The organism is Streptomyces albus subsp. albus, from assembly GCF_000725885.1.
Taxonomy (GTDB): Bacteria; Actinomycetota; Actinomycetes; order Streptomycetales; family Streptomycetaceae; genus Streptomyces; species Streptomyces albus.
In genome coordinates, this window is the sequence record NZ_JODR01000027.1 from 1 (window position 1) to 56,488 (window position 56,488).

Annotated in this window: 51 protein-coding genes, 2 pseudogenes and 1 riboswitch (1 of these 54 cut by a window edge); of the genes and pseudogenes, 28 read left to right on the forward strand and 25 right to left on the reverse strand. The window is 71.9% G+C overall.

Annotated elements, in window-relative coordinates:
• Positions 1-133: 133 nt before the first annotated feature.
• Positions 134-550, reverse strand: coding sequence for a Fur family transcriptional regulator (locus tag IO40_RS0126945; RefSeq protein ID WP_016469643.1), 417 nt, complete (start codon positions 548-550; stop codon positions 134-136).
• A gap of 92 nt (positions 551-642) precedes the next feature.
• On the opposite strand from IO40_RS0126945, the gene IO40_RS0126950 reads away from it, so the two are divergent.
• On the forward strand, positions 643-2,151 hold the full coding sequence (locus IO40_RS0126950; protein ID WP_041969156.1) for a catalase: 1,509 nt from the start codon (positions 643-645) through the stop codon (positions 2,149-2,151).
• 98 nt (positions 2,152-2,249) lie between these two features.
• On the opposite strand, the gene hisN is transcribed toward IO40_RS0126950, so the two are convergent.
• On the reverse strand, positions 2,250-3,044 hold the full coding sequence (gene hisN, locus IO40_RS0126955) for a histidinol-phosphatase (protein WP_016469645.1): 795 nt from the start codon (positions 3,042-3,044) through the stop codon (positions 2,250-2,252).
• 155 nt (positions 3,045-3,199) lie between these two features.
• Between hisN and IO40_RS0126960 the strand changes: the two genes are divergently transcribed.
• Positions 3,200-3,832: a TetR/AcrR family transcriptional regulator gene (locus IO40_RS0126960; RefSeq protein WP_016469646.1), complete on the forward strand. Its 633-nt coding sequence runs from the start codon at positions 3,200-3,202 to the stop codon at positions 3,830-3,832.
• A gap of 16 nt (positions 3,833-3,848) precedes the next feature.
• Here IO40_RS0126960 and IO40_RS0126965 read toward each other — a convergent pair whose 3' ends face one another.
• The 4 genes from IO40_RS0126965 to IO40_RS0126980 form a co-directional block, all read right to left on the reverse strand.
• Positions 3,849-4,172, reverse strand: coding sequence for a DMT family transporter (locus IO40_RS0126965; protein WP_016469647.1), 324 nt, complete (start codon positions 4,170-4,172; stop codon positions 3,849-3,851).
• A gap of 82 nt (positions 4,173-4,254) precedes the next feature.
• On the reverse strand, positions 4,255-5,274 hold the full coding sequence (rsgA, locus tag IO40_RS0126970) for a ribosome small subunit-dependent GTPase A (protein ID WP_031176287.1): 1,020 nt from the start codon (positions 5,272-5,274) through the stop codon (positions 4,255-4,257).
• Between the two features lie 12 nt (positions 5,275-5,286).
• On the reverse strand, positions 5,287-6,660 hold the full coding sequence (gene aroA, locus IO40_RS0126975) for a 3-phosphoshikimate 1-carboxyvinyltransferase (protein WP_016469649.1): 1,374 nt from the start codon (positions 6,658-6,660) through the stop codon (positions 5,287-5,289).
• Between the two features lie 53 nt (positions 6,661-6,713).
• Positions 6,714-7,427 (reverse strand): M50 family metallopeptidase, encoded by a 714-nt coding sequence (locus IO40_RS0126980; RefSeq protein WP_016469650.1) that lies wholly within the window; start codon positions 7,425-7,427, stop codon positions 6,714-6,716.
• 194 nt (positions 7,428-7,621) lie between these two features.
• On the opposite strand from IO40_RS0126980, the gene IO40_RS0126985 reads away from it, so the two are divergent.
• The 8 genes and pseudogenes from IO40_RS0126985 to def all read left to right on the forward strand — a co-directional run bounded on the left by IO40_RS0126985 (position 7,622) and on the right by def (position 15,132).
• Positions 7,622-8,464: an SOS response-associated peptidase gene (locus IO40_RS0126985; protein WP_016469651.1), complete on the forward strand. Its 843-nt coding sequence runs from the start codon at positions 7,622-7,624 to the stop codon at positions 8,462-8,464.
• A 97-nt stretch (positions 8,465-8,561) separates the two neighbouring features.
• Complete coding sequence (locus tag IO40_RS0126990) at positions 8,562-9,224, forward strand: alpha/beta hydrolase family protein (protein WP_016469652.1); 663 nt, start codon at positions 8,562-8,564, stop codon at positions 9,222-9,224.
• Positions 9,225-9,568: 344 nt separating this feature from the next.
• Positions 9,569-10,240 (forward strand): sigma-70 family RNA polymerase sigma factor, encoded by a 672-nt coding sequence (locus IO40_RS0126995; protein WP_030409508.1) that lies wholly within the window; start codon positions 9,569-9,571, stop codon positions 10,238-10,240.
• Complete coding sequence (gene rsrA, locus IO40_RS34130; RefSeq protein WP_016469654.1) at positions 10,237-10,647, forward strand: mycothiol system anti-sigma-R factor; 411 nt, start codon at positions 10,237-10,239, stop codon at positions 10,645-10,647. The genes IO40_RS0126995 and rsrA overlap by 4 nt, the downstream gene beginning before the upstream one ends.
• Before the next feature lie 296 nt (positions 10,648-10,943).
• Positions 10,944-11,783, forward strand: a pseudogene (locus IO40_RS34135) (HD-GYP domain-containing protein); the annotation flags it as partial.
• Complete coding sequence (locus IO40_RS0127010) at positions 11,780-13,159, forward strand: HD-GYP domain-containing protein (protein ID WP_031176288.1); 1,380 nt, start codon at positions 11,780-11,782, stop codon at positions 13,157-13,159. The pseudogene IO40_RS34135 and the gene IO40_RS0127010, both read left to right, overlap by 4 nt.
• Before the next feature lie 228 nt (positions 13,160-13,387).
• Complete coding sequence (locus IO40_RS0127015) at positions 13,388-14,383, forward strand: tetratricopeptide repeat protein (protein WP_016469657.1); 996 nt, start codon at positions 13,388-13,390, stop codon at positions 14,381-14,383.
• A gap of 104 nt (positions 14,384-14,487) precedes the next feature.
• Positions 14,488-15,132, forward strand: a complete 645-nt coding sequence (gene def, locus IO40_RS0127020; RefSeq protein ID WP_016469658.1) for a peptide deformylase — start codon at positions 14,488-14,490, stop codon at positions 15,130-15,132.
• Between the two features lie 84 nt (positions 15,133-15,216).
• Here def and IO40_RS0127025 read toward each other — a convergent pair whose 3' ends face one another.
• From IO40_RS0127025 to IO40_RS0127055, 7 genes are all read right to left on the reverse strand, one after another.
• A complete protein-coding gene (locus IO40_RS0127025; RefSeq protein WP_030409512.1) occupies positions 15,217-16,242 on the reverse strand; it encodes a ribonucleotide-diphosphate reductase subunit beta in 1,026 nt (341 codons plus the stop codon).
• Positions 16,233-18,641, reverse strand: coding sequence for a ribonucleoside-diphosphate reductase subunit alpha (locus tag IO40_RS0127030; protein ID WP_031176289.1), 2,409 nt, complete (start codon positions 18,639-18,641; stop codon positions 16,233-16,235). The genes IO40_RS0127025 and IO40_RS0127030 overlap by 10 nt, the downstream gene beginning before the upstream one ends.
• A gap of 111 nt (positions 18,642-18,752) precedes the next feature.
• A riboswitch (cobalamin riboswitch) is annotated at positions 18,753-18,888 on the reverse strand.
• A 149-nt stretch (positions 18,889-19,037) separates the two neighbouring features.
• A complete protein-coding gene (mctP, locus tag IO40_RS0127035) occupies positions 19,038-20,831 on the reverse strand; it encodes a monocarboxylate uptake permease MctP (protein WP_016469661.1) in 1,794 nt (597 codons plus the stop codon).
• Entirely contained in the window at positions 20,828-21,121 is a 294-nt protein-coding gene (locus IO40_RS0127040; RefSeq protein WP_016469662.1) for a DUF3311 domain-containing protein, read from the reverse strand. The genes mctP and IO40_RS0127040 overlap by 4 nt, the downstream gene beginning before the upstream one ends.
• Positions 21,122-21,234: 113 nt before the next feature.
• On the reverse strand, positions 21,235-21,435 hold the full coding sequence (locus tag IO40_RS0127045) for a CstA-like transporter-associated (seleno)protein (protein ID WP_016469663.1): 201 nt from the start codon (positions 21,433-21,435) through the stop codon (positions 21,235-21,237).
• Entirely contained in the window at positions 21,432-23,528 is a 2,097-nt protein-coding gene (locus IO40_RS0127050) for a carbon starvation CstA family protein (protein ID WP_234336608.1), read from the reverse strand. Before IO40_RS0127050 ends, IO40_RS0127045 begins: the two co-directional genes overlap by 4 nt.
• A gap of 239 nt (positions 23,529-23,767) precedes the next feature.
• Positions 23,768-24,565 carry a GntR family transcriptional regulator gene (locus IO40_RS0127055; RefSeq protein WP_016469665.1) on the reverse strand — a complete coding sequence of 266 codons (798 nt, stop codon included), beginning with the start codon at positions 24,563-24,565 and terminating at the stop codon, positions 23,768-23,770.
• A 307-nt stretch (positions 24,566-24,872) separates the two neighbouring features.
• Here IO40_RS0127055 and IO40_RS0127060 point away from each other — a divergent pair, with 307 nt between their 5' ends.
• From IO40_RS0127060 to IO40_RS0127090, 7 genes are all read left to right on the forward strand, one after another.
• On the forward strand, positions 24,873-26,105 hold the full coding sequence (locus tag IO40_RS0127060; RefSeq protein WP_016469666.1) for an extracellular solute-binding protein: 1,233 nt from the start codon (positions 24,873-24,875) through the stop codon (positions 26,103-26,105).
• Positions 26,106-26,165: 60 nt separating this feature from the next.
• Entirely contained in the window at positions 26,166-27,194 is a 1,029-nt protein-coding gene (locus IO40_RS0127065) for a carbohydrate ABC transporter permease (RefSeq protein ID WP_033230122.1), read from the forward strand.
• The gene (locus IO40_RS0127070; RefSeq protein ID WP_016469668.1) at positions 27,194-28,024 is read left to right on the forward strand and encodes a carbohydrate ABC transporter permease; all 831 of its coding nucleotides are present in this window, start codon (positions 27,194-27,196) and stop codon (positions 28,022-28,024) included. The genes IO40_RS0127065 and IO40_RS0127070 overlap by 1 nt, the downstream gene beginning before the upstream one ends.
• Before the next feature lie 5 nt (positions 28,025-28,029).
• On the forward strand, positions 28,030-29,580 hold the full coding sequence (locus IO40_RS0127075) for a glycoside hydrolase family 3 protein (RefSeq protein ID WP_031028917.1): 1,551 nt from the start codon (positions 28,030-28,032) through the stop codon (positions 29,578-29,580).
• A 134-nt stretch (positions 29,581-29,714) separates the two neighbouring features.
• The gene (locus IO40_RS0127080) at positions 29,715-30,782 is read left to right on the forward strand and encodes an SIS domain-containing protein (protein ID WP_016469670.1); all 1,068 of its coding nucleotides are present in this window, start codon (positions 29,715-29,717) and stop codon (positions 30,780-30,782) included.
• Positions 30,783-30,796: 14 nt separating this feature from the next.
• Positions 30,797-31,453 carry a class II aldolase/adducin family protein gene (locus IO40_RS0127085; protein ID WP_016469671.1) on the forward strand — a complete coding sequence of 219 codons (657 nt, stop codon included), beginning with the start codon at positions 30,797-30,799 and terminating at the stop codon, positions 31,451-31,453.
• A 454-nt stretch (positions 31,454-31,907) separates the two neighbouring features.
• A complete protein-coding gene (locus tag IO40_RS0127090) occupies positions 31,908-33,395 on the forward strand; it encodes a PAS domain-containing sensor histidine kinase (RefSeq protein ID WP_016469672.1) in 1,488 nt (495 codons plus the stop codon).
• A 210-nt stretch (positions 33,396-33,605) separates the two neighbouring features.
• On the opposite strand, the gene IO40_RS0127095 is transcribed toward IO40_RS0127090, so the two are convergent.
• Together IO40_RS0127095 and IO40_RS0127100 are read right to left on the reverse strand one after the other, a co-directional pair.
• Positions 33,606-33,869 (reverse strand): WhiB family transcriptional regulator, encoded by a 264-nt coding sequence (locus tag IO40_RS0127095; protein WP_016469673.1) that lies wholly within the window; start codon positions 33,867-33,869, stop codon positions 33,606-33,608.
• A gap of 314 nt (positions 33,870-34,183) precedes the next feature.
• Entirely contained in the window at positions 34,184-35,152 is a 969-nt protein-coding gene (locus IO40_RS0127100) for a diacylglycerol/lipid kinase family protein (protein WP_016469674.1), read from the reverse strand.
• Positions 35,153-35,260: 108 nt separating this feature from the next.
• On the opposite strand from IO40_RS0127100, the gene IO40_RS0127105 reads away from it, so the two are divergent.
• A complete protein-coding gene (locus tag IO40_RS0127105) occupies positions 35,261-35,686 on the forward strand; it encodes a hypothetical protein (protein ID WP_016469675.1) in 426 nt (141 codons plus the stop codon).
• A gap of 96 nt (positions 35,687-35,782) precedes the next feature.
• On the opposite strand, the gene IO40_RS0127110 is transcribed toward IO40_RS0127105, so the two are convergent.
• The 5 genes from IO40_RS0127110 to IO40_RS0127130 all read right to left on the reverse strand — a co-directional run bounded on the left by IO40_RS0127110 (position 35,783) and on the right by IO40_RS0127130 (position 41,400).
• Positions 35,783-36,709, reverse strand: coding sequence for an RNA polymerase sigma factor SigF (locus IO40_RS0127110; protein ID WP_031176292.1), 927 nt, complete (start codon positions 36,707-36,709; stop codon positions 35,783-35,785).
• A 20-nt stretch (positions 36,710-36,729) separates the two neighbouring features.
• A complete protein-coding gene (locus IO40_RS0127115; protein ID WP_016469677.1) occupies positions 36,730-37,143 on the reverse strand; it encodes an ATP-binding protein in 414 nt (137 codons plus the stop codon).
• A gap of 510 nt (positions 37,144-37,653) precedes the next feature.
• Positions 37,654-38,721 carry a 1-aminocyclopropane-1-carboxylate deaminase/D-cysteine desulfhydrase gene (locus IO40_RS0127120; RefSeq protein ID WP_234324693.1) on the reverse strand — a complete coding sequence of 356 codons (1,068 nt, stop codon included), beginning with the start codon at positions 38,719-38,721 and terminating at the stop codon, positions 37,654-37,656.
• Between the two features lie 167 nt (positions 38,722-38,888).
• Positions 38,889-39,479 carry an N-acetylmuramoyl-L-alanine amidase gene (locus tag IO40_RS0127125; RefSeq protein WP_016469679.1) on the reverse strand — a complete coding sequence of 197 codons (591 nt, stop codon included), beginning with the start codon at positions 39,477-39,479 and terminating at the stop codon, positions 38,889-38,891.
• A 103-nt stretch (positions 39,480-39,582) separates the two neighbouring features.
• Positions 39,583-41,400 (reverse strand): tetratricopeptide repeat protein, encoded by a 1,818-nt coding sequence (locus IO40_RS0127130; protein WP_031176293.1) that lies wholly within the window; start codon positions 41,398-41,400, stop codon positions 39,583-39,585.
• Between the two features lie 248 nt (positions 41,401-41,648).
• Between IO40_RS0127130 and IO40_RS0127135 the strand changes: the two genes are divergently transcribed.
• Both IO40_RS0127135 and IO40_RS0127140 read left to right on the forward strand, forming a co-directional pair.
• Positions 41,649-43,010, forward strand: coding sequence for an NsdA family TPR-like regulatory protein (locus tag IO40_RS0127135; protein ID WP_031176294.1), 1,362 nt, complete (start codon positions 41,649-41,651; stop codon positions 43,008-43,010).
• 88 nt (positions 43,011-43,098) lie between these two features.
• Positions 43,099-43,629, forward strand: a complete 531-nt coding sequence (locus tag IO40_RS0127140; RefSeq protein WP_030407779.1) for an NUDIX hydrolase — start codon at positions 43,099-43,101, stop codon at positions 43,627-43,629.
• Between the two features lie 557 nt (positions 43,630-44,186).
• Here IO40_RS0127140 and IO40_RS0127145 read toward each other — a convergent pair.
• A complete protein-coding gene (locus IO40_RS0127145; RefSeq protein WP_016469683.1) occupies positions 44,187-44,420 on the reverse strand; it encodes a hypothetical protein in 234 nt (77 codons plus the stop codon).
• Between the two features lie 153 nt (positions 44,421-44,573).
• Here IO40_RS0127145 and IO40_RS0127150 point away from each other — a divergent pair, with 153 nt between their 5' ends.
• Complete coding sequence (locus IO40_RS0127150; RefSeq protein ID WP_031176295.1) at positions 44,574-45,536, forward strand: EamA family transporter; 963 nt, start codon at positions 44,574-44,576, stop codon at positions 45,534-45,536.
• A gap of 85 nt (positions 45,537-45,621) precedes the next feature.
• Positions 45,622-46,833: a methyltransferase gene (locus IO40_RS0127155; protein WP_031176296.1), complete on the forward strand. Its 1,212-nt coding sequence runs from the start codon at positions 45,622-45,624 to the stop codon at positions 46,831-46,833.
• Positions 46,834-46,846: 13 nt separating this feature from the next.
• Here IO40_RS0127155 and IO40_RS0127160 read toward each other — a convergent pair whose 3' ends face one another.
• Both IO40_RS0127160 and sodN read right to left on the reverse strand, forming a co-directional pair.
• Entirely contained in the window at positions 46,847-47,602 is a 756-nt protein-coding gene (locus tag IO40_RS0127160) for a hypothetical protein (protein WP_031176297.1), read from the reverse strand.
• A 1,030-nt stretch (positions 47,603-48,632) separates the two neighbouring features.
• Positions 48,633-49,028 carry a superoxide dismutase, Ni gene (sodN, locus tag IO40_RS0127165; protein ID WP_030407783.1) on the reverse strand — a complete coding sequence of 132 codons (396 nt, stop codon included), beginning with the start codon at positions 49,026-49,028 and terminating at the stop codon, positions 48,633-48,635.
• A 297-nt stretch (positions 49,029-49,325) separates the two neighbouring features.
• Between sodN and IO40_RS39925 the strand changes: the two are divergent.
• A pseudogene (locus IO40_RS39925) lies at positions 49,326-49,493 on the forward strand (S24 family peptidase); the annotation flags it as partial.
• Between the two features lie 92 nt (positions 49,494-49,585).
• On the opposite strand, the gene IO40_RS0127175 reads toward IO40_RS39925, so the two are convergent.
• Positions 49,586-50,266: a CGNR zinc finger domain-containing protein gene (locus IO40_RS0127175; protein ID WP_016469690.1), complete on the reverse strand. Its 681-nt coding sequence runs from the start codon at positions 50,264-50,266 to the stop codon at positions 49,586-49,588.
• Between the two features lie 84 nt (positions 50,267-50,350).
• On the opposite strand from IO40_RS0127175, the gene IO40_RS0127180 reads away from it, so the two are divergent.
• A complete protein-coding gene (locus IO40_RS0127180; RefSeq protein ID WP_016469691.1) occupies positions 50,351-51,139 on the forward strand; it encodes a class I SAM-dependent methyltransferase in 789 nt (262 codons plus the stop codon).
• Positions 51,140-51,541: 402 nt separating this feature from the next.
• Here the strand turns inward: IO40_RS0127180 and IO40_RS0127185 are convergent, their stop codons facing one another.
• The gene (locus IO40_RS0127185; protein ID WP_031028952.1) at positions 51,542-52,738 is read right to left on the reverse strand and encodes an NAD(P)-dependent malic enzyme; all 1,197 of its coding nucleotides are present in this window, start codon (positions 52,736-52,738) and stop codon (positions 51,542-51,544) included.
• A 537-nt stretch (positions 52,739-53,275) separates the two neighbouring features.
• Between IO40_RS0127185 and IO40_RS0127190 the strand changes: the two genes are divergently transcribed.
• The 4 genes from IO40_RS0127190 to IO40_RS0127205 form a co-directional block, all read left to right on the forward strand.
• Positions 53,276-54,220, forward strand: a complete 945-nt coding sequence (locus IO40_RS0127190) for an ABC transporter substrate-binding protein (protein ID WP_016469693.1) — start codon at positions 53,276-53,278, stop codon at positions 54,218-54,220.
• 58 nt (positions 54,221-54,278) lie between these two features.
• Positions 54,279-55,232 (forward strand): amino acid ABC transporter permease, encoded by a 954-nt coding sequence (locus tag IO40_RS0127195; protein WP_016469694.1) that lies wholly within the window; start codon positions 54,279-54,281, stop codon positions 55,230-55,232.
• Positions 55,229-55,990 carry an amino acid ABC transporter ATP-binding protein gene (locus IO40_RS0127200; RefSeq protein WP_030407788.1) on the forward strand — a complete coding sequence of 254 codons (762 nt, stop codon included), beginning with the start codon at positions 55,229-55,231 and terminating at the stop codon, positions 55,988-55,990. Before IO40_RS0127195 ends, IO40_RS0127200 begins: the two co-directional genes overlap by 4 nt.
• Before the next feature lie 84 nt (positions 55,991-56,074).
• Positions 56,075-56,488: the 5' end (the start) of a TIGR03620 family F420-dependent LLM class oxidoreductase gene (locus tag IO40_RS0127205; RefSeq protein WP_016469696.1), read on the forward strand. It continues 492 nt past the right edge of the window; the window shows 414 of its 906 coding nt (coding positions 1-414); its start codon is at positions 56,075-56,077; its stop codon lies off the right edge, out of view.

Sequence of the window (56,488 nt, forward strand, 5' to 3'; positions counted from 1 at the left end):
CGCTCGGCTGGGAAACCCCAGCCGAGCGCCTGCATAAACTGCTCGCGGCCTGATCAACACAACCACGTGTTGCAACGACCGCTAGAAACCGCCCACCGGGCGCGGGCCCTCATCGGACGGTGGCGGTGGACGGCTAGGCGTCGGCGCAGCTGGGGCAGAGGCCGCGGTAGGTGACCGTGGCGTCGGCGATGGTGAAGCCGTACCGCTCGTTCTCGGGTAGGGCGGCCAGCGGGTCGCCCGTCGGGTGGACGTCGCGGATCGTGCCGCACCGGGAGCAGACCAGGTGCTGGTGGGTGTGGCGCGCGTTGGGGTCGTAGCGCTTGGCGCGGCCGTCCGTGCTCACCTCGAGCACTTCGCCGAGGGCGACCAGCTCGCTGAGCGTGTTGTAGACCGTCGCGCGGGCGATCTCCGGCAGGCGGTCCGCCGCGCGGGCGTGGACCTCCTCCGCCGTGTAGTGCACATGGTCGCCGTCGAGCACCTCGGCGACGACTCGCCGCTGCGCGGTGAGCCGCCAGCCGCGATCGCGGAGCCGTTCCAGCAGGTCACTCATGTGTCCAGACTAGCAGCGCCCCGTACATGGCAAGAACCCGTACGGGTTTCGTCTCCATCTTGACTTAGACAAAGTCCAATGTAGGGTTGCGGATGGTTGGCCCACAGGACAGATGTGATGCACAGGAGGCGCACGTGACCGTGCAGGACGAGACGTCCGGACCCATGACGACGGAAGCCGGAGCTCCGGTCGCGGACAACCAGAACAGCCAGACCGCGGGCGTGGGCGGCCCGGTCCTCGTTCAGGACCAGCACCTGCTCGAAAAGCTCGCGCACTTCAACCGGGAGCGCATCCCCGAGCGCATCGTGCACGCACGCGGCGCGGGCGCCTACGGAAAGTTCACCGTCACGGCGGACGTGACCCAGTACACCCGTGCCAAGTTCCTCTCCGAGATCGGCAAGGAGACCGAGGTCTTCCTGCGGTTCTCCACGGTGGCCGGCAACCTCGGCGCGGCGGACGCGGTGCGTGACCCGCGCGGCTTCGCGCTGAAGTTCTACACCGAAGAGGGCAACTACGACCTGGTCGGCAACAACACGCCGATCTTCTTCATCAAGGACGCCATCAAGTTCCCCGACTTCATCCACACCCAGAAGCGGGACCCGTACACCGGTTCGCAGGAGCCGGACAACGTGTGGGACTTCTGGGGCCTGTCGCCCGAGTCGACGCACCAGGTGACCTGGCTGCACGGCGACCGCGGCATCCCGGCGTCCTACCGGCACATGGACGGCTTCGGCTCGCACACGTTCCAGTGGACGAACGAGGCCGGTGAGGTCTTCTGGGTCAAGTACCACTTCAAGACCGACCAGGGGATCAAGAACCTGACGGCCCAGGAGGCCGAGGTGCTGGCGGGCAAGGACCCCGACAGCCACCAGCGCGATCTGCGCGAGGCCATCGAGCGGGGCGAGTACCCGACCTGGACGGCCTACGTCCAGATCATGCCCGCGGCGGAGGCGGCGAACTACCGCTTCAACCCGTTCGACCTGACCAAGGTGTGGCCGCACGCGGACTACCCGCTGATCGAGTTCGGCAAGCTGGAGCTGAACCGCAACCCGCGGAACATCTTCGCCGAGGTCGAGCAGTCGATCTTCTCCCCGCACCACTTCGTGCCGGGCATCGGTCCCTCCCCGGACAAGATGCTCCAGGGCCGGCTGTTCGCCTACGGCGACGCCCACCGCTACCGCGTCGGTATCAACGCCGACCTGCTGCCGGTGAACGAGCCCAAGGCGGCGCAGGCCCGCAGCTTCGGCCGGGACGGCGTGATGTACGACGGCCGGCACGGCGGTGCGAAGAACTACGAGCCCAACAGCTTCGGCGGCCCGGCCCAGACCGGACGCCCGCTGTGGGAGCCGCTGCCCGTCAGCGGCACCACGGAGGACCACCCGGCTCCCTCGCACGCCGAGGACGACGACTTCGTCCAGGCCGGGAACCTCTACCGTCTGATGTCGGAGGACGAGAAGCAGCGTCTGATCGACAACCTGGCGAACTCCATCGCGGGCGTCTCCCGCGACGACATCGCCCAGCGCGCGATCGAGAACTTCCGCAAGGCGGACCCGGACTACGGCAAGCGACTGGAGGCCGCGGTCCAGGCCCTGCGCGGCTGACCGACCGCTTCGCCGTACGAACCCGGAGGGACCGGACGCCATGGGGCTCCGGTCCCTCCGGCGTGCGCCCGGCCCTTCCGGGCGCCCGGGGCCGGCCGTCAGGCCGTGAGGTAGTCCAGCAGCGTGTCGTGCAGCAGGCCGTTGGACGCGACGGCGTTGCCGCTGTGCGGGCCCGGGTTCCCGTCCAGGCCCGTGAAGCTGCCGCCGGCCTCCTCCACGATGACCGCGCTCGCCGCCATGTCCCACAGCGACAGCTCCGGCTCCGCGCACATGTCCACCGCCCCCTCGGCGACCAACATGTACGACCAGAAATCGCCGTAGGCGCGGGTACGCCAGCAGTCCCGGGTCAGGTCCATGAAACCGCCCAGCATGCCCCGCTCCTCCCAGCCGTGCAGCGAGGAGTAGGCGAACGAGGCGTCCTGCACCTTGGCGACCTTGGACACCTCGATCCGGGTGGCCTTCGACAGGCTGCGGCCGGTGTAGGCGCCCGTCCCCCGGGCCGCCCACCAGCGGCGGTTGAGGGCCGGCGCGGAGACGACACCGACGACCGGGCGGTCGCCGCCCTCGCCCATCTCCATCAGCGCGATCAGCGTCGCCCACACCGGGACGCCGCGTACATAGTTCTTCGTACCGTCGATGGGATCGATCACCCAGCGGCGCGGCCCGTGGCCCTCGCTGCCGAACTCCTCGCCCAGCACCGCGTCCCGCGGCCGGGTGCGCTGGAGCGAACTGCGGATCAGCTCCTCGGCCGCCTTGTCGGCCTCGCTCACCGGCGTCATGTCCGGCTTGGTCTCGACCTTCAGGTCGAGAGCCTTGAACCGCTCCATGGTGGCGGCGTCGGCGGCGTCGGCCAGCACGTGGGCGAGACGCAGATCATCGTGATAGTCCAGCATGTCGGCACAGTATCCGGCGGCATGATCCCCGGCCACCGGGCCATGCGCGTGCGCCGTGTATTGACACCTCATGGCGGTGCGTCAATCCTGTGCCGCACGCCGGGCCGGCGGCCTTCCGGACGCCCGGTGCCGGTCACGGCCGGGGGGAGGCGACGATGCCCACTGCACGCGAGACCCTGCTGAACGCCGCACACGTCGCGGTGCGGGCCAAGCCGTGGACAGCCGTACGGATGGTGGACGTGGCAGCCGCCGCCGGCGTCTCGCGGCAGACGCTCTACAACGAGTTCGGCAGCAAGGACGGGCTCGGCGCGGCGCTGGTCGGCCGGCTGGTGGACGACTTCCTCGACGGTGCGGCCCGCGCGGTCACCGAGGCGTGCCGCAGCGGCGCCGACCCGGCCGCCTGCTGTGCCGCCGCCGCGGCCTGGGTGCTGCGCACCGCCCGCAGCGAGCCCATCGTGCACGCGGCGCTCACCGGCTGCTGGGGCTCCCGGATGCCGCCGCCGGCCCGCCCCGTGCTCTCCGCGGCGGGCCCGGCCGAGCCGGGGACGCTCGCCCGGGTACTGCGCAAGCGTGCCGTCCTGGGGCTGGAGCGGGCCGTGCGGCTCCCCGCGGGCGCCCGGGAGGACGGCGCCGCCCCGGACGCCGACCGCCGCCGGGAACTGGAGCACGCCTACGAGGCGGGCCTGCGTCTCGCGCTCTCCTACGTGGTGGCGCCGGCGGGCGGCCGGGACGACGACGAGCCCTGCGGGCGGGTCGACCAGCTCGTACGGGCACTGCTGGCCCGCTGACCGGGCGGCGCCGCGGTCAGTGGGCGCTGCCGGACAGCTGGAGCCCCATCACCCCGATGATGACCAGCGTGATGGACACCAGCTTCAGGGCGGAGACCACGTCACCGAGGAAGACCATGCCGTAGATCGCCGTCCCGGCGGCCCCGATGCCGGTCCACACGGCGTAGGCCGGGCCGACGTCCAGCCGCTTGAGGGAGAGGGTCAGCAGCCCGAAACTGCCGAGCGCGAACGCGCAGAACGCGATGGTCGGCCACAGCCGGGTGAAGCCGTGGGAGAGTTTCAGACACACGGCGAAGCCGGTTTCCAGCAGCCCCGCGACTATCACCAGCAGCCACGCCATGTGCTCTTCCTCCCGAGACGCCCGTTGCGGACAAGGTCAAGCGCAGGCAAACCAGTATGCAGCCCTGGGCGGTCGGAAGCGATCAGTCCCCTTCACGTCTCTCCCGGGTGGCCAGCAGCCGGCGCAGCGAGTGCAGCCTCGCCGGTTCGGCGTGGCCCCCGGCCACCCACGCGTCCAGGGCGCAGCCCGGCTCGTTGTGGCTGCATCCGCGCGGGCACTCGGCGGCGCCCTCCTCCAGGTCGGGGAAGGCGTGGATGACGCGCCGCAACTCGATGTGGTTGAGGCCGAAGGAGCGCACCCCGGGGGTGTCGATGACCCAGCCGTCCCCGCCGGTGGTGGAGGGCGGCAGCGGCAGCGCCAGCGCGGACGTCGTGGTGTGCCTGCCGCGTCCGGTCACCGCGTTGACGTCGCCGGTGGCCCGCTGCCGCTCCGGCACCAGCGCGTTGACCAGCGTCGTCTTGCCGACCCCGCTGTGTCCGACGCACACCGTGACCTGACCGTGCATCAGTTCGCGGACGGCCTCGGCGCCCGCGCCGTCGGCCAGCTCGTCCCGGCTGGTGACCACGTAGCGCAGCCCCAGCGGCGCGTACGTCTCCAGCAGCGGGCCGGCCGGCGCCAGGTCCGCCTTGGTCAGCACCAGCAGCGGCTCCAGGCCCGCGTCGAAGGCGGCCACCAGACAGCGGTCGATCAGCCGCGGCCGGGGCTCTGGGTCGGCCAGCGCGGTGACGATGGCCAGCTGGTCGGCGTTGGCGACGATGACCCGCTCGAACGGGTCGTTGTCGTCCGCCGTCCTGCGCAGCACCGAACTGCGCTCCTCGACGCGGACGATGCGCGCCAGGGTGTCCTTGGCACCGGACAGGTCACCGACGACCGCCACCCGGTCGCCGACCACCACCGCTTTGCGGCCCAGCTCGCGGGCCTTCATCGCGGTGACGGTCCGGTCCTCCACCAAACACGTCATCCGGCCCCGGTCGACGGTCAGTACGAAGCCCTCGGCCGCGTCCTCGTGCTTGGGTCGGGTGTGGGTGCGAGGGCGGGTGCCCCGGCGCGAGGGGCGGACCCGGATGTCGTCCTCGTCGGTGTGCTTGCCGTAGCGGCGCATGCGGGGGCTGCCTCAGACCCTCGCCCCGGCCGGCGCCCCGAGCATGCCCTCCCACAGTCCGGGGAAGTCGGGCAGCGTCTTGCCCGTGGTGGCCACGTTCTCCACCTGGACGCCCTCGACGGCCAGGCCCAGCACCGCGCCGGCGGTGGCCAGCCGGTGGTCGTCGTAGGTGTGGAAGACGCCGCCGTGCAGCGGGCGGGGGCGGATGCGCAGCCCGTCCTCCGTCTCGGTGACGTCGCCGCCCAGCCCGTTGATCTCCTTGGCCAGTGCCGCCAGCCGGTCCGTCTCGTGCAGCCGCAGATGGCCGATGCCGCGCAGCACGGACTCGCCCTCGGCGAGCGCCGCGACGGCGGCGATGCCCGGCGTCAGCTCACCGACCTCGCTCAGGTTGATGTCGATGCCCAGGATCCGCCCGCCGCCGGTGAGGGTGAGGCCCCGCTCGTCCAGCTCGCAGGAGCCGCCCATCGCCGTGAAGATCTCCCGCAGCGCGTCCCCGGGCTGGGTGGTGTGCGCCGGCCAGTCCGGAATGGTCACCCGCCCGCCGGTGACCAGCGCGGCGGCCAGGAACGGCTGCGCGTTCGACAGGTCCGGCTCGATCGTCAGGTCGCGGCCCAGCAGCGTGCCCGGGGCCACCCGCCACACGTTCGCGGCCCCGCCGTCCTCGGGGGCGTCCACCTGGGCCCCTGCGGCGCGCAGCATCTCCACCGTCATCCGGATGTGCGGCAGCGACGGCAGGGTCCGCCCGGTGTGCCGCACCTCGACGCCCTGCCGGAAGCCGGGCCCGGACAGCAGCAGCGCGCTGACGAACTGGCTGGAGGACGAGGCGTCGATCTCGACCGGTCCGCCGGCCAGCGAGCCGGTGCCGTGCACGGTCAGCGGCAGCGCGCCGCGCCCGTCGTCCTCGATCCGGGCGCCCAGCGTCCGCAGCGCGCCGATGACGCCGTGCAGCGGGCGCTCGTAGGAGCGGGGGTCACCGTCGAACCGCACCGGGCCGTCGGCCAGCGTGGCCAGCGGCGGCAGGAACCGCATGACGGTGCCCGCGTTGCCGACGTCCACCGTCGCCGGGCCGCGCAGCGGGGCGGGGACCACCCGCCACACCTCACCGGTGACGCGGGAGCCGTCCGTGTCCGTACCGTCCGACGGCGCGGGGACGGTCTCCTCGATCCCGGTGCCCATCGCCCGCAGCGCGTCCGCCATCAGCACGGTGTCCCGGGAGCGCAGCGGACGGCGCAGCCGGCCCGGCTCCGCGGCGAGCGCCGCCAGCACCAGCGCCCGGTTGGTGACCGACTTGGATCCCGGCACGGTGACGGTCGCCTCGACGGCGCCCGGTGCGGTGGGGGCGGGCCAGAGGGCGTGTTCTGCGGTGCTGGTGCGCTGGTCGGTCATGGGGCCCACTGTAATGGCTGGGCACGGGCCCGATCCGGACGCGGCCGGAGTGCTCACAGGCCCAGCAGCCAGCGTCCGCCGCCGATGAGGGAGCACAGCGACACCGCGTGGAAGAGGAACAGCCACATCGCGGCGGGAACGTTGGTGAGCCGGGAGAGCTGGTCCGCGTCCGAGTCCGGGGCGCCGCCGTACCTGCGCTTGCGTTGCAGTTCGAAGACCGGCCGCACCCCGCCCAGCAGCAGGAACCAGACCACCGCGTAGCCGAACGCGGCCTGCACCTGCGGTCCTGTCAGCCAGGACACGACCACGAAGGCGCCGCCGGCCAGGACGACGGTCAGCACGCCGTAGGCGTTGCGGATCATCACCAGCATCGCCACCAGCAGCACCGTGGCGCCCCACAGCAGGGCTGTGATGTGGTCGGCTGCCAGCAGCCAGGCGCCGCCCAGGCCCAGCAGCGAGGGGGCGGTGTATCCGGCGGCGGCGGTCAGCACCATGCCCAGCCCGGTCGGTTTGCCGCGGGAGACGGTCAGGCCCGAGGTGTCCGAGTGCAGCCGAATCCCGTCCAGGCGGCGGCCCGACACCAGGGCGATCAGCCCGTGCCCGCCCTCGTGCGCGATGGTGATCGCGTTGCGGGATATCCGCCACACCCCGTGCGGCACCACCGCGAGCAGGGCGACGACCCCGGTGGCGATCACCAGCCACTGGTCGGGGTCCGGCTGGCTCCCCACGACGCGGTCCCAGACGTCCGTGATGCTCGCGCTGTCCATGCTCAGGGCGTTCTCCTCGTGTGCTCCGCGGTGACCGGGCAGCCCGGCCCCGGTCCCGGCCTCGGTCCTGGTCCTCCAGTCCGGCCGTCCCCGTCCGGCCGCCCCGGTCGGGGCCTCCCCGGCCCGGTCGTCCCGGTCCCGTCGGACGGTCAACGCACGGCGGGCTGTCGGCGTGCCGTGGCAGTCTTGCAGGCATGTGCGGACGGTATGCAGCGAGCCGGGGGGCCGAGGACCTCGCCCGGCTGTTCGAGGTGGAGAAGTGGGAGCCCGAGGAGGCGCTGGCGCCGGACTGGAACGTCGCGCCCACCAAGGCGGTCCACGCGGTGCTCGACCGTCCCCTCAAGGGCAGTGACGACCCCCGCCCCGTGCGGCAGCTCCGGCCGCTGCGGTGGGGGCTGGTGCCCGGCTGGGCCAGGACGCCCGACATGGGCGTCAAGATGATCAACGCCCGCGCGGAGACCGTCCACGAGAAGCCCGCCTACCGGCGTCCCTTCGTCGCCCGCCGCTGTCTGCTGCCGGCCGACGGCTACTACGAGTGGGTCACCGCCGAGCAGGAACTGAAGCTGGAGCAGGAGGGCAAGCGCAAGCGCCCCCGCAAGCAGCCGTACTTCATCGCGCCGGCGCCCTCCGGTGACGGCGGCGAGCAGCCGGTGATGGCGATGGCGGGACTGTACGAGTTCTGGCGCGACAAGACGCTGCCCGACGACCACCCCCAGGCGTGGTGGGCCACCTGCACAGTGATCACCACGGAGGCGGAGACCACGCCCCTGGCCAACGCCGGTGAGCTGAGCGAGGGCGGCCCCCGGTCGCTCGCCGACATCCACCCCCGTATGCCGCTCGTGCTCACCCCCGACCGCTGGGACGCGTGGCTGGACCCCTCCCACACCGACCCCGAGGGGCTGCGCGCGCTGCTGACCCCGCCCCCGCCCGGGTCGATGCGGGCCCACCCGGTCTCCACCGAGGTGAGCAACGTGCGCAACAACGGCCCCCAGCTGCTCAAGGAGCTCCCGGCGCCCGAGGAGGAGACCCTCTTCTGAGCTGCCCTCCGCCGCCGGCCCGCCCCGGCACCCTGGCGCCGCCGCGCACCATGCCGCCGTCGCGGGCCCGCACCCGTCCGCCTGGCACCATGCGCCTATGAACGCGCACACACCCACGGACGGCGGGCGCACCGAGACGGTGGGCACGCCCGCAGGTGAGGCCCGTATCACCTGGTACGACGCGAAGAAGGCGCACACCGTGCTGGCGCTCGGGCACGGCGCGGGCGGCGGCATCGAGGCCCGTGACCTGCGGGCCCTCGCTGCTGCGCTGCCCGCCGAGGGCGTCACCGTGGCACTGGTGGAGCAGCCCTGGCGGGTCGCGGGCAAGAAGGTGGCCCCCGCCCCCAGGACGCTGGACACCGCGTGGACGGCGCTGTGGCCCGCGCTCACCCGGCCCGGGCTGCCCGTGATCGCGGGCGGGCGGAGTGCGGGCGCCCGTGTGGCCTGCCGTACGGCTTCCGCCCTGGGCGCCCGCGCGGTGCTCGCCCTCTCCTTCCCGCTGCATCCGCCGGGCAGGCCGGACAGGTCCCGTGCCCAGGAGCTGACCGGGGTGACCCTGCCCCTCCTGGTCGTCCAGGGCGGACGGGACCCCTTCGGCCGCCCCGCGGAGTTCCCCGAGGGCACCGAACTGGTCGAGGTGCCGCACGGTGATCACGGTTTTGCCCTGCCGAAGTCGGCGGCGGTCACCGAGGAGGAGGCGATGGGCGTGATCACCGGTGCGGTGGCCCACTGGATCGGCGCGGGCGCGGCGGCGGGCTGAGGGCCCGGGGGCGAGGGGCCGGGGCGGGAGCGGTCGCGGGGAGTGGCCGGGGGGCCGGGCGCGGGAATGATCGTCGGGGTCGGGAATGGTCCGGGCGGACCGCCTGTTGCAGAGGGTGTCCGGCAGGCCGGACGAAGACTTCAGGATGCACCTCTCTCAGGTGAAAGGGAGCCGCCCAGATGGGTTCTGTCGCTTGTCCCCAGCGTCCGCGGGCCGCTGACCTGGACTGGGCCACGCTCGCGCTGGCCTCTGGGACGACGGTTCGAGCGGCGGCCGATATGGATCGTCGTCTATTCTCCGAATCGAGCGGGTCCTCGGTCGGACTCGCCCAGATAACGGAGGAGGTGGGTCCGGTCACCGGGACCGAAGGCGACTCGAACACGCAGCCGGAGACGCAGGCGTCGGAGACGGCGGAGCAGCGCAGTGCGCGCTTCGAGCGGGACGCGCTCGCCTTCCTGGACCAGATGTACTCGGCCGCGCTGCGGATGACGCGGAACCCCGCCGACGCCGAGGACCTGGTGCAGGAGACCTACGCGAAGGCGTACGCCTCCTTCCACCAGTTCCGCGAGGGCACCAACCTCAAGGCGTGGCTGTACCGCATCCTGACCAACACCTTCATCAACTCCTACCGCAAGAAGCAGCGCGAGCCGCAGCGCAGCGCGGCGGAGGAGATCGAGGACTGGCAGCTGGCCCGGGCCGAGTCCCACATGTCCACCGGACTGCGCTCGGCCGAGGCCCAGGCCCTCGACCACCTGCCGGACTCGGATGTGAAGGAGGCCCTCCAGGCCATCCCCGAGGAGTTCCGCATCGCCGTCTACCTCGCCGACGTCGAGGGCTTTGCGTACAAGGAGATCGCCGACATCATGGGGACACCCATCGGCACGGTGATGTCCCGGCTGCACCGTGGACGGCGGCAGCTGCGGGAGATGCTGGAGGGCTACGCGCAAGAGCGCGGCCTGGTCCCGGCCGGAGCAGGGGCGGACGGGTCGCACGACCGGAAAGGCTCGGGCTCATGAGTTGCGGAGAGCCGCACGAGACGGACTGCGCTGAGGTTCTCGGCCATCTCCACGAGTACCTCGACCAGGAGATGCCCGAGGGCGACTGCGCCAAGTTCAGGGAACACTTCGACGAGTGCTCCCCGTGTTTCGAGAAGTACGGCATCGAGCGCGAGGTCAAGAAGCTCGTCAAGCGCTGCTGCGGGCACGACGACGTCCCCGCGGGCCTGCGGGAGAAGGTGATGGGCCGGATCGAGGTGATCCGGCAGGGCCAGACGGCCCCGCAGGAGAGCGCAACGGTCTCCCAGGGCGAGGACGCGCCCGGGGACGCTCTCGGACGGACCGCGGAGGACCGGGGTGTCCGCGAGGTCCGGGACACGCAGGCCGCCCAGACCGCCGCCCAGGACCAGGACAAGAACCCGGCCTGAGACAGCCGGCGGGCAGCGCGCGGGTGAACCCGCCGCGCAGCGCCCGCTGTTGACACCCCGCGCACCCTCCACGTTCTACGGGAACGCGCGGCTGTTACCGCCGGTTTCCCCTCCAACGAGTGAGGGTGGTCCTCCTCGTACGGGGGAACGCCCCGTCGGCAGGGGGGCCGCCGCGCCGGGCCGCTCCTATCCTCCCCGCCATGAAGCAGGCGGGGAGGAGGCCCACACGCGGGCCGCGGGTGCCGGGCGGGACCGGAAGACGGTGCGGTCCGGCATGGGTGCTGGCCTGTGTGCCGGCCGCTCCGGTGGCCGTCCTGCTGTGGCGGAGCCCGTTCGGTCCCCTCGCGGCGCTGCTGGCCGTCGGGCCCGTCTACCTCGCCTGGCGGTCCCTGCGCCGGTGCCGCCCCGAACACGCCGCCCGGCAGACCGCCGTCCGCGCCCTCGCGCAGGCGGTGCACATCAAGGACCGTTACACACGCGGCCACGGCGAACGTGTCGGGTTCGCCGCCGTGCTCATCGCCCGCGAGCTGGGCCTGGACGAGGACCGCACCGAGGTGCTGCGCTGCGCCGGCATCCTGCACGACATCGGGAAACTCGGCGTCCCCGCCCGGCTGTTGCGCAAAGAGGGCCCCCTCACCCCGGCCGAACGCCGGATCATGGAACAGCACCCCGAACACGGGGCCGAGATCGTCCGGGGCCTCGACTTCCTCGGCGAGGCCCGGGCCGCGGTCCTGCACCATCACGAGCGCATGGACGGGCGTGGCTACCCGCACGGTCTGGCCGGGGAACGGATTCCCGAGGTGGCGCGCATCGTGGCCGTCGCCGACGCGTTCGACGCCATGACCTCCACCCGCAGCTACCGCAGGGGCCGCCCCGTCGCCGCGGCCCTCGAAGAGCTCGAACGCTGCGCGGGCACCCAGTTCGACCCCCGTATGGTCGCCGCGCTCCGCCGTGCGCTGGCCGCCCACGGCTGGCCGTTCACCGAAGAGCCCGAGCAGCCCGAGCAGCCCGGGCAGCCGGGGAAGTCCGGGCAGCCGGGGGAGTCCGTGCGCCCCGGACAGTCCGTCACCGGTCACGTACCCGTGCCGCGGGAACAGTGCGCGGGGGCCCGTACCGGTGACGGTGTCGCCGTATGAGCCGCCGCGCCTGGTGGCCGTCCCCCGCCCGGACGGACAGCGCCGTGGGACGGAAGCAGCAGCGGTACGTATCGGCACGCAGACCGCGCACCCGGCAACCGGCGCCGCACCGGCGGGGCTTGGCGCGCTGTGTCGCCGCCGCGCACCTGGCGGCGGCTCTCGCGGTGGTGGCCGCGCTGTGCCACACCCTGGAGCACGGGCTGGTGCAACCGGGTGTCGCGGTGGGTTTCGGGCTGGTCGTCGCCGTCGGGGAGTTGGTGCGGGTGCGGCTGCCCGACGCGGACGGCGGCGGACGCACCACGGGACTGCTGTCGGGGGCGGGAGCGCTCGGCTACGCGCTGCTCGCCGCGATGGAGCAGCCACCGGGCGGCCACGGTGTCGGGCAGACCGTCGCGGTGGCCGTCGTCGGCTCGCTCGTCGGGCTGGTGCCGCACGTGGCGCTGGGCCAGGCCCCGCCGCCGCAGCCCGCCGCCCGTCTCGCGCTCGGCGTGGGCGGCGCCGCCCTGTGCGGCGGAACCCTCCTGGCCGAGGGCCCGTTGGGACGGGCAGCCGAGCCGGGACCGGTCCTCCTGGTGTGCCTGCTGGCCCTCGCGCTGCTGACCGGCTACGCGGACGCCCTCCTCGCCGCCGCCACGGCCGTCGTGGGGGCCGCCGGCCGGGAGCCGGGCCCGGAGCGGCCGTCGCTGCGTGCGGAGTTGCGCACCCGTGCGGTCCTCGTACCGTCCGTCGCCGTCACCGCCGTGCTGCTGGCGGTGGCCGTCGCCGGGGCCGGGCCGTGGGCGCTGCCGCTGTGCTGCGCGCCGCTGCTGCTCGTCCAGTTCGTGCTGCGCCGCAGGGCCCCCGCGCGGGCCGCGCACCGGCGCACCCTCGCCTCCCTGGCCCGGGCCCCCGAGGTGGCCGGCTGCACCCCGCCGGGGCACGCCCGCAGGGTCGCGGACCTCAGCCGTGCCGTGGGCCGCGAGCTGGGACTGACCGGGGCGGAACTCACCGCGCTGGAGTACGCGGCGCTCACCCACGACGTGGGGCAGCTGTCCCTGACCGATCCGGTGCCCGGCGGTGTCACCGCGGCGCTGGAACCCGGCCGGCAGCGGCGTATCGCCCTGCTGGGCGGTGCCGTGGTGCGCCAGACGAAAGTCCGCTGGCGGGTGGCCTCCGCCGTCGAGGGGCAGGCCGACCCGTACCGCGAGCAGTCCGTGACGGCGCGTGTCGTGGCGACGGTCAACGCCTACGACGATCTGACGGCGGGCAGCGGCACGGCGGACGCCGCAGCCCGCGAACGCGCCCTGCGCGCGCTGCGTACCGCCACCGGCCGTGACCACGAACCACGCGTCGTCGAGGCCCTGTCACGCGTCGTGTCCCGCCCCGCACACCTCTGACGCACGGGTAATGAGCGGGCACCCGAGCGGGCATGGTTGGATGCGAAGGGGGAACCGCGACAGACGTGGACGGACGCCGCGGCGTCCGGCACCGAGGGCCCCGACGGCAGTGAACGGCCGGGCGGCAGCCGCCCGGCGGACAGGCAGAACGGCGGGATTCAGCTTCAGACAGCGGAAACCGTGGAAACTGCGGGAACGGCGGGAAAGCCGGGAACGGCGGGAAAGACTGTGAGGATCTTCGGCAGGGTGCGGCACCGGCCGTCCGCCTCGTGGCGGCAGGCGACGGACCGCGCGTTCACGCTCATTGGCGACGGCCGGTACGAGGACGCGGGTGCCCTGCTCACCCGCGCCGCCGATCTGGAGCCGTGGCTCTCGGAGTCCTGGTTCAACCTCGCGCTGCTCCACAAGTTCCGGCACGACTGGGAGCAGGCCAGGGCCGCGGGACTGCGCGCGGTCGCCCTCCTCGACCGCGAGACGGGTGCGCCCGACTGGTGGAACGTGGGGATCGCGGCCACCGCCCTCCAGGACTGGCCGCTCGCCCGCCGGGCCTGGCAGGCGTACGGACTGCACGTCCCCGGGCACGGCACGGCCGCAGCGGACGAGCCCACCGGTATGCAGCTGGGCAGCGCCGCCGTGCGGCTCTCGCCCGAGGGCGAGGCGGAGGTCGTGTGGGGGCGCCGCATCGACCCCGCCCGGATGGAGGTGCAGAGCATCCCGCTGCCCTCGTCCGGACGCCGTTGGGGTGAGGTCGTCCTGCACGACGGGGTGCCGCACGGCGAGCGGACCACGGCGGCCGGCCCGTCCTACCCGGTCTTCGACGAGATCGAGCTGTGGGCGCCCTCGCCCGTGCCCACCTGGGTGGTGCTGCTGGAGGCCGCCACGGAGAGCGACCGGGACGCGCTGGAGCGGCTGGCCGCGGACGCCGGGTTCGCCGCCGAGGACTGGTCGTCGTCGGTGCGGCTGCTGTGCCGGGCCTGCTCGGAGAGCGCCATGCCCGCCGACGAGGGGGACGGCACCGCCCATCTCGACCCGCACGACCACAGCTCCCCCGGTCACCCCGGGCCGCTCGGCCATATGACGCAGGGCGGCCCCGGTGAGCTGTGGGTGCCGGAGCGTGAATGCGGCCTGGCCGCGCCCGCCGCACTGGTGCGGGGCCTGCTGGACGGCTGGGTCGCCGACAGCCCGGACACCCGCGAGTGGCGGGATCTGGAGGAGGTCTGCTGAGCGTCGGCCGAGGGCCCCGTACCCTGTAGGGCGAGTGTTTGCGGCACCCGCCCGGGGAGCCGCACATCCGAGCTCTCAAGGGTCGCAGGAAGGCGTACGACGGCATGGCGCAGCAGCAGGGAACCGAGGCCGGGTCGGCCGGTGTCGCCGAGGACGAGTTCGTCGACGACGTGACGGACGCGGCTGCCCGGGAGGAAGCACACACGGCGCGCGGCACCGCCCGGCCGATCACCGTCGTCGGCAACCCGGTGCTGCACCGGGAGTGCAAAGAGGTGACGGAGTTCGACGACGAGCTGGCGGGGCTGATCGACGACATGTTCGCCAGCCAGCGCGCCGCCGAAGGGGTCGGCATCGCCGCCAACCAGATCGGCGTGGACCTCAAGGTGTTCGTCTACGACTGCCAGGACGACGAGGGCGTACGCCACGTCGGCGTCGTCTGCAACCCGGTGCTCGACCAGCTTCCCGCCGAGCAGCGGGTGCTGGACGACGGCAGTGAGGGCTGCCTGTCCGTGCCCGGCGCCTACCACCCGCTGGCGCGGCCCGACTATGCCGTGGTGCGCGGGCAGGACGCGCAGGGCAAGCCGATCGCCGTCCGGGGCACCGGGTACTTCGCGCGCTGCCTCCAGCACGAGACGGACCACCTCAACGGGTACCTGTACATCGACCGGCTCTCCAAGCGTGAGCGCAAGGACGTGCTCCGGCAGATGGCCGAGAGCACGCCCCGCTACGAGACCGTCCCCAACGAGTAGGACGGGCCGCCGCAGGCTGCCGCCCCGCCGCGGACGGCCCGGTCCCACAGTGGGTCCGGGGCCCGGTGGCCGGGCGGCAGCCGCTCAGAAGTCGTCGTCGAGGGTGACGGAGCCCTCCACCGCGACCTGGTAGGCGGAGACGCGGCGCTCGAAGAAGTTCGTCAGCTCCTGGACGTTCTGCAGCTCCATGAAGGAGAACGGGTTGGTCGCCCCGTACCGCTCGGGGAAGCCGAGACGGCGCAGCCGCTGGTCGGCGACGGCCTGGAGGTACTGCCGCATCGACGCGGTGTTCATCCCGGGCAGCCCCTCCCCGCACAGGTCGTGCGCGAACTGCAGCTCCGCCTCGACGGCCTCCTCCAGCATGGCGGTGACCTGCTTCTCCAGCTCGTCGTCGAAGAGCGAGGGCTCCTCCGCGCGGACGGTGTCCACCACGTCGAACGCGAAGGACATGTGCATCGACTCGTCGCGGAAGACCCAGTTGGTGCCGGTGGCCAGCCCGTGCAGCAGGCCCCGCGAGCGGAACCAGTAGACGTAGGCGAAGGCGCCGTAGAAGAAGAGCCCTTCGATGCAGGCGGCGAAGCAGATCAGGTTGAGCAGGAACCGCCGCCGCTCGTCGCGGGTGTGCAGCGCGTCGATCTCCTCGACGGAGTCCATCCAGCGGAAGCAGAACTGCGCCTTCTCCCGGATGGAGGGGATGTTCTCCACCGCGGCGAACGCCTGGGCGCGTTCGTCGTGGTCGGGCAGGTAGGTGTCCAGCAGGGTCAGATAGAACTGGACGTGGACGGCCTCCTCGAACAGCTGCCGCGACAGATACAGCCGCGCCTCGGGCGAGTTGATGTGCTTGTAGAGGGTGAGCACGAGATTGTTGGCGACGATGGAGTCGCCGGTGGCGAAGAACGCCACCAGGCGGCTGATCATGTGCTGTTCGCCGGGGGAGAGCTTGGCCAGATCGGCCACGTCGGAGTGGAGATCGACCTCCTCGACGGTCCAGGTGTTCTTGATGGCGTCGCGGTAGCGCTCGTAGAAGTGCGGGTAGCGCATCGGGCGCAGGGTGAGCTCGAATCCCGGGTCGAGCAGGTTCGGGGTGGTGGACGTGCTGGTCACTGGCATGCCTCGCAGGACTCGGGGTTCTCCAGGGAGCAGGCGACGGCGGCTTCGCCCGTCGCCGGTGGCGCGGGCGCGGGCACGGTGGCGGGTGCCGCGGTGCCGGCCGCCTGCGCGATGCGGGTCGCGGGACGCGACCGCAGGTAGTAGGTGGTCTTGATGCCGCGTTTCCAGGCGTACGCGTACATCGAGCTGAGCTTTCCGATGGTGGGGGAGGAGAGGAACAGGTTCAGCGACTGGCTCTGGTCCAGATACGGGGTGCGGGCCGCGGCCATGTCGATGAGGGCGCGCTGCGGGAGCTCCCAGGCCGTGCGGAAGAGGGTCCGCAGTTCCTCCGGCACCCATTCCAGCTCCCGCACCGAGCCGTTGGACTCGCGCAGGGCGGCGCGGGAGCGCGCGTCCCACAGGCCCAGCGCTTTGAGTTCTGCCACCAGATAGGTGTTCACCTGGAGGAACTCACCGCTGAGCGTCTCGCGCTTGAACAGGTTGGAGACCTGCGGCTCGATGCACTCGTACACCCCGGCGATGGACGCGATGGTGGCGGTCGGCGCGATGGCCAGCAGCAGGGAGTTGCGCATGCCGGTGCGGGCGATCCGCTCGCGGAGGGCCGCCCACCGCTCGGGCCAGGCGTGGCCCTCGCGGGCGGCCGGGTAGTGGTCGGGGTGGAGGACGCCGCGGGCGGTGCGGGTCTCCTCCCAGGCGGGCAGCGGGCCGTTGCGCTCGGCCAGGTCCGCGGAGGTCTCGTAGGCGGCGAGCATGATGCGCTCGGCGATGCGGGTGGACAGCTCGCTCGCCTCGGGGGAGTCGAACGGCAGCCGCAGCCGGAAGAAGACGTCCTGGAGGCCCATCACGCCCAGACCCACCGGCCGCCAGCGGGCGTTGGAGCCGGCGGCCTGCCCGGTCGGGTAGTAGTTGATGTCCACCACGCGGTCGAGGAAGGTCACCGCGGTGCGGACCGTGGCGTCCAGCCGGTCCCAGTCCATCGTGCCGTCCTCGCCCAGGTGGGCTGCGAGGTTGACGGATCCGAGGTTGCACACGGCGGTCTCGCCGTCGTCGGTGACCTCCAGGATCTCCGTGCACAGGTTGGAGGAGTGCACGACGCGGCCCGGGAGGGCCGTCTGGTTGGCGGTGCGGTTGGAGGTGTCCTTGAACGTCATCCAGCCGTTGCCGGTCTGGGCGAGGGTGCGCATCATCGCGCCGTACAGCTGCCGGGCGGGCAGCCGTTTGACGGCGCGGCCCTCCGCCTCGGCCCTGCGGTACGCCGCGTCGAACTCCTCCCCCCACAGGTCGGTCAGCTCCGGCACGTCCGAGGGTGAGAACAGCGACCATTCCCCGTCGGCCTCGACACGGCGCATGAACTCGTCGGGGACCCAGTGCGCCAGGTTGAGGTTGTGGGTGCGGCGGGCGTCCTCGCCGGTGTTGTCCCGCAGTTCGAGGAACTCCTCGATGTCCGCGTGCCAGGTCTCCAGGTAGACGCAGGCCGCGCCCTTGCGCCGGCCGCCCTGGTTGACGGCGGCCACCGAGGCGTCCAGCGTGCGCAGGAACGGCACGATGCCGTTGGAGTGCCCGTTGGTGCCGCGGATGAGGGCGCCCCGGGAGCGGATCCGGGTGAAGGGGACGCCGATGCCGCCCGCGTGCTTGGAGAGCCGGGCGATCTGGTGGTAGCGCTCGTAGATCGAGTCGAGCTCGTCGCGGGGCGAGTCCAGCAGATAGCAGGACGACATCTGGGGGTGGCGGGTGCCGGAGTTGAAGAGGGTGGGGGAGGAGGGCAGATAGGCGAGGGAGCTGATGAGCCGGTAGAACTCCGCGACCTCGGCGAGGGCTTCTGGCGAGTTGTCGGCGGCCAGCCCGCAGGCCACCCGCAGCAGGAAGTACTGCGGAGTCTCCAGGGGGCGCCGGGTGGTGGGATGCCGCAGCAGGTAGCGGGAGTGCAGGGTGCGCAGCCCGAAGTATCCGAACCGGTCGTCGGCGCCGTCCGCGACGGCCTGGTCGACGAGGGCGTCCAGCCGTGTGGCGTACCGCTCGACGAAGGCGTGGGTGCGGTCCGCGATCAGTCCGTGGGTGTGGCCCAGACGGACCGAAGCGGAGAACGAGGTTGCTCCTTCGGCGGCCGTCTCGTCGCGCAGGGCGAGGGTGAGCAGCCTGGCGGCCAGCCGGGAGTAGGACGGCTCCTCGCCGATGAGCCCGGCCGCGGCCTCCACGGCCAGGTCCCGCAGGTCGGCGGCGGTCGCGGAGGGGTGCCGCCCGCGCAGTACCGCGGCGGCGACGGGGGCCCGGTCGGCGTCGGGCAGATCCGCCGTCAGGGCGGCGAGCTGCCGGTTCAGCGCGTCGGCGACGGGGTCGTCGGCGTGCCGGCCTGATCCCCGCGCATCGGCGGGGGACGGGGCGGTGGGGGCGATGGTCACGCGGTGCTCTCCCTCGGTGCTCGCTGCCCGTGGACGGCACGGCAAGGAGGGAGCGCGCATGCGTGCGGGCACGCCGCGCCCCGTCCGCCGGTCCAGTCCACGAGACCCGGACGTTCGCTGTCGCCGCCGGCAGGCGATCGGACTCGCGGGCAGCGGTGAGCTGCCCGCACACCGTTGCGGGTCAGTTCCGGGTTCTCACCGGATTCCCCTGCGTCGGGTGGCGACGACCTGAGGGAGCATACATGTTGTGGCCCGTTCCGCGAGGCCCCCCACATGTTGTGCCGTCGTGTGACGGGTGGCTATCGTGGCGCCACACGCAGACACCCGCCCCCGGATGCCGGGGACGGGTGTCGGAGGGGTGGGCACGCCACGCCGCATGCGGGGCGAAGCGGTGGCTCAGCCCATGGCGGCGGGCTCCTTCTCGGGGCTGCCGCCGGCGTCGGGAGTGTCGGTGCCGCCGCCGTCGGTGCGGGGCCCGCCGGGACTGCCGCCGTCGGTGCCGGGACCTTCACCGGGGCCGTCGCCGCCGGTGCCGCCACCGGTGGGGGCACCGGGGCCGGCCGTGCCGTCGTCCGGGTCCGCCGGGCCGGCCGGCCGCTTCCCGGACGGCGCGGACGGTGCGTCGGCCGTGTAGTCCTCGGGGCGGGTCTCGTCCACCCCGGCCGGGGCCTTGAACGCCCGCAGCACGACGGTCAGCACGACGGTGACGGCCACGTTCAGCACGAACGCGGTCACCCCGATGTAGCCCGTCTCGCCGATGCCGGGGATCAGCGCGTTGCTGCCGCCGAAGTGCTGCTGCGTGGGGCTGGCGACGCCGTACGCGGCGAGCGTGCCGTAGACCATGCCCACGGCCCAGCCGGCCAGCAGGGCCCAGCGGTGGAACCAGCGGGTGAACAGTCCGCCGACCAGCGCGGGGAAGGTCTGGAGGATCCAGATGCCGCCAAGGAGCTGGAAGTTGATGGCCACGGTCTTGTCCATGCCGAGGACGAAGACGAGCGCACCGACCTTCACCAGCAGGGACACCAGCTTGGAGACCTTCGTCTCCTGCTCGGCGGTGGCGTTCGGCTTCAGGAAATCCTTGTAGATGTTACGGGTGAACAGATTGGCCGCGGCGATCGACATGATGGCGGCGGGCACCAGTGCGCCGATGCCGATGGCCGCGAAGGCGACGCCGGTGAACCAGTCGGGGAACATGTCCTCGAACAGCTGGGGAATGGCGAGCTGGCCGTTGTCCACCTTGATCCCGGCGGCGATGGCCATGAAGCCGAGCAGGGCCAGGAATCCCAGCATGAGGGAGTACAGCGGCAGGATCGTGGTGTTGCGCCGGATCACATTGCGGTTCTTGCCCGAGAGCGTCGCCGTGATCGAGTGCGGATACATGAAAAGGGCCAGCGCGGAACCGAAGGCGAGGGTGGCGTACGCCCATTGCGCGGATTCGCCGCTGGCCAGTTCACCGCGGGGTTTCCCGGTCGCCGGATTCGGCTGGGCGAGGGCGTCACCGGCCTTGTCGAAGATCGCGTCGAAACCGCCGAGTTTGATGGGGATGTAGATGATGGCGACGGCGATGACGAGGTAGATGAGCGCGTCCTTGACGAACGCGATCAGCGCGGGGGCGCGCAGCCCGGAGGAGTAGGTGTAGGCGGCCAGTACACCGAAGGCGATGAGCAGCGGAAGGTCCTTGACGAACCAGTTGGTGGATTCCGAACCGCCCACGCCCATCACGTCCAGCACCGCCTGGATGCCCACGAGTTGCAGCGCGATGTAGGGCATCGTGGCCAGGATGCCGGTCAGGGCGACGGCCAGCGACAGGCCGCGGGAGCCGAACCGGCCGCGCACGAAGTCGGAGGTGGTGACGTAGCCGTGCCGGTGCGAGACCGACCACAGCCGCGGCAGGAAGGTGAAGATCAGCGGGTAGACGAGAATCGTGTACGGAACGGCGAAGAATCCCGAGGCGCCGGCCGCGTAGATCGCGGCGGGCACGGCGACGAAGGTGTACGCGGTGTACAGGTCGCCGCCCAGCAGGAACCAGGTGATCCAGGTGCCGAAACTGCGTCCGCCCAGGCCCCATTCGTCCAGCGAGTTGCCGTCGGCCGCCTTGCGCCAGCGGGCGGCGCGGAATCCCATGACGGTGACGACGAGGAAGAAGAAGACGAAGACGCCGAGTGCGACGCCGTTGACCCCGCCGTTCATCGCGCCTCACCGCCCTCGGCGGTCTCCGCGGTGGCCCCGGCGCGCTGGTTGCGGTCCTGTTCCCTGCGCACGAGGCGGTAGGCGATGACCGTGAGCGCGGCGGATATCAGCACCCACAGCATCTGGTACCAGTAGAAGAACGGAATGCCGAAGAGCGTGGGCTCGATCCGGGCATAGGAATCCACCCACAGGATGGCGACGAACGGCGCGACCAGACAAAGCCCCGTGATGACCCGTGCGGGGGTGACGATCTGCTGGCTTCTCGCCGACGTCGGCGGCGGTGCGGACATGGTGGGGGACTCCGTCCTCGCTCAGGTGTGTGCAATGCGCACGGAAACCTAAGCGAGGTTCTCGATCACCGTCACCACCCGTCCGCATACCGGACACGCGCGGCGGGCCGGGCTCAGCAGCAGCGGAAGCCCTCGCGCGGATCGCCCTCCCGCGCGTCCTGCCGCTGCCGCTCGAACTCCCGCCGGCTGGGCACCGGGGCGTCGGCGCCCTGGTGCTGCCGTACGTGCGCGACATAGCGCTCGTAGGCGCTCTCGTCGGTCAGTTCGCGCACGTACCAGCGCACCCAGCGGCCGGCCCGCCGTACGGCGTTCACCGCGTGTCCTGTCCCGGCCCGGTACGGGAGGTCCCTGCCGCGGCCAGCGCGGCCTGCTGTTCGGCCTTCTCCTCCTTGGTGGCGAACAGCCCGGCCGGCTCGACCAGTTTCGACTCCACGTACGGTGCCTCGGTCAGCTTGGTGGCCTCCGGGTGGCGGATCGCCTTGACACAGGTGCGGGTCGCGTCCACGAGGACGATGATGACGAGGAGGGCGAAGAGGGCCGAGAGCACGCCGTCCACCGTGGAGTTGGTGACGACGGTGTGCATGTCGTCCATGTTCTTGGCGGGCGGGATGACCTTCCCGGCTTCGATGGCCTGCTGGTAGTCGGCGCGCTGCTGGAAGAAGCCGACCTTCGGGTCGCTGGAGAAGACCTTCTGCCAGCTCGCGGTCAGCGTCACGACCGCGTCCCACGCCAGGGGAACGGCGGTCACCCAGGCCCACTTGAGCCGCCCGGACTTGATCAGCAGCGTGGTGCACACGGCCAGCGCCACGGCGGCCAGCAGCTGGTTGGCGATGCCGAAGAGCGGGAAGAGCTGGTTGATGCCGCCGAGCGGCTCGTGGACGCCGACCCACAGGAAGTAGCCCCACAGTCCGACGACGATCGCGCTGGACAGGAGCAGCCCCGGCCACCAGCTGATGCGGCGGAACGGCTTGTAGACGTTGCCCAGCATGTCCTGGAGCATGAACCGCCCCACGCGGGTGCCCGCGTCCAGCGCCGTCAGGATGAACAGCGCCTCGAACATGATGGCGAAGTGATACCAGAACGCCTTCATCCCGGCGCCGCCGAACACCTCGGAGAAGATGTTGGAGACACCGATGGCGAGCGTCGGCGCCCCGCCCGTACGGGACAGCAGCGACTGCTCCTCCACGGCCTTGGCGGCGGCGGCCAGTTCCTCGGGACTGATGGTGTAGTCCAGGTGCCGTACCGCTTCCGAGGCGGACTGCACGGTGTCGCCGATGACACCCGCGGGGGCGTTCATCGCGAAGTAGAGGCCCGGGTCGATGATGCAGGCGGCGACCATCGCCATCACCGCGACGAACGACTCCATCAGCATGGAGCCGTAGCCGATCATCCTCACCTGCGTCTCCTTCTGGATCATCTTGGGCGTGGTGCCCGAGGAGATCAGCGCGTGGAACCCGGACAGGGCGCCGCAGGCGATGGTGATGAAGGCGAACGGGAAGAGCGACCCGGCGAACACCGGCCCGTCGCCCACCCCCGCGAAGTCGGTGATGCCCGCCATCTTGAGCGTCGGCAGGGTCAGGATCACGCCGACGGCCAGCAGCCCGATGGTGCCGATCTTCATGAAGGTGGACAGGTAGTCGCGCGGCGCCAGCAGCATCCACACCGGGAGGATGGAGGCGATGAAGCTGTAGACCAGGATCCAGATGACCAGCGTGCCCGGCTCCAGCGTGAAGGTGTCCGCCCACGACGACTCGGCGACCCACCGTCCGGCCACCAGCGCGAGCAGCAGCAGCGCGATGCCGATGACCGACACCTCGGTCACCCGGCCGGGGCGCAGCACTCGCAGGTAGAAGCCCATGAACAGGGCGATCGGGATGGTCATGCCGATCGAGAAGGTGCCCCAGGGCGACTCGGCGAGGGCGTTGACGACGACGAGCGCCAGCACCGCCAGCAGGATGATCATGATGGCCAGGACGGCGAGCAGCGCGGCGGCGCCGCCGACCGGCCCGATCTCCTCACGGGCCATCTGCCCCAGCGACTTGCCGTCCCGCCGCATGGAGAAGAACAGCGTCACCATGTCCTGCACGGCGCCGGCCAGGATGACGCCGGCGACGATCCATATGGTGCCGGGCAGATATCCCATCTGGGCGGCCAGCACCGGGCCCACCAGCGGGCCAGCGCCGGCGATGGCGGCGAAGTGGTGGCCCAGCAGCACCCGGCGGTCGGTGGGGTGGAAGTCGATGCCGTTGTCGAGCCGTTCGGCGGGGGTGGCCCGGGTCTTGTCGACGCGCAGCACGCGGGTGGCGATGAACCGCGCGTAGAAGCGGTAGCCGATGGCGTAGGAGCCGAGGGCCGCGGCGACCATCCAGGCGGCGGAGATCTCCTCGCCCCTGGCCAGTGCGAGCATCGCCCAGCCCACCGCGCCGATCAGCGCGACGGCGGTCCAGATGACGACGGACCGCCACTTGGGCTGTCTGGCTTGCTGGGCAGTGCTGGACACGCGCGTTCCTCCTCGACCCCACCCGTCCGCCGCCTTCGGGCTGCGGACTCGTACGACGGCAGGCCGACGTTAGAACAGTGACGTGATCTGCGCCATACCCCCAGCCGTTGTTGCCCGAGTTGCGTGGGGTGCAAAGGAGGCGCCGGTCAACCGGCGGCGGGCCGCTGGAGGTTGGCGACGAACTTGTAGCGGTCGCCGCGGTAGACGGAGCGCACCCACTCCACGGGCTCCCCGCGGGTGTCCCGCGAGTGCCGGGAGAGCATCAGCATGGGCAGGCCGACGTCCGTGCTCAGCAGTCCCGCCTCGCGCGGGGTGGCCAGCGAGGTCTCGATGGTCTCCTCGGCCTGCGCGAGGTGGACTCCGTAGACCTCGGCGAGCGCGGTGTAGAGGGAGGAGTACTTCACGAGGCTGCGGCGCAGGGCGGGGAAGCGTTTCTGGGACAGGTGGGTGGTCTCGATCGCCATCGGCTCGCCGCTGGCCAGCCGCAGCCGCTCGATGCGCAGGACGCGTCCGCCGGCCGGGATGTCCAGCAGCGCGGCGAGACGGTCGTCGGCGGTGACGTAGCCGATGTCCAGCAGCTGCGAGGTGGGCTCCAGCCCCTGGGCGCGCATGTCCTCGGTGTAGGAGGTCAGTTGGAGCGCCTGGGAGACCTTGGGCTTGGCGACGAAGGTGCCCTTGCCCTGGATGCGCTCCAGCCGCCCCTCGACGACCAGTTCCTGGAGGGCCTGCCGGACGGTGGTGCGCGAGGTGTCGAATTCGCTGGCCAGGGTGCGCTCGGGGGGTACGGGCGTGCCGGGGGGCAGGGTTTCGGTCATCTCCAGCAAGTGCCGTTTGAGGCGGTAGTACTTGGGCACGCGCGCGGTGCGGGCCGCCGGTCCGTTGCCGCCCGCGGCCTGGGTCTCCGCGGCGGCCGGCGCGATGGAGCCGCCCCCGTCCGTGCTCATGGCCCGCCTCTCCGCCTCGCCTTGTGCCGTCACCGGCGTCCTCCGTGTCCGTAGCGGTTCACATCGTGGCACGACCCCGGTCCGGGCGGGCGCCCGAGCTCAGATGTCGGTCCGGTAACGGAACCGGCTGGGAGCTTTATACACCGTTGACACCCCTAAAGGTCTAGGCCAAGCTCTGCGCATTGGTCTAAACCAACTGTCCGGGCGAGGCGTCCGGGCGTGCTGTGCGGCCGTTCCAGTGTGCAGGGGAGATGCTGTGAAACGTGGTCAACGAGGACTCATAGCCGCGGCCGGAGCCGTGGCGCTGATGGTGAACGTCGCGGCCTGCGGGTCCGACGGGGACGGCGACAAGAAGGCCGGGCCCGACAGCTTCAAGGGCCAGACTCTCACCCTCTGGGCGATGGACGGCTCGACCCCCAAGCAGTGGATGAAGGACGTCAAGGCCGAGTTCGAGAAGAAGACCGGGGCCAAGCTCAAGTTCGAGGTCCAGCAGTGGAACGGGATCCAGCAGAAGATCACCACCGCGCTGTCCGAGTCCGACCCGCCGGACGTCATCGAGATCGGCAACACCCAGACGCCCGCCTATGCCCGCACCGGCGGTCTCGCCGACCTCGGTGACCTCAAGAAGGACCTGGGCAAGGACTGGACCGCCTCCTTGAACGAGTCGGCCGTCTACGACGGCAAGCAGTACGCGGCCCCCTGGTTCGCCGTCAACCGTACGGTCGTCTACAACAAGAAGATCTGGGCCGAGGCCGGCATCAAGGGCACGCCCAAGACCCGCGACGAGTTCTTCGACGCGCTGGACAAGATCGAGAAGAAGACCGACGCCGAGCCGATCTACATGCCCGGCCAGAACTGGTACTTCTTCGACGGCCTCCTCATCGGCAAGAACGCCGACCTGGTGAAGAAGAAGGGCGGCAAGTGGGTCTCCAACCTCGCCGACCCCAAGGTCGGCGAGGCCATGGAGATCTACAAGAAGTACGCCTCCTACTCCAAGGCGCCCAAGGACAAGGACGAGGCCACCCCGCAGCAGGCGGAGGTCTTCGCCAAGGGCAAGACCGGCGCGTTCATCGGCCTGGGCTGGGAGGGCGCCACCGCGGCCGAGGCCAACCCGAAGATCAAGGACGACATCGGCTACTTCACCATCCCCGGTGAGACCGCCGGCAAGCCGGAGGGCGTCTTCCTCGGCGGCTCCAACCTGGCGGTCGCCGCGGGCAGCGAGAAGCAGGAACTCGCCAAGGAGTTCCTCAAGATCGCGCTCTCCGACAAGAACGAGGGTGCGCTCGCCAAGGAAGGCGGCGTCATCCCCAACAAGGAGTCCTTGCAGAGCAATCTGAAGGGCAACCCGTCGGCGGAGGCCGCCGCGCCGGCCGTCGAGGGCGGCGGCCTGACGCCGCTGATCCCCGAGTGGGGCGCGGTGGAGAACCCGCCGAACCCGATCAAGAGCTACATGACGTCCGTGCTCAAGGGGAAGTCCCACGCCGCGGCGGCCAAGGCGGTCGAGGGCGAGATGAACAAGCGGCTGTCCCAGAAGCAGTGACCCGTCCGAGGGCGGGGTGGGGGCGGCGGGGTGCCGCCCCCACCCCGGTTGGAGTCTGCAATGTCTGTGCAAACCCGTGAGGCACCGCCTCGTGGCAAGGTGTCCGTCAGGCCGGCGGGAAGCGGCGGGTCGGCGCCGGGCGGCGGACGGGGCACCGGGAAGGGCACCCTGCCCTACCTCCTGCTGCTGCCCGCGCTCGGGCTGACGGCGGTCCTCCTGGGCTGGCCGCTGGTCACCAACGGCATGCTCTCGTTCCAGAACCTCAACATGACGCAGCTGATCCAGCACGTCACCGAGTGGAACGGGTTCGCCAACTACACCGACACGCTCACCAGCGACACGTTCTGGCGGGTCACCCTGCGGTCGGTGATCTTCACAGTCGTCAACGTCGTGGTGATCATCGTCGTCGGCACCCTGATCGGTCTGCTGCTGGCCCGGCTCGGCCCGAAGATGCGGCTGCTGCTGTCGGTCGGTCTCGTACTGGCCTGGGCCATGCCGCCCATCGCGGGCACCACCGTCTACCAGTGGCTGTTCGCACAGCGCTTCGGCGTCGTCAACTGGGTGCTCGCCAAGATCGGGTTCACCTCGATGGCGGACTACAACTGGACGGGCAGCCAACTGTCCACGTTCTTCGTCGTCTCGCTGCTGATCGTGTGGACCTCGGTGCCGTTCGTCGCCATCAACCTGTACGCGGCGACCACCACCATCTCCCGCGAACTGTACGAGGCCGCCGCGCTGGACGGGGCGGGGGCCTGGCAGAGCTTCAAGTCCGTCACCTTCCCGTTCCTCAAGCCCTTCTTGATGGTCGCGACGTTCCTCGAAGTGATCTGGATCTTCAAGGCGTTCCCGCAGGTCTTCGCCATCAACGAGGGCGGCCCCGACCGGCTGACCGAGACGCTGCCCGTCTACGCCTTCGTGGAGGGCGTCGGCAACCAGCACTACGGCGCGGGCGCGGCCATCTCCGTCCTGACCATCCTCATCCTGCTGGCGCTGATGTCGTACTACCTGCGTCTGGTGCTGCGCCAGGAGGCGGAGGACGACGAGGCCGGCGAGAGCACCACCGACCGCAAGAAGGGGGAGAGGGCCTGATGCAACGGTCGCTCCTGGGCCGGATCTGGCCGAACGCCACCGCGGTGGTGCTGTTCATCGGCTTCGTCTTCCCCGTGTACTGGATGTTCAACACGGCCTTCAAGCCGAACGGCGACATCATCAGCGAGGACCCCGTCTGGTTCCCCGACTCGCCCACCCTCGAACACTTCTCGACGGCCGTCCACGCCGAGAACTTCTGGACGCTGGTGCGCAACTCGGTCACCGTCACCGTGCTGGCGGTCGGCCTCTCGCTGCTGGTGGCCCTCTTCGCCTCGTTCGCCCTGGCCCGGATGCGGTTCAAGGGGCGCAAGGGCATCGTGCTGACGTTCATGCTCGCCCAGATGGCCCCCTGGGAAGTCATGGTCATCGCGATCTACATGATCGTGCGGGACGCGGACATGCTCAACAGCCTGGTGCCGCTCACCCTCTTCTACACGGTCATGGTGCTGCCGCTGACCATCATCACCCTGCGCGGATACGTCGCGGCCGTCCCCAAGGACCTGGAGGAGTCCGCCATGGTGGACGGATGCACCCGCTTCCAGGCGTTCCGCCGGGTCATCTTCCCGCTGCTGGCCCCCGGACTGATGGCCACCTCGCTCTTCGGCTTCATCACCGCGTGGAACGAGTTCCCCATGGTCCTCATCCTCAACAAGGACGCCGAAGCCCAGACGCTGCCGCTGTGGCTGTCGAAGTTCCAGACCGCCTTCGGCGACGACTGGGGCGCCACCATGGCCGCCGCCTCGCTCTTCGCCGTCCCCATCCTGCTGCTCTTCCTCTACCTCCAGCGCAAGGCAGTGGCCGGCCTCACCTCCGGCGCGGTGAAGGGATGACCCGCATGACCACCTCTCTCCGAGCCACCGACACCCTCACCCGTGACGCCCTAGCCGTCCTCCAGCCCGGCTTCACCGGCACCTCCGCACCGGCCTGGCTGCTGCGGCAACTGGACGAGGGACTCGCCTCGGTCGGCCTGTTCGGGCGCAACATCGACTCGCCCGAACAGCTGACCCTGCTGACCGAGCAGCTGCGCGACGTACGGCCGGACGTCCTGGTCGCCATCGACGAGGAGGGCGGCGACGTCACCCGGCTGGAGGCCCGCACCGGCTCCTCCTACCCCGGCAACCTCGCCCTCGGCCACATCGACGACCCCGACCTGACCCGGGCGGTCGCCCACGAACTGGGCAGCAGGCTCGCCGCCGCCGGCGTCAACCTCAACTGGGCGCCCTCCGCCGACGTCAACTCCAACCCGGACAACCCCGTCATCGGAGTCCGCTCCTTCGGCGGCGACCCCAAGCTGGTCGCCCGGCACACCGTCGCCTACGTCGAAGGACTCCAGTCCGCGGGCGTCGCCGCCTGCGTCAAGCACTTCCCCGGGCACGGCGACACCGCCGTCGACTCCCACCACGCCGTGCCCCGCATCGACGCGGACATGGACACCCTCCGCTCCCGCGACCTGGTGCCGTTCGCGGCGGCGATCGACGCCGGCACCCGGTGCGTGATGAGCGCCCACATCCTGCTGCCCGCCCTGGACGCGGCCCGCCCCGGAACGCTGAGCCCCGCCGTGCTGACCGGACTGCTGCGCGCCCCCCGCGACCAGGGGGGCCTGGGCCACCAGGGACTCATCGTCACCGACGGCATCGAGATGCAGGCCATCTCCGCCACCTACGGTCTGGAGCGCGGCAGTGTCCTGGCGCTGGCGGCCGGCGCCGACGCCATCTGCGTGGGCGGCGGCCTGTCCGGCGAGGACACCGTGCTGCGGCTGCGCGACGCCCTGGTGACGGCCGTGCGCGACGGAGAGCTGACGGAGGAACGGCTCGCCGACGCCGCGGCACGGGTCCGCGCCCTCGCGGCGTGGGCCCAGGGGGCGCGGGGCGCGCGGAACCGGTCCGACACGGGGGGTCTGGCCGATCCCGCGCTCCGCGCCGACCCCGTCGCCGCGGGCGGCATCGGACTGGAGGCGGCACGGCGCGCCCTGGTCGTCACCGGGCTGGAGGACTACCGCCACCCCCGCGGCCCGCTGTTCGTGGCCGCGCTCACCCCGCTGGCCAACATCGCCGTCGGCGACGAGACCCCCTGGGGTCCCGCCGCGGAACTGGAGCGGATGGTGCCCGGCACCCGCACGGGCACCTACGGCAGCACCGACGGTGACGTGGGCGCCCGCGTCCTGGCCGACGCGGGGGAGCGCCCCGTCGTCGCCGTCGTCCGCGATCTGCACCGCCACCCGTGGATGGCGCAGGCCGTCGAACGGCTGGTGGCCGCCCGCCCCGACACGGTCGTCGTGGAGATGGGCGTGCCCCAGGCCCCGCCGCAGGGCGCCCTGCACGTGGCCACCCACGGCGCCGCCCGGGTGTGCGGACGGGCCGCGGCCGAGGTGATCGCCCGCGGCTGACCGGCCCGGCCACGCGCTCCGCCAGGCCCCCGCGTCCCCTCCGGGCGCGGGGGCCAAAGGCGCGCGAACCCTCACAACGTAGGATCGAAAAGCAACCCGCACTCACGCACGAACCTCATCGGGAGGCGACCCGCATGTCCTCGAACGCCCCATCCGGGCCGGGCACCATCATGTCCGGCGAGATGGCCGAGCAGCCCGCCGTGCTGCGCCGCATCCTGGACGAGGGCGCCCCGGCCATCCGCGAGGTGGCCGAGCGGATCGCCGCACAGAACCCGCGCTTCGTGCTGCTGACCGCGCGCGGCACCTCCGACAACGCCGCGCTGTACGCGAAATACCTGCTGGAGATCCGGCTGGGCAAGCCGTGCGGTCTCACCTCGATGTCCACGACCACCGCCTACGGTGCCGAGCCGGACCTCACCGACTGCCTGGTCATCACCATCAGCCAGTCCGGCGGCAGCCCCGACCTGGTGGCCTCCACCAAGGCCGCCCGCGAGGCCGGTGCGATCACCCTGGCCGTCACCAACAACGCGGACTCGCCGCTCGCCCAGGTCAGCGAGCACCACATCGACGTGCTGGCGGGCCCGGAGAAGGCGCTGCCCGCGACCAAGACCTACACCGCCGAACTGCTGGCGCTCTACCTGTTCGTGGAGGGCCTGCGCGGCGCCGGCGAGGAGGCCGCCCGCAGCGCCGGGAACCTCCCCGGGCTGGCCGAGGCGGTGCTGTCCCGCAAGAGCGAGGTCAAGGCGCTGGCCGCCCGCTACCGGTTCGCCGAGCGGATGGTGCTCACCTCCCGCGGCTACGGCTACCCGACGGCGAAGGAAGCCGCGCTCAAGCTGATGGAGACCAGCTACATCCCGGCGCTCTCCTACTCGGGTGCCGACCTGCTGCACGGCCCGCTGGCCATGGTGGACAACATCTCGCCGGTGATCGCCGTGGTGGCCGACGGCAAGGGCGGCGAGGCTCTCCAGCCCGTGCTGGAGCGGCTGCGCGACCGGGGCGCCGACCTGGTGGTCATCGGCCGCCAGGACGAGGTGGACCGGGCCTCCGCCGGCTTCGCGCTGCCGACCGACGGACTCGCCGAGGAGCTGCAGCCGATCGTGCAGATCCTGCCGCTCCAGATGCTCGCCTACGAGGTCACCATGGCCCGCGGCCAGGACCCGGACGCCCCGCGTTCGCTGGCCAAGGTCACCGAGACCCGCTGAGGGAGGGGGAGCGGATGGGGTCCGCCAAGCCGAGGATGGGACAGGCCGGGACGGTGGACGGCCTGATGGAGCAGCTCATCGACGTCGGTGCCACCGTGGTCTCCCGCGGCTTCGCCCTGGCCAGCGGCGGCAACCTGTCGGCCCGGCTGCCGGGCTCCGAGGAGTTCGTCGTCACCGGCAAGGGCACCTGGCTGGACCGGCTGGAGCCGGACGACTTCACCGTCATGAACCTGGCGGGCGAGGTCGTCGGCGGCAATCCGCAGCCCTCCAGCGAGTGGAAGCTGCACCAGCGCACCTACCGGGTCCGCGAGGACGCCAACGCGATCGTCCACATGCACCCCCAGCACGCGGTCCTCGTGGACGCACTCGGCCACGAGATCCGGCTGCTGACGCTGGACCACGCCGTCTACGTACGGTCGATCGGCCGGACGCCCTTCCACCCCAACGGCTCCGACGAGCTGGCCGACACTGCCGCCGAGCAGGCCAAGGAGCACAACTGCGTGCTGCTGGCCCACCACGGCTGCTCGGCGCTGGGGGAGGACGTGGGGATGGCGCTGCGCCGGGCGATGAACCTGGAGGAGGCCGCCACGGCCACCTACCGCGCCCTGATGCTGGGGGACCGCACGACGCGGTTCCCGGCGAGCGCGGACGAGGCCATCCAGCACGCCTGAGCGGCGTACGTCCCCGCCGGTGCCGATGGGGACGGCGTACGAGGCTCGACGGGGCCCGGACCGGTGGATGCACGACCCGGTCCGGGCCCCTCGCCGTGCGGCAGCGAACCGTCCCACCGGTACGCAGCAGCTCTCCCGCCGGCAGCGCGGCCCCCGCGCCGGTGCCGGGACGGGCCCGGAAAGCACTTCGGGCCGCGGCGCCGGAGCGGGACCCTCAACCCGCCCGGCACCGCAGCCCGGAGCCGCAAGACCCGTCGCTGTCAGGGCAGAGAGCGCCGGGCCTCGATCTGCCCTCTTGTGCGGAGAGGACAGAAGTGCGTCACCGAGGATTCTGGACTAGACCACGGCCGTCTGTCTACGGATCGGACGGGTCCCGCCGGGTCCGTCCCCCTACCGTGACCGGCCCGCGTCCGTCCCGTCCGCCCGCTGACGTACCCTCGGCCCCGTGCCCTCCATGAACGACCTCGTACGCCAGCACACCGCCCTCTCGGACGCCGAGCTGGAGTGGCTGCACCTGCTGGTGTCCGAGTGGCAGCTGCTGGCCGACCTCTCCTTCGCCGACCTCGTGCTGTGGGTGCCCACGCTCGACGGCACCCGCTATGTGTCGGTCGCCCAGATGCGGCCCAACACCGGGCCCACCTCGCACCAGGACGACATGGTCGGCCACCTGGTGCCGCGCGGGCGCCGGCCGCTGCTGGACGCCGCCCTGGACGAGGGCAGGATCGTGCGCGAGGGCGACCCGGAGTGGCGGGAGGAGGTGCCCGTCCGCGTCGAGTCGATCCCCGTCCGGCGTGAGGGCCGGGTGCTCGGCGTGATCGCGCGGAACACCAATCTGCTCACCGTGCGCACCCCCAGCCGGCTGGAGCTGACCTATCTGCAAAGCGCCTCCGACCTGGCGCAGATGATCGCCGCCGGCGCCTTCCCCTTCCCCGGGCACCAGGTCGACATGGACCACGTTCCGCGTGTCGGTGACGGCCTCATCCGGCTGGACGCCGACGGGGTGGTGCAGTACGCGAGCCCCAACGCGCTGTCGGCCTACCACCGCCTCGGCCTGGCCGCCGATCTGGTCGGCCTCCACCTGGGCGAGGCCACCGCGGAGCTGGCGCCCTCCCGGGGCCCGGTGGACGAGGCGATGGTGAAGCTGGCCAGCGGCTGGGCCCCGCGCGGTGCGGAGGTGGAGGCCAACGACTGCATCGTCCAGTTGCGCGCCATCCCGCTCAAACCGAAGGGCACCCGCATCGGTTCGCTCATCCTGCTTCGGGACATCACGGAAGTGCGCCGCCGCGAACGCGAGTTGATCACCAAGGACGCCACCATCCGGGAGATCCACCACCGGGTGAAGAACAACCTCCAGACGGTCGCCGCGCTGTTGCGCCTCCAGGCCCGCAGGATGGACTCCGACCGGGGCAAGGAGGCCCTCAACGAGGCCGTGCGGCGGGTCGGTTCGATCGCGATCGTGCACGAGACGCTGTCCCAGAACCTGGACGAGCGGGTGGAGTTCGACGAGATCGCCGACCGGGTGCTGGCCATGGTCGCGGAGATCTCCCCGGGCCGTATCACCGGCCGCCGTACGGGCCGTTTCGGCATCCTGGGCGCCGAGGTGGCCACCCCGCTGTCCATGGTGCTCACGGAGGTCCTCCAGAACGCCATGGAGCACGGTTTCGGGCCCGGGGAGCAGGGCGCCATCGAGGTGCACGCCGTACGCGGCGCGGGGGCCGGCCACCAGGAGGCGCGGCTGCTGGTGACGGTGCGGGACAACGGCCGTGGGCTGCCGGAGGGCTTCGACGCCAAGAGCGCCGGGAACCTCGGCCTCCAGATCGTACGGACCCTGGTGGAGGGCGAGTTGGGCGGCACCTTCGACATGCTGCCGGCACCGGACGGCGGCACACGGGTGCTGTTCGACCTGCCGGTCACGGTGGAGAAGAAGCGCGAACGGCGCTGAGGCGAACGCCGCGCGCCGCTCGCCTCGTGAAGTGGTGTGGGGTGACGTCACGTGCGTGCGAACAGCGCCGAGCCCCCGGTCCGCGGTGGCGGACCCGGGGGCTCGGCGCTGTGGTAACGCTCTGCGTGGGTGCGGGCGCTCTGCCTCGGCAGGCGCTCCGGCGCACTGCGCGCTGCGTCTCGGGGGTTGCAGCTGGTGCAGGGCTGGGCGTCAGGCGGTCGCGGCGTTGTTCCGCGCCCGGTTGCGGGCGGCGCGGCGCTTCATCGCGCGACGCTCATCCTCGCTGAGGCCACCCCAGACACCGGAGTCCTGACCGGACTCCAGAGCCCACTGCAGGCACTGCTCCATGACGGGGCAGCGGCGGCAGACGGCCTTGGCTTCCTCGATCTGCAGCAGCGCAGGACCGGTGTTGCCGATGGGGAAGAACAGCTCGGGGTCTTCCTCGCGGCAAACGGCGTGGTGACGCCAGTCCATGGCTGCTACCTCTCCTCGTGTGCGGTGCTTGTGAATGTGAACGCTTTCACGAATCCCTCCGCAGGGGAAGGGGGGCCTCATCGACTGTGATGTGGGTCCCACTACGGGGTAAGGGAGGGGATTCCGGCTCTCAAGGGGGCCCGGAAGGCGGGCCGTCCCGATCGCCATGAAGAGAGTCGCAAACCTCGGCGGCGGATACAACCCCTTCCGGAAACTTTTTTTTGAATCCTTGGTGTCGGCTAGCTCACAGCCGTCATTCCAGGGGGTGGATCCTGGTCTAAACGTTCGACTGGAAGGACTTTCGGGCCTTCCACTTACACAATCACACGCAGTGCACGCCGTACGCCTGTGAAGCTCACGCTCGTACGCAGTCCCAGGTGGTCACCGTCCATCTGAAACGGCAGTGGAACCTGCGAATGCAAGGTGAAGCGTGTCAGGTCGTGGAGGGTCACCGCGTGCTTGCCGCGGGGCCCCCGCTCGGGGCTGGAGGTCAGCAGCTGCGTGCCGTACCGGCCCACCGCCAGCGGCGTCAGCCGCTTGAGACCCAGCACGTCCAGACCCGTGTCGAAGGACGCCTCCGGGGCCGCGTACAGCGGTTTGTTGCCCAGGAACGACCACGGCGCGGTGTTGCAGACTATCGACAGCGCCAGCTCCTCCACGGGCTCGGCGTCCTCGCGCTCCAAGGTGATGGTGCCTTTTCTGCGATGCGGTTCACCCAGGAACTGCCGGACGACCTGGCGCACATAAAGCGGATGCGTCGAACGCTTTCCCCGCTCCCGCTGCTGTTCCACTCTGCCGATCACCCCGGCGTCGAAGCCGAGCCCCGCGGTGAACGTGAACCAGCGCGCGGGGATTTCCGCGTCGTCCGTCCCCGGCACGCCGCCGGCGATACCCAGTCCCACCGTGCGCCGCGATCCCGACGCCAGCGCGTCCAGCAGGTGCCCCGTCGCCTCCACCACGTCGTTGGGCATGCCCAGCGCGCGGGCGAAGACATTGGTGGAGCCGCCCGGCACCACGGCCAGCTGCGGCAGCCGCTCGGGGTCCGGGCCCTCGTGCAGCAGACCGTTGACGACCTCGTTGACGGTGCCGTCGCCGCCCAGCGCGATCACCAGCTCCGTGGTGCCGCCCTGCGCCGCCTGCCGGGCGAGGTCGCGCGCGTGGCCCCGGTACTCCGTGGTGGCCACCTCCAGCTTCAGATCGCTGGCGAGCGCGTGCGTCAGCACGTCCCGGGTGCGTGCGCTGGTGGTGGTGGCTGCCGGGTTGACCACGAGTAGTGCGCGCATGGGGTGAGGGTACCTACCCCGCGGTACGGGGCCCAGCCCTCCCGGCCCGGCCCCGGCCCGCACGGCGGGCACCCCGGGGAGGGCTACGCTGCATGTGTGAGCGAGAGCGTGACCCAGACGGAAACGGAAGTATCCCGGCACACCGGGACGCGCACCCGGCGTGCGCTCACGGCCGCCGCCGTGGTGACCGGACTCGAAGGCGTGGTCGTCGCCGTGTTCGGCGTCGTCTCGCTCGTGATGTCGGTCACCGGCCACCCGGACGACATGATGCAGGCCACCACGCTCGCCGTGACCGTGCTCGCGCTGTCCGTGCTGCCGCTGGCCGCCGCCCGCGGGCTGTGGCTGCGGCGCCGCTGGAGCCGGGGGCCCTCGATGATCGTCCAGCTGCTCGCCCTGCCCGTCGCCTGGCAGATGGCCCAGAACGGCGGCGGACTGCTGGCCGCCGCGCTCGTGCTCGCGCTCGCCGCCGTCGTGGTGCTGGGCTGTCTGGTCAACCCGAAGGCGACTCAGGCGCTGGGCATCGGCCCCAGGTGAGCGCTTCCCTGTGAATGCTTCCCCCGCCCCCGTCCCGCGACCGGGGCGGCACTGCCGCCGGCGGTCACGGGACGCGGCGGGGACGGGGAAGAAAGGTCACTCCTCCACCAGCAGGCGGTCCCTCAGCTGCGCCAGGGTCCGGGCCAGCAGACGCGAGACGTGCATCTGGGAGATGCCGACCTCCTGGGCGATCTGCGACTGGGTCATGTTCCCGAAGAACCGCAGCAGCAGGATCTTCTTCTCCCGCGGCGGCAGCTCCTCCAGCAGCGGCTTGAGCGACTCGCGGTACTCGACGCCCTCCAGCGCGTCGTCCTCCGCGCCCAGGGTGTCGGCGACGGCCGGCGACTCGTCGTCGGTGTCCGGCACGTCCAAGGAGAGTGTGCTGTAGGCGTTGGCCGACTCCAGGCCCTCCAGCACCTCCTCCTCGGAGATCGACAGCCGCTGCGCCAGTTCGTGCACCGTCGGGGCCCGGCCGTGCTGCTGCGACAGCTCGGCCGTCGCGGAGGTCAGCGACAGCCGCAGCTCCTGGAGCCGGCGGGGCACGCGCACCGCCCAGCCCTTGTCGCGGAAGTGCCGCTTGATCTCACCGACGACCGTGGGCGTCGCGTACGTGGAGAACTCCACGCCCCGCTCGGGGTCGAACCGGTCGACCGACTTGATCAGACCGATCGTGGCGACCTGCGTCAGGTCGTCCAGCGGCTCACCGCGGTTGCGGAAGCGGCGCGCCAGATGTTCGACGAGTGGCAGGTGCATGCGCACCAGCCGGTTGCGGAGCTCGGCGCGCTCCGGGCCGTCGGGCAGCTTGCGCAGCTCGACGAAGAGGGCGCGTGCGTCGTCACGGCTTTGCGGGTCGAGCCCGCGGGAGTCGGCACGGGCCCGCCCGCGCCGCTCTTTCTGCTGCTGGTCCATGGCATCCGCCCGCTTCCCCTGCCTGGGTCGCTGCGTGCTCGGCTCGGCCGGGTGCGGACGGGGCTGCTGTTCCGGAATGCCCCGGGAGACCGCCCCCGAGCGGCCTGACCACATCTGACTTGCCTCGTGCTCGGTCACGATGCTCCGGGCCCCGCACCGCGCTTCTTGTGCAGGCTGATGCTCACCGTACGGTCATCCGACACTGCTGAACCCACCTCACCGGCCAGGGCCGAGAGCACCGTCCACGCGAAGGTCTCGCGTTCCGGAGCCCGGCCATCGGTCGTCGGCGCCGAGACGGTCACGTGCAACGAGTCGCCGACGAGTTGGAAGACACAACTGAGTACGGAGCCGGGGACGGCCTGCTGGAGCAGGATCGCGCACGCCTCGTCCACGGCGATCCGCAGATCCTCGATCTCGTCGAGGGTGAAGTCCAAGCGGGCCGCGAGCCCGGCGGTGGCCGTCCGCAGCACCGACAGATAGGCTCCCGCGGCAGGCAGCCGGACCTCGACGAAGTCCTGCGACGCGGGGTCGCCTGCGATCTGGGACACCCTCACCTCCAAGGTGACACGAGCCGGTTGGGCCTCACGGCCGAAGCGGCTGGTTGGTTCGTTTCGGCAGCGACGCTATCGCGATCCGCGTCACGATGCCGCACGCACCGAGCCTTGCCGTCCCCACCCGTGAGTGTCACCCATAGTAAACGTATGGGTACTGTCTGTGGCTAGGGGTCGGAGCCCCCAAATCCTTCGTGGTTACGCTCTGTTGGTGCTCGGGGGTGCCAAGAGCGGCGGTCCCGAGCCGGGCCCCTGCGCTCCGTCGGCCACCCTGTGTGCCCATCGATGGGCCGGAGGCGGTCGATGGAAGGGCCTGTCATGTCAATACCCGTCACCCGATGCGTTCATAGCCCCTGGAGGAACAGACTCCGACAAGGGCTGAAACCTATCCCTGGGAGCGGGGGCACACCCCTCGCGCGGGGGCCGCAACCCTCCGATACCGATTACACACAGTGAAAACGAGCGGCGCGACCGTGAACGATCAACTGCGTAGCGTTACAAGCAATCTCACTCTCCGTCATCGTCATGGGCGTCGTCAGGGGACCACGCGCGCCCCGTGACGACGGCCGTCACCGTGCTTCCTTCACGGAAGGTCCCCTCCGCCGCCAGGTGGACGAGGGCGAACAGCAGCTTGCCGACGTAGACGACGTCCAGCGGCGGCAGAGCATGCCGCTCGGCGAAGTCCGCGGCGAAGTCCGCGAGCCGGCCGCTCACCTTCGCGTAGCCGCCTCCGTGGAAACGTTCCTCCACCTGCCATCGGCCGCGTGCCCCGCCGAACGCCTCCCGCTGGAGCCCCCGCACCTCGCCCGGAAGGAAGCCGCCCTTCAGCACGGCCACCCCGATACCGCGCTGACCTGGGGAAAGACCGGCGGCCATACCGGCGAGCGTGCCACCGGTCCCGCAGGCGACGGCCGCCACGTCGGTGTGCCCGCGCAGCTCCTCGCCCAGCAGCGCGCACTCCCGGACGGCCGCCGCGTTGCTGCCGCCCTCCGGCACCACCAGGCAGTCGCCGAAGCGAGCGCGCAGCGCCTCGTGGAAGGCGGGCTCGCCGCGGTGGCGGTAGTCCGAGCGGGAGACGAAGTGCAGCAGCATGCCGTCCCGGGCGCAGCGCGCCAGCGACGGGTTGAGCGGCCGGTCGGCCAGTTCCTCGCCGCGCACCACTCCGACCGTGCGCAGCCCCAGCAGCCGGCCGGCCGCAGCGGTGGCCCGCAGATGGTTGGAGTAGGCCCCTCCGAAGGTCAGCAGCCGACGGTGTCCGGTCTCGGCCACCGCCCGAAGATTAGGGGCGAGTTTGCGCCACTTGTTACCGGGGAGTGCGGGGTGTATCAGGTCGTCCCTCTTCAGCAGCAGCCGCACACCGTGCCGGGAGAACCGCTCGTCCGCCACCTCCTGGAGGGGAGAGGGGAGTCGCGGGGCCAGCGCGGCGAGCGGGTCACGCGCAGCTTGTGCCTCACCCGGACCGGGCGCCACGTACGAACCGGACGCCTCGTAAGGACCGGGCGCCACGTACGAACCGGACGCCTCACGCGGCTCGTGCGGCTCGTGCGGCTCACGTGCATCGCGAGGGCCGTGCATACCGAGGGGACCGGGAGAGCCCGGTGCGCCGGGCGTGCCGAGCGGATCGGCAGCGCCGGGCACGGGCTCGTCGGGCGGGGTGCGGGGAACGGGATCGCGGGGGTCCGGCCGGGGTGCCACCCTCCCATTGTGGGCGCACCCCCCGCCGGACCCGCACGCCGGGAGCCTCAACCCAGGCGGGCGGCGATCCGCTCGCGCAGCTTGTCCATGGTGAAGCCCTTCGGGTCCACCTTCTGGTTCGTCCACTCCAGGTGGCCGATGACCGAGCGGGCGCCCCAGCCGTGGTGCCGGCACAGGGCCGCCGCCGCGCGCACGATCGCCGTGATCTGCTCCTCGGGCCACGGGTCCTTGCCGTCGCCGCGGTTCTCGCACTCGAAGCCGTAGAAGCAGACGTTCCCGTCGGTGTTCCGTTCGTTGGGCGCCGGGAGCCGGCGCTCGGCGATCACGGCGCGGAGCACGTCGTCGTCGCCCGAACCGGCGTGGTTGGCCCGCCCGTGCCCGGTCAGATGGACGGTGCCGTCCTTGGTGATGCAGCCGTGGGCCAGCGGGCCCGGCAGGCCCTTGCGTCCGTCGTAGACCAGATCCACCGTCCGGTCCGCGCCCTCGGTGGCGGTGTGGTGGATCATGATGCCGTGCACCGGGCCCCATGAGCCCTGCTGGTTGCGGTTGTGGTTGCGCCAGTCGCGTACCTCTTCCACCCGTACGCCCTCCTTCTTGAGGGCCTGGACGAAAGCGGCTGCGGTGATGGGTGTGGCCATCTCAGCCCCCGTCTGCTGTGTCCGTTCCGGGTGCCGTCCCCACCGCCCGGCTCGTCGGTGGAGGCGGCGCGTGCCCCTGCTCATACCCCTCCGCAGAACGGTTTTAGCAGTCGTCCGCGGGCGCGGTGGATGGGCTCAACTGTGCGAGGAGTGAACGCACTCGGGTGTCACGGGCGTAGGGCCGCAGCAGCCCCGGTATCCGTTCCCGCGCCGCCCGCACCCGCCCCGAACTCACCTGCGCGCACTCGTCGAGGAAGCCCTCCCAGGCCGCGCACGCCTCCTCCAGCCGGCCCCGGGCGAGCAGCAGTTCGGCCAGCTCCGCCCGGCACAGGGCGCGCGAGCGGTACTCGGCGGCGGGCCGGGCGCGCAGGGAGGCGGACAGCTCCGCCACCGCGCCGTCCGCATCGCCCAGCGCGGCCCGCATCCGGGCGGCCTGATACCGCAGCGCCGCGTCCTGGTACGAGCCCACCGGCTCCCCGCTCGGACTCTCCAGCCCCGTCGTCAGATCGGCCGGTGCCCTGGCCAGCTGCCGCTCCGCTCTGCCCATCGCCTCCAGCGCCCGGCGCCGCTCCCCGCTCGCCGCCCCCGCCACGGCCAGCCCCGCGTACAGGAAGGCCCGCGTGGACGGCTCGGCGTCGGCGGGCGCCGCCGCCAGCGCCGCTTCCGCGAGCGCCAGGCTCAGCCGTGCGTGCCCCAACTGGTGGGCCTGCGAACTGAGCGCGCGGCGCGCCAGCGCCACCCCCTCCGGGTCCCGTGCCGCCTCGGCCAGCTCGGCCGCGGTCAGGAACGCCCGCTGCGCCAGCCCGTGCCGCTGCTCGTCCGCGTAGACCCGGGCCAGCAGGAAGCTCAGCCGTGCGGCTCCGGCCAGCAGACCCCGCTGGTGCGGTCCCTCCTCGCCGGAGCGCAGCGACCGCACCAGCCCCGAGAGACAGGCCGCGAGCGGTGTGCGGATCACACCGCCGCCGTGCCGGTCCGCCTGGAGTGCGAAGAACCGCGCCTGCTCGTGGACCGAGGCGACCTGGCCCCCTCCGGGCCGGCCCGTACGGCGCGAACCGCGCGCGGTGCAGGTGTTGCGGGCCCCCGGCAGCGGCGCGGGGACGGGCCCGCCCGGCGCGGGCACCGGTGCGGTGCCCTCGGCCCGGGCGGAGTCCGCGGCGCCCCCGGGCGGGAGGGTGCCTGCCGGGTGCCCGGCCGGTTCCGGGCCGGCGGGCCGCGCGGGGCCGGCGGAGCGGAGCGCGGCCGTCAGCAGGCCGAGCGAGTACGGCGCCGGGGGAGGGCTGTCCGCGCGGGGCGGCGGAACCACCGGAGCCGTCAGCGCGGTCAGCTGGTCCACCGGGTGCGCGGGCCGGCCGAACCCGAGGACCCGCACGTCCACGGGGTGCGGTCTGACGCCCGTACCGCCCATGCCGTCCCCGCCGTCCGGCTCCCACGGGCCCCACGCGTGCTCGGCCCGTGCCTGGCCGGCCGTGCGCGTGCCCGGCCCGCCGCCGGGCACCACGGCACGCGGCGGCCGGCCGGCGGGATCGGAGGTCTCGTCGTCGTCCCGGCCGCCCCGGGGCCGGGCGCCGGCCCCCGGCCGGGTGCCCCGCCCCGGTCCGCCGCCGCGTCCCGGGCCGGGGCCGCACCGCATGCCCAGCTCGGCGACCGTGACGGGACGGCCCAGACGACGGGAGAACGCCTCCGCCATCAGGTGCTGTACGCGGGGGTCCGGCCGGCTGCCGCGCAGCCAGTGCGCGACTGAAGTCCGGTCGTACCGAAGGTGGATGCCCACCTCGGCGCCGATACGGGCCAGCGCACGCGCGAACGCCGCCTGCGTCCACTCGGTCTCCGCCAGCAGGGCGCGCAGCGCGCGGTTCGGGGTACGGCCGCGGGCACCGGCGCCAGGGTGCGCCGCGGTACCCGCGCGCTCAGAGGGACACATGACAGGTCCTGTGGCCGAACATGATGGGGTCGTTCACCGTTTCGCCTCACTTCCGGAATCGGGTGATGTCTTTCCGTAGCTCTCCGTGTGCCGGATGTGCTGTCATGCACCCGGACCTCTTCAGCGAAGCGCATCCCTCACGGCTTCGGGAGCATGTGCCGGGCGCACGACTGCGTGGTGCTTTCACACCCCGTGTGAACGCGTGTCCGTTACTCTGCGAAACAACACGGTGGACGACGGAGGGCGGTATGGAGCCCAACTGCCAACTGGACGCACTCCTTGACCAGTCAGGGATGTCGCGGGCCGGACTCGCGGCGAGGGTGAACCGATTAGGCAACCGCGCGGGGATCACCCTGCGTTACGACCACACCTCTGTGGCGCGCTGGCTCAAGGGACAGCGACCGCGCGGCAGGGTCCCCGAGTTGATCTGCGAGGTGCTCGGCCGCCAGCTCGGCAGGACCCTCACCCTCAGTGACATCGGCATGGACGTCCCCTCCGCGGGACGCACCCTCACCGCCCCCGTGACCGCCGAACCGGCCGGACTCGGCAGGTTCGTCGAACACGCCGCCCTGCTGTGGCGCTCCGACCGGCTCCACGGCGACCGTCCCGGCCCCGCCCTGCTGACCGGAGCAGCGGCCGTCGCCCCGATCTGGCAGTGGGAGAACCCGCCCGACGACGTGGACGTCTCCCGCACCGGCGGCCCCGGACCCGAGGTCACCGAAGCCGACGTGGCCGTCCTGCACACCGCACGCGGCCACTACGAGCACCTCTACCGCAACGCCGGCGGGGTCGCCACCCGCTCCCGCGTCGTCGGCTTCCTCAACGGCGAGGTCGCCCCCCTGCTGCGCGGCACCTACGACGACGCCACCGGGCGCCGCCTCCACCGCGCCGCCGGATCGCTCGCCGCCATCAGCGGCATCTGCGCCTACGACGCCGACGAGCAGGGACTGGCCCAGCGCTACTTCCACCAGGCACTGCGCCTCGGCAAAGCCTCCGGCGACCTCCTCTTCGGCGGCTACGTCGTCGCGCTCCTCGTCAACCAGGCCCTCTTCCTGGGCGACACCCGGCACGCCCTCGCCTGCGCCGGAAGCGTCCTGCGCACCCTCGGCCCGCGCACCAGCGCCGCGCTCGCCACGGATCTGTACGCGATGCAGGCCACCGCGTACGCACGGCTCGGCGACCGGCGCAACGCACACGCCTGCATGCACCGCGCCGAGACCTCCTCCGGACGCATCCGCCCCGAGGAGGAACCCGAGGAGACCGGCTACGTCCAACCCGGGCTCGTCGAGGTGCGGTTGGCCGAGTCCCTGCTCCTGCTGGGAGAGCTGTCCGCCGCCGCCGGCTACGCCCAGGCAGCCGCGCGTGCGCCCGCGCACGTCCGCGGACGCGTCAACCGGCTCGCCACCCTCACCGACGTGGCCCTCCACGCCGGCGAGCCCGAACGCGCGGCCGTCACCGCGGCCCAGATGGTGGACAGCGCGCAAGGTATCGAGTCACAACGGCTGCGCGGGCGCATGCGCAGGGTCAAACAGCGCCTGTCCCAGCACTCCGGCGCCTCGGCCGCCGAAGCCGCGAAGCTCATCGAGGACTCGCTGAGCGTGCCGTTCTGACCCCCGCGCGCGCCATGCGCCCCTGTCAGCGGAAGCGCGCGCCATGCTGGGATGTGCCCCAACCTCCGTCAGGAAGGGGGCACATCACGTGCGATGGAAGAACCTGGGTGAACACACTGTGTACGAGAACCAGTGGCTTCGGGTGAATCTGGCGGACGTCGAACTGCCCGACGGGCGGCATCTGGACCACTACCTGATCCGGCTGCGCCCCGTCGCCATGGCCACCGCACTCAACGAGCGCAACGAAGTGCTGCTGCTGTGGCGGCACCGTTTCATCACCGACAGCTGGGGCTGGGAGCTGGCCGCCGGCGTCGTCGAGGACGGCGAGGACCTCGTGCGGGCCGCCGCCCGCGAGATGGTGGAGGAGACCGGCTGGCGGCCCGGCCCGCTCCGCCACCTGATGACGGTCGAACCGTCCAACGGGCTGACCGACGCCCGGCACCACATCTACTGGTCGCCGAGCGCCGAGTACGTGGGACCGCCCGAGGACGACTTCGAGTCCGAGAAGCGCGAATGGGTGCCGCTGAAGGAGGCGCCCGACCTCATCGCCGCGGGCCAGGTCCCCGCGGCGAACACCGCGGCGGCCCTGCTGATGCTGCACCGCCTGCGCTTCGGCTGAGCACACCGCGGGGCGGGCGGGCCCTGCCCCGCCCGGTGGGATCGCGGGGCCCGCTGCCGGCCCCACCGGGGTCACGCCCCGGTGGGTGCCCGGCGGGGCCCCGCCTCCGCCCCCCGGTGCGGGCGGACGCGGCGACGTGCCCGTACCCGGTCCGCGGCGGCATCCCCCGCCGTCCCGCGTCCGGGCCGCGTGCGTGCACACGCGGGACGCCCCGGGCGGCCGACGAGGCCGTCCGGGGCGCTGTGCCGGTCTCCTGCGGCCCGTGCGGGCCCGTACCGGGGCCGGAGCCTTCTGAGCCGTACCGCTCCGTGCGGCCCGGCCTGGCTGGTGCCTTCCGGCCCGTGCGGGTTGTACCGGCCTGGCCGCTGTCTTCCCGCCCGCGTCCGGCGTGGCTGGTGTCTTCCCGCCCATGCCGGCCCATCACCGGCCCGGCCGCTGTCTTCCGGCCGTACTGTCCGTACCGGCGTGGCCTGGTACGTCCGTACCCAGCCCGGCGGTACGTCCGTACCAGCCCGTGCCGGTCTGCTCCGGCCCGTGCGGGCGGGCCTCCCCGGGCGTCAGCTCTTCAGGAAACCGTCGCCGTTCTGGGCGACGTGCTCCTGGACGGCCGCGAGGGCCTGCTGGACCTGCTCCGCGGAGCCCGTGCCACGCTGCTCCGCGTAGTAGGCGGCCCCCAGCCGGCGCAGCAGATCGTTGCCCGCACGCTGGGCCTGGACCTCCTCCATCTTCTCCTTGCCCTGCGCGATGCTCCGCTGGGCCTGCTCCTTGGCGCGGTCGAGAAACCCTGCCATGGTCCTGCCTCCGTAGGTGCGGCGGTACCGGTCCGTTCCGGCGCCGGTCTTCCGTCAACGTGCGCCGTGATCAGCTGGTTCCCCGCACGGGCAGCCGCGTCACGGCGGAAGGGGGATTTCACCCCGCGCGCCGCGCGCTCTAGCGTTGCTCCCATGACCACCCCCGACCGCGCCACCAGCACGTCTGCGGCCCCCCGCGCCTCCGCTCCCGCCTCGTCCCCCGTCCCCTCTCCGGCCGCGTCCGGGAGCACGGCGGAGACGATCCGCGGCGCGGCGCCCGGGGCGCGGGCCCGGCTCGGTGCCGTCGGACTGGTGATCGGCAGCGCGCTGTCGCTCCAGTTCGGGTCCGCGGTCGCCGCGCTGCTCTTCCCCCGCGCCGGGGCGCTGGGCGTGGTCGCCCTGCGGCTGGTGTTCTCCGCCGTGCTGCTGGCCCTCTTCCGGCCGCGGCTGCGCGGCTACTCCCGCTCCGACTGGCTGGCCGCCGCCGGGCTGGGCGTGGCGCTGGGCGCCATGAACAGCCTCTTCTACCAGGCGATCGAGCGCATCCCGCTGGGCGCGGCCGTCACCCTGGAGCTGCTGGGGCCGCTGCTGCTGTCGGTCTTCGCCTCCCGGCGCCTGGTCAGCCTCGTGTGGGCGCTGCTCGCGGGCGGCGGGGTGTATCTGCTGGAGGCCGGCGACTTCGGGCGGCTCGACGCCGCCGGTGTCGGCTTCGCGCTGGCGGCGGGCGGCATGTGGATCGCCTACATCCTCTTCAACGCCCGGACCGGTGCCCGCTTCCCCAAGGTCGACGGGCTGGCCATCGCCATGGGCATCGGGGCGCTGGTGAGCGCACCGCTCGGGGTGGCCAGCGCGGGGACGGCACTGCTGGACCCGGTCACGCTGGGCCTCGGCGCCGCCGTGGCCGTGCTCTCCTCCGGAGTGCCCTACACGCTGGAGATGTTCGCGCTGCGCCGGCTGCCCGCCGGGACGTTCGCGGTGCTGATGAGCCTGATGCCGGTGGCGGCCACCGCCGCCGGTTTCCTGGTGCTGGACCAGAGCATGGAACCGCTCCAGCTGGTGGCCATCGCGCTGGTGGTCGCGGCGAGCATGGGCGCGGTGCGCACCTCGCGGGGCTGAGGCCCCGAGGCCGCGGCACCGGGGCCGGGGCCTTCGGCGGGGCTCGCCGGGCGGGGTGCCCCGCGGGCACGGCTAGGGTTGTCCGGTGGACGCAGGGACTGAGGCGGCGCAGACCGTCGGCTGGGACGAGGACGGGGTGCGGCGTACCGCCGCGTGGCGGTCCGGAAGCGGTGCCCGGCCGCCCAAGCGTGTGGCGCCCGCCGACGACAGGATGGCCGCCGACATCGCCTACAAGCTGGTGTGCGAGGGCACCGCGCTGCTGTGGCGCGGCGACTACCACGGCGCCCGGCAACTGCTGGCGGCGCTGGGCCGCCGGGTGGACCGCAAGCCGCCCAAGCGGGGGGCCACCGCGCGGGAGACCTTCCATCTGCACCGGCAGGCCCGCTCCCGGCGCGCCCGCGTACTCGGCATGCTGCTGATGCCGCTGGAGACGACACCGGACGGCTCCTACACGGTGCCGCTGCGCCGGGCGCCCGACGTCGGGGAGGCGTGCACGGAGGCGTACGGACCCGCGGCCGGGCCCGCCGGCGCGTGCACGCTCGTCGCCCTGCGCGAGTTGCAGGGGGTGATCGGCGCACACGAGTGGCGGCGCAAGGGAGTGCCCGTCGAGGCGTTGGGCGGCGACCGGGTCCACCCGTACTACGGGGTGTTCTCACCGGTGCGCGGCGAGTACGTCGACCTGGTGGCGCGGGCCGTACTGCCGGTGCCGGAGGACGGCGGCGAGGCCGGGCCGGAGCGGCTGACGGCGTTCGACATCGGCACCGGCACCGGTGTGCTGGCCGCGGTGCTGGCCCGGCGCGGCGTGGGCCGGGTGACCGCGACGGACCTGGGGGAGCGGGCCCTGGCGTGCGCCCGCGAGAACGTGGCCGGACTGGGGGTGGCCGGCACGGTCGAGGTCGTCCGAGCGGACCTCTTCCCTCCCGAGGAGGCCGGCCGCGCCGACGTGATCGTCTGCAATCCGCCGTGGGTGCCCGCCAAGCCGACGTCCGTGCTGGAGACGGCCGTCTACGACCCCGACAGCCGGATGCTGCGCGGCTTCCTGGCCGGGCTCGCCCAGCGGCTCGCCCCCGGCGGCGAGGGCTGGCTGATCCTCTCCGACCTGGCCGAGCACTTGGGGCTGCGCCCCCGCGAACAGCTGCTGGAGTGGGTGGCGGAGGCCGGGCTGACGGTCGCCGGACGGCTGGACGCCCGCCCCGTGCACAGCCGCGCCACCGATCCGGCGGCCCCGCTGCACGCGGCCCGCGCGGCGGAGACGACCAGCCTGTGGCGGCTGCGCCCCGCGCACACTCCGCAGTGAGCCGGCGTCCGCTCTACAGCCGGTGCCGTACCCAGACGTTGGGCTCGACGTAGACGGCGTGGTCATGGGCCAGGTCGCAGTGGACGGGCACGAGCGCGCCGGGCACGACGACATCGCCGTCCCGGTCGAACGGCAGCCCCGTCCACGCACGCCACCGGGCCGGCGGGGCGCTGACCGTCATGGAGGCGGGTGCGACCTTCTCCACGGTGCCGCCCGCCCGTATGTGCACCCGCAGCCACGGGTCCTCGGGCAGGCCGTCGGGGCGCAGCTCGCCTACGTACTCGGACATGGGCACATGGGGCCGCAGATGCTTGCCGTTGGGCCGCACCGGCGCGACCAGCGCGTCGAGTCCCCGCGCCCGCGCCGTCTCACGGAGGGCGGCGAGCATCCGGTGGGAGAGCCCGCGGCCCAGGTAGGCGTTGTCGATGGTGACCTCCAGCGCACCGGCGGTCGTCACCGGCCGGCCCAGGCGCCGGTCGATGAGCGCCCACACCAGCAGCTGGTCCCATCCGCCGTCGGGCAGCTCCTCCCGGCCGGACATCCGGGCGTTGAACGGCACGCTGAGGCCGCGCGCGACGACACGGTCCCCGTCGGTGGCCACCACACAGTGCTGCGGAAACCACTCGGGTACCGCCGGCACGGCGTTGGCGACGAGATCCTCCACCACGAACACGGGCCAGCTGTCGTCCAGATCCCAGATCTGTCCGGCCAGCTCGGGACGCTCGGCGAGCGGGGTGATGAGGACGCGGTCGTCAGCACTGGTGGTCACGACGCGCGACCTTGTCACATGTTGTAGACCTCTGGCCAATGATTTCCCTGGTGGGGGCGCCCTCAGCTCGGCCCCCCGCTTGGCGCGGAGCCGTTCTCTCCTCCCTCCGGTTTGCTCACGATGCGGTCCGGCCCCCCGCTCGGCGCGGAGCCGTTCCTGCCGGGCTCCCACGGAACCGAGCTGCCGCTGATGGGGGGCGCACGAGCGCACGGCTACGGACGGATTCGCCGGACGCTGCGGAGCGCGGCGTGGCCGAGAAGGACGGCGGCTCGCATCTGTGTGAGGGGGTCCGTTGTTTCGTCCGGTGCGACGGTGAACGGCTCGTTGCTGTCCGCCTGTTCGCGAGCGGCACGGCAGAGCCGGGCGGCAAGTGCGCGGGCAGGTCCGGGCCCGCCGTACGGGAGCGGCCGGTCGCGCGCGTCCCACGCGAGTCGCGCAAGGGCGTGGGCGCGGTCTTCGGCGCTGCTGGTGCGCCAGGTGCTCGCCAGGAAAGTGGAGAGTGCGGCGTCGACGAGGTCCCCGAGACAGCCAGGAGGGACCGAGGGGTCTATCTGGCCCGACGCGCTACAGCAGCAGCCGTAGCGCGGGAACCGGACCGGGCCGTCGAGCCGGCCGGGGAAGCCGCGCGGATCGTCGTGGCCACGGGTTCCGTCCGGATGCGAAGGGAATTGGAGGCCCTTCAATATGTGATGCGCCCGTGGCAGGAGGCGCCCATCGGCCGGCGACTCGCGGAAGTCCTGGCGACCGTGGACGAGAGGGGCCGACGTGGGTGACGCGCCGGGACCGCTGTCGGATCGGGAGATCGCCGAGCGGCTGGAACAGCTGCCGGGCTGGGAGCGCTCCGGCGACACGATCACCCGAAGCTACGGCACCCGAAGCTCAGCCGATGTGACCCACGGCCTGTGCCGCAGCCCGGCCCCCGAGGGCGACAAGCGCGTCGGGGGCGCCCGAGATCATCGGACGCCCCCGACGCAGAATGCTGCGACCGGCGTGAGCGGGGCCGCGAGCGGATCGCGTGACCCCTCGCGGGTCACGCCTTCTTCGTCTCCCAGAAGATCTTGTCGATCTGGGCGATGTAGTCGAGCGCCTTCTGCCCGGTGGCCGGGTCGGTGGAGCCCTTGGCGGTGCTGAGCGCCTTGAGGGTGTCGTTCACCAGCTGGTGCAGCTCCGGGTACTTCTCGAAGTGCGGGGGCTTGAAGTAGTCGCTCCACAGCACCGAGACGTGGTGCTTGGCCAGCTCGGCGCGCTCCTCCTTGATGACGGTGGCGCGGGCGCGGAAGTGCGGGTCGTCGTTGGCCTGGTACTTCTCCTGAATGGCCTTCACGGACTCGGCCTCGATCCGTGCCTGCGCGGGGTCGTAGACACCGCACGGCAGGTCACAATGGGCGCTGACCCGCACCTTGGGGGCGAACAGTCGGGAGAGCATAAAAGCCATCCTTCCTCGTGATCGTCTTCTCACGTGCGAGATTACTCCGTGTGGGAAGCCTTTTCGCGTGTGCCCCCACGGGCTTAGGACAAAAGTCCAGTCGCAGGCTGGATCTGCTGGAGTAAGCGGGGCCGGGCGGGGTGTGCGGCCCGGACGACCGGAGGCGGGAAAGAGGCGGGAAAAATGCCGGAGTGTACGTCGCAGGACGGTCTGACGCGCGGTGAGGGGCGCCGGGCGGGTGACGGACGCGGCGGGCCGTTGAAGCGGATCGGGCTGGCGGAGGTGTACAACCCGTCGATGCGGCCGACGCTGCGCCCCGGCGACCAGCTCGTCGTCGTGTACGGCGCGGCCGTGCGCCCCGGCGACATCGTGGTGGTGCGCCACCCCTTCCAGCACGATCTGCTCATCGTCAAGCGTGCCGTCGAGCGGCGTGCGGGCGGCTGGTGGGTGTGCGGGGACAATCCGCTGGTCCAGAACGACAGCCGGGAGTTCGGGGCGGTGCCCGACGAGCTGGTGGTGGCGCGGGCCTGGCTGCGGGTGCGCCCGCCGCGCGGGGTTCAGCCCTCGCCCGTGCCGCTGCTGCGCTGGGTGCTGTCCGCGCTGCGCCCGCTGACGGGTCCGCTGCGGCCCCGGCCGCCGCTGTCGCCCTCCGGGTCGCCGGCGGGGCTCTCCGGGCTGCTCTCGCGGCGTTTGCGCGCCCGGTAGGCGGCGACGTTGGCGCGGGTGGCGCAGCGGTCCGAGCAGTAGCGCCGGGAGCGGTTGGTCGAGGTGTCCAGGTAGGCGTTGCGGCAGGGGGCGGCCTGGCAGATGCCGAGCCGGTCGACGCCCAGGTCGGTCAGGTGGAAGGCGAGTCCCATGCAGGCCGTCGCCGCGTAGGCGGCTGCGGCGTTGGCGGGCTGTTCGGCCAGGTGCATGTGCCAGCGGGGGCGGCCGTCGGCGTCGAGGTCGCCGTGTCCGGAGATCTGCGGACTTGTGGGGAACTCCATCAGCAGGGCGTTGAGCAGGTGCACCGCACGCACCTCGTCGCCTTCGGAGGCGGCGGCGAAGACGGCACGGAGCCGGGTGCGGACGGCGCGCAGCCGGTTGACGTCGGCCTCGGTCGCGCGACGGGCCATGCTCCCGAACGCTCCGAACAGGTCGCGCACGGCGGTGACGGAGGTGAGGGTGTCCTCCCCGCGCTCGGGCTGCTCGCTGTTCACCAGCCGCACGGCGAGATCCGAGTAATAGTTCAGTTCCACTTGTGATCCTTACGGCGGGGTTCTATCTTTCGTAATGGCTCAAGTATCGAAGAGGGTATTACGCACGGACGGTGGAGGACGGACATGACAACCCACGCACCGCGCCAGACCGACTGGCGGGCCTGGCAGGAGAGCTGGGACCGCCAGCAGGAGTGGTACCTGCCCGACCGCGAGGAACGGTTCCGGGTCATGCTCGATGTGACCGAGGCACTGGTGGGGCCCCGGCCCCGGGTGCTCGACCTCGCGTGCGGCACCGGCAGTATCTCGGACCGGCTCCTGAAGCGGATGCCGGAGGCCGAGACGGTGGGCGCCGACCGCGATCCGGCGCTGCTGGCCATCGCCCGCGGCACCTTCGAGGGCGACGGGCGGGCACAGTTCGTCTCGCTCGACCTGAGCGATGCCGACTGGCCCCGCCGGCTGCCCGACGAGCGGCCCTTCGACGCCGTACTGACCGCCACGGCACTCCACTGGATGCGCACCGAGCCGCTGCGGACCCTCTACGGGCAGCTCGCGGGGCTCGTCCGCGAGGGCGGCGTCTTCCTCAACGCGGACCACATGCCGGACGAGTCCACGCCGCGGCTCAACGCGGCCATGGACGCCTTCGACAAGGCACGGCGGCAGCGGGCACAGGAGGTGGGCGCCGTCGACTGGGGCGGGTGGTGGCGGCAGCTCGCGGAGGACCCCGCGCTCGCCGGGGTCGCCCGGGAACGGTTCGCCCTGTTCGGCAATCCGGCCGAGGTGCGGCACGACCACAACAGCGAGGAGTTCCAGACCGCCGCCTGGCACGCGGCGACGCTGCGGGAGGCGGGCTTCGCGGAAGCCCGCACGGTGTGGGCCTCGCCCACGGACGCCCTCGTCGTCGCCCTGCGCTGAACGGTACGGCCGCCGCACTCGCGGCGGCCGGCAACACCTGGTGTCCGAGGCCGGTGGCCCCCGGCGCCCGTGACCCCATGGCGCGGCGGACGGCGTCGGCCGAGAGGGGGCGGGACGGGATGCCGGGGGGCTGACCCCGCGCGGGTGCCGGCGCGTGCCCGTCCCGTTCCGCCGGATGTTGCCCGGCCCCCTGCGTGCGCCGGACACAGCCTGCACGTGGCGCGTGTCCTGTGCACCGGCACAGCACACGCGCCACGCGCAGCATGTGCGCCGGGCGAGGCGGGTGAGGGGCCGCCGCCCCGTGAGCGTCGGCCGGGCCGGTGGAGCGGCCCGGCCGACGCTCACGGACGCGTGGAGCGGCAACCGGGGACGTGGGGGCCGGGCGGGCCCCCGGGTGGAGGGTCAGCGGCGGGCGACGCCCTCGGCGCGGGCCGCGGCGGCGACCGCGGAGGTGACCGCGGGCGCGACGCGCTCGTCGAAGGGGGAGGGGATGACCTTGTCCGCGGACAGCTCGTCGGCCACCACGGCGGCCAGCGCCTCGGCCGCGGCCAGCTTCATGCCCTCGGTGATGTCGGTCGCCCGCACCTGGAGCGCACCGGCGAAGATGCCGGGGAACGCCAGCACGTTGTTGATCTGGTTCGGGTAGTCGCTGCGCCCGGTGGCGACGACGGACGCGTACTTGCGGGCGACGTCGGGGTGGATCTCCGGGTTCGGATTGGCCATGGCGAAGATGAAGGAGTCCTTCGCCATGGTGGCGACGGCCTCCTCCGGCACCGTGCCGCCGCTGACGCCGATGAACACGTCGGCGCCCTCCAGCGCGGACTCCAGCGAGCCGGTGCGGCCCGCCTTGTTGGTGAAGCCGGCCAGTTCGCGCTTGATCTCGGTGAGGTCCCCGCGGTCCTGGGAGACGATGCCCTTGCGGTCGCAGACGGCCACGTCGCCGATGCCGGCCTCCACGAGGATCCGGGCGATGGCGACACCGGCGGCGCCCGCGCCGGAGATGACGGCCCGCAGCTCGCCCAGCGCGCGCCCGCTCAGCTTGGCGGCGTTGCGCAGCGCGGCCAGGGTGACGATGGCCGTGCCGTGCTGGTCGTCGTGGAAGACGGGAACGGAGAGCTTCTCCTTGAGGCGGGCCTCGATTTCGAAGCACCGGGGTGCCGAGATGTCCTCCAGGTTGACCCCGCCGAACGACGGCGCCAGCCGGACGACCGTATCGACGATCTCATCGGTGTCCTGGGTGTCGAGGGCGATCGGCACCGCGTCGACGCCGCCGAACTGCTTGAAGAGGATGGCCTTGCCCTCCATCACGGGGAGGGAGGCCTCGGGGCCGATGTCGCCCAGCCCCAGGACGGCACTGCCGTCGGTGACGACGGCGACGACCTGGGACTTCCAGGTGTAGTCGTCGACGAGCTCGGGCTGTTCGGCGATGGCGCTGCACACCTTGGCGACGCCCGGCGTGTAGGCGAGGGACAGGTCGGCCGCGTCGCGCACCGGCACGGTCGCCTGCACAGCCATTTTGCCGCCCCGGTGCAGGGCGAACGCCGGGTCGATGACGTCCGGCTCCAGCCCGTCCTTCTGATTGACGATCTCCGCTGCCACTGTGTTGAACCCCTTTGTCTGATCGTGTGAGGGTGACCGCTCCCTGCGGTGAGGAACGGGCGGGCACCGCGTCCGCTTCCCGGACGAGCGGTTGGCCGCTGACCGGGGGGAGGTGACGGACGCCGGGCACGCCGCACTACGTGCCCTGGTCCCCGGGTGAGGGGTGTAATCGACCTTTCTACCCGACAACGGCCGCCGGGGACGACTTGCTTCGGGTCACAGCCGCCGCCAACCCGGGGGAATGCTGGGCAAAGTGGCTCGATGCCGACTGGAAGTCCACGGAATGAGACGGCAAACGGGGCGCGCGGGGCAATACCGTGGGCATTCGGCCGTCTTTACGCCGCTGCGCTGCGCCCTGTAATCGGATTGGCCGCTCCGTTATGCGATTTTGACCTCACGGGCGCCCTTCACCTGCTTGTCCGGATGGCAAGATGCCCCCCATCCGTTCATCCGTTCATGCGTCGGACACGGTCGCGACATCAAGACGGTGTGTCCCCGACCTCACGGCTGCTCGACGACCGCCAGGAGGAACCGCCCATGACCGCAAGCAGGCTGACAGCCGCCGGCCGGACCGCGCGGCGCGTGAGGCTGGTCCCCGTCGTTCTCGCGGTCGGCGGCTCGCTGCTGCTGGCCGGGTGCGGTGACCAGACGGACGGTGCGAACGGCGGGGGCGGGGGCGGCAAGGGCGAGCTGAACGCGATGCTGCCCGACAAGATCCGCTCCTCCGGTGTCGTCAAGGTCGGCACCGACGCGGCGTACAAGCCCATGGAGTACAAGGAGGGCGCCCGGATCGTCGGCCTCGACGTGGATCTGGCCGAGGCGATGGGCAAGAAGCTCGGCGTCCGCTTCGAGTTCACCAACGGCACCTTCGACGGTCTGATCACCTCGATGCAGACCGGCCGCTTCGACATGATCATGTCCGCGATGACGGACACCAGGGACCGCCAGGAGGGCCTGGACGAGAAGGGCAAGAAGGCCGGCAAGGGCGTCGACTTCGTCGACTACCTGTCCGCCGGCTCCTCGATCCTCGTCCGCAAGGGCAACCCCGACAAGATCGAGTCGGTGGACCAGATGTGCGGCAAGAAGGTGGCCACCCAGCGCGGCACCACCTCGCACGAGATCCTCAAGAAGCAGACCAAGAAGTGCGTCGCGGACGGCGAGAAGAAGATCACCGTCGAGGCGTACGACACCGACGACGAGGCCCGGGTGCGGCTGAAGACCGGTGCCGTCGTCGCCGACGTCTCCGACTTCCCGGTCGCCGCCAACGCCGCCAAGTCCGGCAGCGACTTCGAGGTCGTGGGCGACCAGATGCAGTCGGCGCCCTACGGCATGGCCGTCAGCAAGGACAACAAGAAACTCCGCGACGCCCTGCGCGCCGCCCTCGACGAGATCATCGAGGACGGCTCGTACACCAAGGCGCTGGAGAAGTGGGGCGTCCAGGACGGCGGCGTGAAGAAGGCCGCGATCAACGCCGGTTCCTGACGCGGGCCCCCACCGACAGGCCCACGAGCTGCACGCCACAGGACGCTGAGAGGCACCCGTGACACCATCCACCGACAAGACCCCCTCCGCGGGGGCGTCCGTGAGCAAGGACGCCCCCGAGGCCATCAAGGCGATACCCGTACGGCACTACGGGCGGTACGTCTCCGCCGTCGTCGTCCTCGTGCTCCTGGCGCTCCTCGTGCGCGCCTTCGCGACCGCGGAGGGACTGCGCTGGAAGGCCGTCGGTGACTTCTTCTTCGACGACCAGATCCTGGAGGGCGTCAAGAACACCCTGGTGGTCAGCGTCCTGGCCATGCTCATCGGTCTGGTGGGCGGCATCGTGCTGGCCGTCATGCGGATGTCGAAGAACCCGGTCACCTCGTCCGTGGCCTGGGGCTACATCTGGTTCTTCCGCGGCACGCCCGTCTATGTGCAGCTGCTGCTGTGGTTCAACCTCGCGCTGATCTTCCCGATCCTCGACATCATGCCGATCTACAAGGACGAGATGACCGACGTCATGACTCCGTTCATGGCGGCGCTCCTCGGCCTCGGTCTCAACGAGGCCGCCTACATGGCGGAGATCTGCCGGGCCGGCATCCAGTCGGTGGACGAGGGCCAGACCGAGGCGTCCCAGGCGCTCGGCATGACCCAGGGGCAGAACATGCGCCGCATCGTGCTGCCCCAGGCGATGCGGGTGATCGTGCCGCCCACCGGCAACGAGTTCATCAACCTGCTCAAGACCTCCTCGCTGTGCTCCGTCGTGATGTACGAGGAGGCCCTGCGCAAGGCGCAGAACATCGGCAACAACTCCAGCGCGGTGGTGGAGCTGCTGCTGGTGGCCACCGTCTGGTACCTGGTCATCACCAGCGTCTTCAGCATCGGCCAGTACTACCTGGAGCGGCGCTACGCGCGCGGCTCCCTCCGGCAGCTGCCCGACACCCCGTGGCAGCGCGTACGGAAGAACCTCTTCAGCATGGGGCGCGGCACGGGATCGGGGGCGCAGGGCGCATGAGCACGATGGTCAAGGCGGAACGCGTCTGCAAGTCCTACGGGAGCGTCGAGGTCCTCAAGGGCATCGACCTGGAGGTCAACTCCGGGGAGGTGTTCTGCATCGTGGGCCCCTCCGGCTCCGGGAAGTCCACGTTCCTGCGGTGCATCAACCACCTGGAGAAGATCAACGCCGGGCGGCTGTACGTGGACGGCACCCTCGTCGGCTACCGCGAGAAGGGCGGCAAGCTCTACGAACTGCGGGACCGCGAGGTCGCCGCACAGCGCCGCGACATCGGCATGGTCTTCCAGCGCTTCAACCTCTTCCCGCACATGACCGCGGTGGAGAACGTGATGGAGGCACCCGTCCAGGTCAAGCGGGTCCCCAAGGCGGAGGCGCGGAAGCGGGCCGGGGAACTGCTGGACCGGGTGGGGCTGGCCGACAAGCGGGACAACTACCCCGCCCAGCTCTCCGGCGGCCAGCAGCAGCGGGTGGCCATCGCCCGGGCACTGGCCATGGACCCCAAGCTGATGCTCTTCGACGAGCCGACCTCCGCACTCGACCCGGAGCTGGTGGGGGAGGTGCTGGACGTGATGAAGGCCCTGGCCCAGGACGGCATGACCATGATCGTCGTCACCCACGAGATGGGCTTCGCCCGGGAGGTCGGCGACTCGCTGGTCTTCATGGACGGCGGCGTCGTCGTCGAGTCCGGCAACCCGCGCGACGTGCTCACCGACCCGCAGCACGAGCGCACCAAACTGTTCCTGTCCAAGGTGCTGTGACAGGCGGGTGCGGTGACGGCGCACGATGCGCCGGGCGGCCGTCGTTCCTGGAATACCCGCCGGTGATGTGATGCTGTGTCCGCCATGGCTTACAACGCGCACCTAGGCAAGGTCGGCATCTGGGCGAGCGTGCTGCGCGGGGACGACACCGCGCGCCGCCCGCAGATCGAGGAGGCCGCCGCCGAACTGGAGGAGCTGGGCTACGGCACGCTCTGGATCGGCGGCAGCCCCTCGCCCGACATGGCGTACCGGCTGCTCGCCGCGACGTCACGGGTGACCGTCGGCACCAGCATCCTCAACATCTGGGAGCACGCCGCCCCCGAGATGGCGGCCCGCCACGCCCAGCTCACGGACGAGTTCGGCGGGCGCTTCCTGCTCGGTCTGGGCGTCAGCCACATGGAGACCAGGACGGGCCTGGCCCTCGACCACCCGCTGGCCCACCGCCCCTACTCGGCGATGCGCTCCTACCTGGACATGCTCGACAACGCGCCGCGCGCC

Bases quoted from the DNA above. Each gene is read 5' to 3' on its own strand.
- IO40_RS0126945 (WP_016469643.1), bottom strand. From the start codon at position 550: ATGAGTGACCTGCTGGAACGGCTCCGCGATCGCGGCTGGCGGCTCACC.
- IO40_RS0126950 (WP_041969156.1), top strand. From the start codon at position 643: ATGGTTGGCCCACAGGACAGATGTGATGCACAGGAGGCGCACGTGACC.
- hisN (WP_016469645.1), bottom strand. From the start codon at position 3,044: ATGCTGGACTATCACGATGATCTGCGTCTCGCCCACGTGCTGGCCGAC.
- IO40_RS0126960 (WP_016469646.1), top strand. From the start codon at position 3,200: ATGCCCACTGCACGCGAGACCCTGCTGAACGCCGCACACGTCGCGGTG.
- IO40_RS0126965 (WP_016469647.1), bottom strand. From the start codon at position 4,172: ATGGCGTGGCTGCTGGTGATAGTCGCGGGGCTGCTGGAAACCGGCTTC.
- rsgA (WP_031176287.1), bottom strand. From the start codon at position 5,274: ATGCGCCGCTACGGCAAGCACACCGACGAGGACGACATCCGGGTCCGC.
- aroA (WP_016469649.1), bottom strand. From the start codon at position 6,660: ATGACCGACCAGCGCACCAGCACCGCAGAACACGCCCTCTGGCCCGCC.
- IO40_RS0126980 (WP_016469650.1), bottom strand. From the start codon at position 7,427: ATGGACAGCGCGAGCATCACGGACGTCTGGGACCGCGTCGTGGGGAGC.
- IO40_RS0126985 (WP_016469651.1), top strand. From the start codon at position 7,622: ATGTGCGGACGGTATGCAGCGAGCCGGGGGGCCGAGGACCTCGCCCGG.
- IO40_RS0126990 (WP_016469652.1), top strand. From the start codon at position 8,562: ATGAACGCGCACACACCCACGGACGGCGGGCGCACCGAGACGGTGGGC.
- rsrA (WP_016469654.1), top strand. From the start codon at position 10,237: ATGAGTTGCGGAGAGCCGCACGAGACGGACTGCGCTGAGGTTCTCGGC.
- IO40_RS0127010 (WP_031176288.1), top strand. From the start codon at position 11,780: ATGAGCCGCCGCGCCTGGTGGCCGTCCCCCGCCCGGACGGACAGCGCC.
- def (WP_016469658.1), top strand. From the start codon at position 14,488: ATGGCGCAGCAGCAGGGAACCGAGGCCGGGTCGGCCGGTGTCGCCGAG.
- IO40_RS0127025 (WP_030409512.1), bottom strand. From the start codon at position 16,242: ATGCCAGTGACCAGCACGTCCACCACCCCGAACCTGCTCGACCCGGGA.
- mctP (WP_016469661.1), bottom strand. From the start codon at position 20,831: ATGAACGGCGGGGTCAACGGCGTCGCACTCGGCGTCTTCGTCTTCTTC.
- IO40_RS0127040 (WP_016469662.1), bottom strand. From the start codon at position 21,121: ATGTCCGCACCGCCGCCGACGTCGGCGAGAAGCCAGCAGATCGTCACC.
- IO40_RS0127050 (WP_234336608.1), bottom strand. From the start codon at position 23,528: ATGCTCGCACTGGCCAGGGGCGAGGAGATCTCCGCCGCCTGGATGGTC.
- IO40_RS0127055 (WP_016469665.1), bottom strand. From the start codon at position 24,565: ATGAGCACGGACGGGGGCGGCTCCATCGCGCCGGCCGCCGCGGAGACC.
- IO40_RS0127060 (WP_016469666.1), top strand. From the start codon at position 24,873: ATGGTGAACGTCGCGGCCTGCGGGTCCGACGGGGACGGCGACAAGAAG.
- IO40_RS0127065 (WP_033230122.1), top strand. From the start codon at position 26,166: ATGTCTGTGCAAACCCGTGAGGCACCGCCTCGTGGCAAGGTGTCCGTC.
- IO40_RS0127070 (WP_016469668.1), top strand. From the start codon at position 27,194: ATGCAACGGTCGCTCCTGGGCCGGATCTGGCCGAACGCCACCGCGGTG.
- IO40_RS0127075 (WP_031028917.1), top strand. From the start codon at position 28,030: ATGACCACCTCTCTCCGAGCCACCGACACCCTCACCCGTGACGCCCTA.
- IO40_RS0127080 (WP_016469670.1), top strand. From the start codon at position 29,715: ATGTCCTCGAACGCCCCATCCGGGCCGGGCACCATCATGTCCGGCGAG.
- IO40_RS0127085 (WP_016469671.1), top strand. From the start codon at position 30,797: ATGGGGTCCGCCAAGCCGAGGATGGGACAGGCCGGGACGGTGGACGGC.
- IO40_RS0127090 (WP_016469672.1), top strand. From the start codon at position 31,908: ATGAACGACCTCGTACGCCAGCACACCGCCCTCTCGGACGCCGAGCTG.
- IO40_RS0127095 (WP_016469673.1), bottom strand. From the start codon at position 33,869: ATGGACTGGCGTCACCACGCCGTTTGCCGCGAGGAAGACCCCGAGCTG.
- IO40_RS0127100 (WP_016469674.1), bottom strand. From the start codon at position 35,152: ATGCGCGCACTACTCGTGGTCAACCCGGCAGCCACCACCACCAGCGCA.
- IO40_RS0127110 (WP_031176292.1), bottom strand. From the start codon at position 36,709: ATGTGGTCAGGCCGCTCGGGGGCGGTCTCCCGGGGCATTCCGGAACAG.
- IO40_RS0127120 (WP_234324693.1), bottom strand. From the start codon at position 38,721: ATGCACGGCCCTCGCGATGCACGTGAGCCGCACGAGCCGCACGAGCCG.
- IO40_RS0127125 (WP_016469679.1), bottom strand. From the start codon at position 39,479: ATGGCCACACCCATCACCGCAGCCGCTTTCGTCCAGGCCCTCAAGAAG.
- IO40_RS0127130 (WP_031176293.1), bottom strand. From the start codon at position 41,400: ATGTGTCCCTCTGAGCGCGCGGGTACCGCGGCGCACCCTGGCGCCGGT.
- IO40_RS0127135 (WP_031176294.1), top strand. From the start codon at position 41,649: ATGGAGCCCAACTGCCAACTGGACGCACTCCTTGACCAGTCAGGGATG.
- IO40_RS0127145 (WP_016469683.1), bottom strand. From the start codon at position 44,420: ATGGCAGGGTTTCTCGACCGCGCCAAGGAGCAGGCCCAGCGGAGCATC.
- IO40_RS0127150 (WP_031176295.1), top strand. From the start codon at position 44,574: ATGACCACCCCCGACCGCGCCACCAGCACGTCTGCGGCCCCCCGCGCC.
- sodN (WP_030407783.1), bottom strand. From the start codon at position 49,028: ATGCTCTCCCGACTGTTCGCCCCCAAGGTGCGGGTCAGCGCCCATTGT.
- IO40_RS0127180 (WP_016469691.1), top strand. From the start codon at position 50,351: ATGACAACCCACGCACCGCGCCAGACCGACTGGCGGGCCTGGCAGGAG.
- IO40_RS0127190 (WP_016469693.1), top strand. From the start codon at position 53,276: ATGACCGCAAGCAGGCTGACAGCCGCCGGCCGGACCGCGCGGCGCGTG.
- IO40_RS0127200 (WP_030407788.1), top strand. From the start codon at position 55,229: ATGAGCACGATGGTCAAGGCGGAACGCGTCTGCAAGTCCTACGGGAGC.